Raw genomic sequence first — 57361 nt, 5'->3', positions numbered from 1 at the left:
CGAATGTTAGCGTTTTCGGCTGCTTGTTCAGCTCAGCAATGAAATTCTTATAGGTCGCGTGGGCCAGCTTTTCCTTGTCACCCATCTTGGGGCGCAGGAACGGTACCAGCCAGGATTTTGGCGGCGTCAGATAACGGTTCAGGTCGATCTCGAGAATCGTGTGAACGCCGGGGGCGTGGCGCACAGCCTCTTCAACCTTCTGGGCCACGTCCGTCTTGGGGAAGGATTTCAGAGTGACCACGACCTTCGCCTTGGTCTCACGCAGGATCGCTGCAATCTGTTCGGGTTCGAGCAACGGGTTTATCGGATTCACAATCCCCGCCACCGCTCCGCCCATCATCGTGACCAAGGTCTCGTTACAGTTGGGGAGCACATAGGCCACCACATCCTTTTCGCTGATCCCAAGCGAGCGGAACAGATTCGCCGCCTGATTGACTTTGCCTAGCAGTTCCGACCATGTCAGCGTCTCTGCCTTGTCGGTCGGGCCGGATAGCAACTGAAAGCTGATCGCCTTGTGGTTCGGGAACCTGCCCGCCGTCCGCGACAAAAGCTGGTGGAAGGTCACGGGCAAATCCCGGTCCTCCCATGGCATTTCCTGCTCCATACGCGCCTTGTCTTCGATTCCCACAAAGGCCATGTGGCTCCTCCCCTGATCTCTCTCCCGTGTCACGCGCGGGTTTTCGTTGCCTCCAAGATGGAAGTAAAACTCAACTCGCGCAAGCAAGGGCTTAGCGATCAGCTGTGAGAAAATGTAGAATGACGCAACGGCGATTCCGGATGTGCCGGTGCGTCACTTTATTCTGCGGCCACCCCGTCGGTGAACTGCAGGCGTGCCAATCGGGCATACAAACCGTCCTGCGACACCAGATCGTCATGCGTTCCCTGCGCCACAATGCGCCCGGCCTCAAGCACGATAATACGGTCCGCCTTCTTCACGGTCGCCAGACGGTGCGCCACGATCAGCGTGGTACGCCCGGCCCGCATATTATCGACAGCCCCCTGCACCGCGCGCTCGCTTTCTGCGTCGAGTGCCGAGGTGGCCTCATCCAGCAGCAGGACCGGCGCATCGCGCAGAATGGCGCGGGCGATGGCGATGCGCTGTTTCTGCCCACCCGATAGCATCACGCCGCGTTCACCCACAAAGCTGTCGTAGCCCTCAGGTAGCGCCGAGATGAATTCATGCGCGGCAGCGGCGCGCGCCGCTGCCTCAACCTCGGCATCCGAAGCATCCAGGCGGCCAAAACGAATGTTTTCACGCGCCGATGCGGCGAATATAACCGGATCCTGTGGAACCAACGCGATATGCTGGCGAAAGCCATTGCGGTCTAGTTCGCGCAGATCGAACCCGTCAAGGCTTACCCGTCCGGAATCCGGATCATAGAACCGCTGGATCATCTGGATCACGGTTGTCTTGCCTGCTCCGGAGGGTCCGACGAAGGCAACGGTTTCACCGGGGTCGATTTGCAGTGAAAACTGATCTAGCGCTACCACGTCTGGGCGTGCGGGATAGTGGAAAGTCACGTCGTCAAAGCGAATCTCGCCCCGCACCGGAGCTGGCGGCGTCTTGGCTTGCGCAGGGTCGTTAACCGTATCCTCTGCGTTTAGAAGTTCGACCAGCCGCTCAGTTGCGCCGGCTGCGCGCTGCAGTTCGCTCCAGATTTCCGAAAGGGCGGCGACCGAGCCTGCCATGATGATCGAGTAGATCACGAATTGGATTAGAACACCTTCGGTCATCGCTCCGATGCGCACGTCATTCGCCCCCATCCACAGCACGCCGACGATACCCGAAAACACCAGGAAAATTACGATCACAGTAAGGATCGCACGGGTCTGGATACGACGCAGAGAAACTTCGTACGAAGTTTCTGTCATTTCGCCAAATTGCGCACGGCTGGCTTGTTCATGGGTGAAGGCCTGTACAGTTTGCACCGCCCCAAGTGCCTCACCTGCATTGCCCGAAGACGCCGCGATCCAGTCCTGATTTTCCCGGCTGATGGTCCGCAATCTGCGGCCCAGAACCAGTATAGGCACGATCACCGCGGGGATTAGCAGCAAGACCATGGCTGTCAATTTGGCCGATGTCAGCAACATCAAAATAAGCCCGCCAACAAACATCAGCATGTTGCGCAACGCGATCGATACCGATGACCCCAGAACCGATTGGATCAGCGTCGTATCAGTCGTGATCCGGCTGAGCACCTCTCCAGTCATGATCCGTTCATAGAACTCGGGGCTCATACCAATCACTCGATCGAAGACAGCCTTCCGGATGTCAGCGACAACACGCTCGCCCAGCCGCGTCACCAACGCATAGCGAATACCCGTCCCAACCGCGAGAATGCCTGCAATACCAAGAGCCGCCAGAAAGTACCAATCCAGCAGCTCGCCATCTTCGATGCGAAAATTGTCAACGACTCGGCGTACTGCCAGCGGCAGCGTCAGCGTCATACTCGCCGTCAAAATCAACGCAAGTGTCGCGCCAATCATCAGTAATCGGTAAGGCTTCATGAAGGGCCACAACGATGCCAGAACACCTATTTTCCTGGATCCCGCGCGCTCTTCCTGAGTGCCCGGAGCCGGTTTGTTCGCTGGACTGGCGGAGCGTGAATTTGCCATGTCTGGCCCTTACGTAGTGGTCATTCGCCCCAAAACGGGCGTCAATCACTGCTTCTTGGCGGCAGCGACGGTTATGGTCAAGCTGAAGGCAGAGATTTGCAGCCCGATAAGGGCCATTTGACGCAACTGGCATGGGGAAAGAACTGGAGCGGGCGGCGTGAATCGAACCCGCGTCATTAGCTTGGAAGACAAACGCTTTAATTCAATTATTTTGTTTTTTATTAAATATTTAAGGAGAAATCTCTTCTGATTTTGTAGGTTATGTGTCGGAAGAGATTTCTTGGAGCGGGCGGCGGGAATCGAACCCGCGTCATTAGCTTGGAAGGCTAAGGTCTTACCACTACACAACGCCCGCTCAAGTACAGCACCTCCTATTTCATGTGAATATGGAGGTCAAGTGGAACCACCCGAGAGTAAGAAAACAATTCAACCTTCCGGTAGTTTCGTTTGCTATCAAAACGTCGATGATCCAATTCGACATTAGGAAAGAACGCATCTCTAGTCATGGCACAACCGGCCCAAACCGGTCACTCAACAGCCAACCGAAATTCTGCAGTGGCAGTCCACCATCCAGACATTCGCTGCACGCGCGCATTTCTTTAGCCGCAAAATGTCAGTCGCGCCGGGATGTTTGTTAACCTACTGATTTTTCCACCCTTCAATCAGCCCGACCGCTGCCTCTGCGTAGCTCTGCGGAAACTGATCCGAGGTTCGGGCTTTCATGATCGTATGAAGGCCCAGCAAAAGACCGATCAACACCCGTGCGGCCTCGTCCGGATCGAACTCGGAACGGATGGACCCGTCAGCCTGTACTCGGCTCAGTATCGCCGCAAACCGTCCTTCTAGCCCGGTCAGGTATCGCTCGATTCTCGCGTTGACCTCAGGATCAGAGCGGTTAAATGAACTGATCGAGTTGAAGGCAAGGCACCCAACATCCTCGATCTTTGGCATCCGCTCGGTTGACGCGATGCCCCGGAACCAACCGGCCAGATCATCCAGCGAATAGATGTCGGGGTCGGGAAAGTGCTGGGCCTCGGCATTGTCCAGATAAGTATCCAAAGTCTTTAGGAAAAACTTTTCTTTACCACCATAGGTGGTTTGCAGCGTGAACCGGGTCAACCCTATCTCATGCTCCAGTTCCCGCGTGCTGGCACCATGGTACCCCCGCCGCCAAAACAGGTCGAGCGCACCTGCTACAGCACTTTCGTGATCCGTCTTGCGTTTTCGCGCCACAGATTTCTCCTTGCATTTTCTATCCACGTGGATAGTAAACATTTCCTATCCACGTGGATAGCATTGTGGGCGCGCGGCTGCAAACGTCGCTTGGCCCAACTGAAACGGAGACCTGATAAGACCACCATAGACCCAACAATCGGGGTCACAAAGCCCATCACCCTGCGCGTGATTTTCATTCTGAACGCGTTGAAGATCCTGCTGGCCCTTGGCTTCTTCGCCGCGTTCAAGTTCTACGGGCTACAGGTCGGAGAGCTGGTCGGCCCGCAGGCCGCCAACCTGATGCTCTATACAATGCTTGGTTACATGGTGACTTTTGCCTGCATCGTTGCCTCCATACTCAAGTGCAGCATGATCGGTATCCGAAAGGCAATTGGCGTTGATTTATTGGTCTCGATCCCGGCCAAGGCGGTGATTGGATTTATCATCGCGACCATCAGCATGGGGCTGACCTTGACCGCATCTGTCCGCGCGTATTTTGCGTATCGCGGCTAAGATGAGCGCTCCGATGGTTCACGCGAACAAGATCGAGGGGCAATGTATCTGCGGCGCAGTGCGCTATCGGGTGCAGGACAACATGGCCGCCTTCAAACTCTGCTATTGCAGCTTTTGCCAAAAGGCCTCGGGATCGGCCCATGTCACAAACGCGTTCACCACGCCCGAGCAGATTGAATGGCTTGACGGCCAAGACAAGCTCGCCACATTCGACGTGCCCAATTCTCAGGTGCGCCGGGTGTTTTGCCGTGTCTGCGGGACGACCCTGCCTTTTTAAAACACAGAACGGGAAGTTTCTTGTCGTTCCTGTTGGCAGCCTGTCGCGCCCACCATCCATCCCCACCATCGCGATTGTAGGCTGGGCGTCCCGACCCGCGTGGTACGATGAGACGCTGGACTTGATTGAAGAAACGCGCAATGCAGAGAGGGCAGCGCAATGAATGCTGAACAGGTGATCTCACCCGACTTCCCATTTGACTCGAAATTTGTCGAAGTGAACGGGCAGCGTATCCACTGTGTCGACGAAGGCTCTGGCGCGCCGGTTCTGTTTCTGCACGGCAACCCGACCTCGTCCTATCTGTGGCGCAACATCATCCCCTATGCCGCTCGGCAGAACCGCGCTATCGCAATGGCTCTGATCGGTATGGGCAAGTCGGATAAGCCGGATATTCCCTACCGATTTGTCGACCACGTTCCGTACGTTGACGGATTCATCAAGGCGTTGAGACTGAAGGACGTGACGCTCGTCATTCATGATTGGGGCTCCGCATTGGGGTTCCACCATGCGCACCGGCATCAAGAGAACATACGCGGCATCGCCTTCATGGAAGGCGTCGTGCGTCCAATGACCTGGGTCGGATTTCCGCCAGATTTCCGCACCGGGTTTCGCATGATGCGGACGCCCGGTCTGGGGTGGATGATGATCTCGGGGCTGAATATGTTCGTCGAAAAAATTCTGCCAAGCGCCATCGTGCGTGATTTGGCCCCGAAAGAAATGTCGCGATATCGTGCGCCTTTTCCCACAGCACGAAGTCGCAAGCCAATTCGGGTGTGGCCTTGTGAAATACCGATCGACGACGCACCTTCGGACGTTCATGAGATCGTCAGCGCCTACAGCCATTGGTTGGGAGAAACGCAAACCCCGATGCTAATGTTCCATGCCACGCCCGGAGGCACCATCGGGCCTAAAGAGGTCGAATGGTGCCCTCAGACCATCCAGAATCTAGAAGTGGTGGATATCGGGATAGGTATTCATTTTCTGCAGGAGGATAACCCCCATCTGATCGGAGAAAAACTGGAGGAGTGGTTGGCACGACTGCCCGCATAAACCAGTGCTGCCACGTGTAGCGGTTGAGCCGTATACATAAATCAGATTTCCTGATTGTATGCTTTGACTATTATCCAGCGCGTTCAAAGGCCAAGCACCGGAGGGAAACACTGTTGAATCTGATGATCCCGATACCCTTGATACTGGCGGCTATACTGCCCGCCTTTCTGGACCGGTGCTCCGGGTCCGATACCAGCGTTGCTTTGGGTGTATTGGCGCGCGAACGGGTGGCGTTGACCGCGACGGCCAGCGAAATCGTGGTCGATTTACCGGTTGCAGAGGGAGCTGTGGTCAAGGCAGGCGACATGCTGGTTCAGCTTGACCCCACCCTGCAAAGCGCAAAGCTGGCACTGGCGCAGGCTGAGCTGGAAAAGGCGCAGGCCACGCTTCTGAAACTGCAGGTGGGGCCGCGTGAGGAGGAGATTGCGATAGCCGAAGCCAAAGTCGCAGGCGCTGTTGCACGTCTTGCCGACGCCGAGGCCATCTATGACCGAAATGCCAGACTGGTCGAGAACTCGGTCGTGACCGAGGCCCAGGTGGCAAATGATCTGGCCCTGCGCGATTCCGCGCGGGCTGAGCTGGCCAGCGCTCAGCAATCGCTGAAAGAGCTGCAGAACGGCACCAGACCCGAAGACCTGGCGGTTGCCGAAGCCAACGTAAGAGCCGCCGAAGCGTTGGTTTCCGCCGAGCAAACCGTACTGGACGACTTGACGGTTACTGCCACCCGAGACGGCGTGCTGGATTCCCTGCCATGGAATTTGGGTGAACGAGTAACATCCGGTAGCCCGGTGGCCGTGATGGTCACAGGTCGAATCCCCTATGCGCGCGTCTACGTTCCCGAGCCACATCGCGTCAATCTGAGACCCGGCGATACGCTGGAAGTGCGCGTTGACGGGCTGGCCGATCCGTTAGATGGCGTGATCCGGTGGATCAGCGACGACTCGTCCTTCACCCCCTATTACGGGCTGAACAAGGACGACCGAACCCGGCTTGTCTATTTGGCTGAGATTGACCTGCCCACCGCATCCCCGGACCTGCCCGCCGGAGTACCCGTGCAGGTCCCCATGCCATGAGTGATATCGTCGTCTCGACGCATGGTCTGACCCGCCGGTTCGGAGAAAACACCGCCGTTAACAATCTTGACCTAGAGATCAGAACGGGCCAGATTTACGGGTTTCTCGGCCCCAACGGCTGCGGCAAGACAACGACCATGCGCATGTTGACCGGCCTGCTGACCCCCAGCAGTGGAGCGATCTCGGTTTTGGGTCGATCGATGCCCGAAGCGGCTGAGCCGCTAAAGAACGAGATCGGGTATATGACTCAAATCTTCTCGTACTACCGCGACCTGACAGTGCTGGAAAACCTCCGGTTCGCGGCGGATATCTATGGCATTCCAGCGAAGTCGGCGGGAGGCCGGATCGACGAGCTGCTTCATACTTACGACCTGACGGCTAACGTGCATCAGCTCAGTGGCAGCATGAGCGGCGGACAACGACAAAAACTCGCCCTTGCGGCGACGGTCCTGCACCGGCCGAAACTGCTGTTTCTGGACGAACCGACCTCGGCTGTAGATCCCGAAACCCGTCGAACGTTTTGGGAGCAGCTGTTTGATCTCGTAGATCAGGGTGCAACAATGATCGTGTCGACCCATTTCATGGACGAGGCCGAGCGCTGTCACCGACTGGCAATCCTACAACACGGTGTCAAAAAGGCAGACGGGTCTCCGCGCCAGCTTATGGATGATCTGCAGGCTGATGTTGTCGAGGTTGAAGGACCGGACCTGCGCAAGGTCAAACACGCGTTGGATGGCCAGCCCAAGATCCTGTCGACTGCGCAAGTCGGGTCACGGCTGCGTGTGCTGGTGGACAAGTCCGAACCTCAGCCGGTGGACATGTTGCGCGGCCAACTTGCTGCGTTTCCCGACCTGTCCTTGACCCCGCAGCGACCAAATCTGGAAGACGTGTTCGTCAGCGCCACAAGGGGGCCAGAACAGTGATCTCGCCACGCCGCATCGCTGCTGTGCTGAAGAAAGAACTGCTGCAACTGCGACGAGACCGGATGACGTTCGCCATGGTCATCATGATCCCGCTGATCCAACTGCTGCTGTTTGGCTATGCGATCAACACCAACCTTCGGCACGTGCCCGTGGCGCTGGTGGATGAATCCAGAACCGAGCTGTCGCGTACGCTGGCACAGATCGTTCAAGCCACACAGGTTGTTACCATCACCGAAGAGCTGACCACTCCACAGGAGGCCGAGCGCGCGATCACCGAATCCCGCGTGCGGGCCGCGCTGATCATCCCCCCGGACGTGAGCCAGCGGCTTGCCCGCAGTCCGTCCGTCGGGCTGGGTCTACCCAACGCCACAGACCAGACCAGCAGTCGGCCCGTTGCCCATTGGATTGTAGATGGCTCGGACACGATGGTTGCCAGCGCGATCAAGTCCCTTCGAACAATGCCCCTGACAGAACTTCTGAAGCAGCCACCAAACCGGCAAGTGCCCACTTTCGAGGTAACGCTATACTTCAATCCCGAACAGCGGTCTGCGGTCAATATCGTGCCGGGTCTTGTCGGTGTGATCCTAACCATGACGATGATCCTGTTCACCTCAGCCGCCATCGTCCGCGAACGCGAGCGGGGCAATATGGAGATGCTGATCAACACCCCGATCAAATCGGTCGAACTGATGATCGGCAAGATCATCCCCTACATCTTTCTGGGCCTGATACAGGTCGGAATCATCCTGGGCCTCGGGCACATCCTGTTCGATGTCCCGATAAACGGCGGATTGGGCACTTTGCTTGTAGTGACCTTGTTGTTCATCATCGCCAGCCTGTCGCTTGGGCTGGTGATTTCCACGCTTGCGCAGAACCAATTGCAGTCGATGCAGATGACCATATTTGTCCTGCTACCCTCAATCCTGATGTCCGGTTTCATGTTTCCCTTCGACGGCATGCCGCAACCTGTCCAGATGATTGCTCAGGTCCTGCCCGCAACCCATTTCATGGATATGATCCGCGGCGTGGTCCTGCGTGACGCGTCGCTTTACGAGTTGCGCTGGGGAATTCTCTGGATGATCGGATTTGCGGTGTTCGGATTGTTGGCGGCCACTCTAAGATTCAAGAAACGGTTGGGTTGAACCGGCCCAGAGCTGCCGTTCACCAGCCGGTGAAGATGCTGCGGTCGCAACCCACTTTGCGGTCATTCGCTGCAAGCGAATAATTATAATGCCAACGAATTCACACACCACGGACTTTGCGTGAATTCGCTGCGGTTGCTCGAATGGCGGCTGATGGCGGATCGCGACGGCGACCCTAGCAGGCCTGACGCAAGCGGACTTTCGCAGCGATAGTGGAGTGACTTGGTTCCGGCTTTCAAAGCGGACCTTCGACTGCGCATCATCTGTGGAAGCGCTTCTCGATCTCAACGATCCAGAGAGTGGCCCTATCGAAAGCCAAAGATTCGATCCAATGCGCCATGCCAGTGTTCAATGCCGATTCCCTTGATGGCATGTAGAAAAACTGTGCAGACATTCCGCGGCACTTAAAAATAAGATGATAAAATAGGCATGCTGGTGGCCTGTTGAAATACTTAGTGGCCTTTGAATTGCGATCGATGAAGCTTGGGCTCACTTAGGTGCCTATGAAACAACACCTCACTGTTGTTGTCGTTGAACGGAATCAAGAACGTGCGTTTGCAATCGTGGATGCCTTAAAGGAGTCTGGAGACGTAGACGTTTTTGTGATCGGCAATGTCTCCGGGCTGGCAAGAAAAATTGCAATGCATAGCCCAGACATCGTTCTAATCGACATAGACAATCCATCGCGGGATATGCTGGAGGAGTTGACAGTTGCGTCTGGTCCACTGGACCGACCAGTGGCCATGTTCGTCTCGGGCGCGGCGGGTGATTTGGCAAAAGCCGCCGTTGAGGCAGGAGTGTCGGCCTATGTGGTTGATGGTTTGCAAACCGAGCGCATCAAACCTGTGATCGATACCGCCATCGCCCGGTTTCAGGTGCTACGTCAGATGCGAACCGAACTGGCCGAAACCCGCCGTGCTCTGGAAGAGCGCAAGCTGATTGACCGCGCCAAGGGCCTGCTGATGAAGGCGAAAGGCATTCAAGAGGACGAGGCCTATGCCTTGCTGCGCAAAACTGCGATGAACCAGAACCTGCGCGTTGCAGACGTGGCCGAGGCCTTGGTGACAGCGTCGGGGTTGCTCTCATGAGGACGGTAACGCTGCCCGTCGCTTACATGCCTTTGGTGGACGCAGCCCCGCTGATTGTCGCGCGCGAGATGGGGTTTGACCATGCAGAAGGGATCTCTTTGGATCTGCGCCCTGCACCATCGTGGTCATCGTTGCGGGATATGCTGGCCTTCGGCCATGTCGACGCAGCACATCTGTTGTCTCCGGTGCCCGTGGCGATGGCTTTGGGTTTGGGCGGTATCGCAACACCGCTTTCCGCCGTGTCTGTCCTGTCCCTGAATGGTAATGTCATCGGTGTCGGCACCAAACTGGCCAAGCGACTGGCGGATATGGGGTATGAGTTCGATTTTTCAGACGCCCAAGCCGCCGGGGACACATTGGCGCAAGCCGCTGGTGATATTCTTGTCTTTGGCGTTCCATTTCCGTTTGCGATGCATGTTGAACTGCTGCGCTATTGGGTTGCCGGAACGGGTCTAGCTTCAAAAAAGGTCGAAATCCGCACCGTCCCGCCGCCACTGATAGCGCAAGCTCTCGCCAGCGGTGGGATTGACGCATTCTGCGTAGGTGAGCCGTGGGGATCCTTTTCGGTAGACGATAATGTTGGTGCCTTGCTGTTGCCCGGCCGAGCAATATGGACCTGCGCACCAGAAAAGGTACTGGCCGTCAGCAGGAGAAAAATCATGATCCAACTTGTGGACCGACACTGTGTGATAAACGGAAACCGCATCGCCCACGGCGTGCATGGTGAAGGCGAACCCGTGGTCCTCATCCACGGCACTCCGTCCTCGTCCTGGATCTGGCGCAACATCCTGCCTTCGCTGGTCGAGGCCGGATACAAGGTGCATGTATTCGACCTGCTCGGGTATGGTCTGTCGGAACGTCCACGCGACCCGAACATCGACACCTCGGTCACCGGGCAGGTTCCGATCCTTGAAGGGCTGCTCGACATCTGGGGGCTGGATAACCTGCATGTCATCGCCCATGACATCGGTGGTGGTGTCGCCCAGCGGTTCGGCATCCAATCCCCTGAGCGTGTCCGCACGCTGACCATGATCGACGTGGTGAGCTATGACAGCTGGCCCTCGAAGCGCACCCATGAACAGATGCAAGCGGGCCTTGAGAAGCTGATCAAGGCGCCGGATGCAGAACACCGTGAGCATTTTCCGGATCGGCTGTATTCGACAGTACAGAACAAGAAACGTCTCGCCGAAACCTCGATGGAAACCTACCTCGATTTCATCTGTGGTCCCGTAGGCCAGGGCAGTTTATTTCAGCATCAGGTTATGCACTACGACCCCAAGCACACCGATGAGGTCGCACCGCGCTACGCCGAGCTCGGTGAGCGTCCGGTCCAATTGATCTGGGGCGCCGATGACGCCTGGCAGGTGGTCGCGTGGGCCCACAAGCTGAACGACGCCATCCCCGGCTCGAAACTGCATGTGCTCGAGGACTGCGGCCACTTTTCGATGGAAGACCAGCCTGAGAAGATCTCGGCCCTGCTGGTCGATTTCCTCAAGCGCAACAGCTGATCAGACTGGGGCGGGTCGGCCGTATCTTGGCCCGCCTAAACGTCTTGCCAGGAAAAGGTCCAACAAAATGTTTTTTGCACCCCGTGACCCCGGCATCAAAGATATCCGCGTGCGCCAGAACCATTTGGGCTATGGAATGGGTCTGGGCGTCATGCTACTGGACGATGCCTATCCGGGATTTCCCGGTGACGTGTGTAACCCCAGCGCGTTTCCCTTTCCGATCCAGTATGACATCGCCACGGACGTCAGCAACAAGACCTTGGTTTGGGACCAGGACAAGACACCAGTTCGCGCGCCGATCATTGCATCCGCAAAGCGGTTGGAAAGATACGGATGCCGCGCCATTGCCGCGGAATGTGGGTACTTTGCCTATTTCCAGCAGGATGTTGCCACCGCCGTAAGCGTGCCGGTGTTCACGTCCAGCTTGCTACAGGTGCCATTTGCCCAGACCCTCATAGGCAGCACCAAGAAGCTGGCAATCCTGTCTGCTCAACGCCGCTTCCTGACAGATCGCCACCTCGAAGCCGTCGGTATTGATCCGAATTCCAACCTGATAATTGGGGGCGCCAGGACGAGCTGGGAGTGACCGAGTTCGACAAACTTTGGGATCCGGAAAAACGTCCAGACGCTCCTCTCGCAAACTTTGAGACCGCAGAACGTCAGATGGTCGAGGCAACCAAAGCACTCGTGGCAAGTTATCCGAACGTCGGCGCCATCGTCTATGAAAGCACAGGGATGCAACCGTTTTCTCGTGCAGCACAGCGCGAAGTGGGCCTGCCGATCTTCGATTGGGGGACCTTGCTGCATTATGCCTACTCGGCAGTTGCTGCCCGAGACTACTATGGGCATGTTTAATAGGGCTTGCCCGATTTCATGGCTGACCAATTCCATAGCGGACATTGGCCCCCGGCGCGGCGAACGACTAAAAACAGCCGATGAGCGAAAGGGCAGTGTCTGCTTTGGGCTGACTTCGATCCTATGCATTGATAATGCGGATGGCCGCAAAATCCGCACTGCGGTCATCACCGGACAGAGTCTTGAATGGCGCGCTACCGCAACCACCGTGTGGAACGTCACCGATATTTGACTTAATCGACGGCCAAAACCTCATTAAATTGGTCAAGCACGTCATTCATTTCTGACCTAAACGTCAAGCATTTGTGACCCAAAAAGAATTGCGGCCGTTTGACCAGATCAAGGAAAGGTTTTGTCTTTATGGACGGGTTATGAACAAAACCTCCCTTAGTGTTCTCAGCACCAAGGGCGGCTTGGCGTGACTATTGACAACAGTGTAAAACACCCAAGTTTGGCAGTTAGACAAATCTGTTCACATAATTCTCTAGTATTTCCTGGCGTCCAGATTGCGGCTCTGGGTTTATTCCGTCATTTAAAACACGAGCGGAAATTTCATCCAGGCTACTGCTTAACAGGGACTTCGCTTTGGGAGACTTCCAACCGGAATACCGTTGCGAAAGCGCGCTTTCCAAACCCCCATCCGCAATCATAGCAGCCGCTGCCTTCAAACCGCGTGCGCATATGTCCATTCCGCCGATATGAGCCGCCACCAGATCGACAGCGTCAATCGATTGCCGGCGAATTTTGGCGTCGAAATTTGTGCCGCCGGTGGTAAAACCACCAGCTTTAAGGATGTAATAGTAAGCCAGGGCAACTTCCGGTGTGTTGTTCGGGAACTGGTCTGTATCCCATCCGGATTGGTAGTCGTTGCGGTTCATATCAATCGAACCCAGCATCCCCTCAGCAGCCGCAACCGCAATTTCATGCTCAAAGCTATGCCCGGCAAGGATCGCGTGGCCCTGCTCGAGATTCAGCTTCACTTCATTCTCCAACCCGTACTTCCGAAGAAAACCGATGCAAGTAGCTGCGTCATAGTCGTATTGGTGCTTGGAAGGCTCCTGAGGTTTCGGCTCCACCAGAATGGTGCCTTTGAACCCGATCTTGTGTTTGTACTCTACGACCATGTTCAGAAAACGACCCATGTGGTCCAATTCAGTTCTCAGGTCCGTGTTCAGAAGGGTTTCGTAGCCCTCACGACCACCCCACAGAACATAGTTTTCACCGCCTAGTTTGTGAGTTGCATCCATGCAGGATTTCACTGTCGCTGCAGCGAACGCAAAAACGTCGGGATCAGGATTGGTACTGGCGCCAGACATCCAGCGACGATGACTGAACATATTGGCCGTACCCCAAAGCAGTTTGGTGCCAGAAACTTGCATCTTTTCACCGATATAATCAGTGATTTCTTCCAATGTGCGCAGGTTATCGGCAAAGTTTCCCTGTTCGGGCCGGATATCAGCGTCGTGCCAGCAAAAGAATGGCTGCCCCAAAAGCTCAAACAATTCGAATGCAATATCTGCCTTCTGGCGGGCCCGGCCCATATCGTCCTGAGGATACCATGGGCGTTCGAACGTAGGTCCACCAAAGGGGTCTCCGCCCTCCCACGCGAATGAATGCCACCAGGCCACAGCAAACCGCAGATGGTCCTCCATGCGCATTCCCATGACAATCTCGTCCGGATTATAATGGTGGAATGCCAGCGGGTTGTCGCTGTCCGCGCCTTCAAACCGGATCTTTTCGATCCCTTCAAAAAATCCACTTGGCATTTCTGCCCCCTACTGTGCTTTTTGTGCTGGCTGTTTGCCGAGAATGATCATCGACAAAAGATCGTCGTCAGTGACGTCTGCGATATCGACCGTCCCGACCAATTTCCCGTTCTTCATGACCGAGGCGCGGTCACACAACTCCATAACGGCATGCACATCGTGATCGATCAGAAATATCCCGATGCCTTGTGCCTTAAGTTGGTGAATCAGATCCGCCACCATCTGCGTTTCATGTGGCCCAAGTGCCGCTGTCGGCTCGTCCATGATCAGAATACGTGCGTTGAAGTAGACAGCCCGAGCGATCGCCACTGATTGCCTTTGCCCACCCGACAAGGCGGAGACCGGTTCATTGAACTTCTGAAAGTTCGGATTGAGCTGCGCCATTATCTTTCGGCATTCGGCCTCCATGGCTGCGTCGTTGACCAACCCGAATGGCGTCGTCATCTCGCGCCCCAGGAAAAGGTTCGAAGTCGCGTCCAAATTGTCGGCCAAGGCGAGCGTCTGATATATCGTTTCGATGTTATTCGCCCGGGCGTCACGGGGATTGCCAATCTCGACTGGCTTGCCATCAATCAGGATCTCACCGTGATCCATCTGATAGGCGCCGGACAGAACCTTGATCAGAGTGGACTTCCCGGCCCCGTTATGGCCGAGCAAACCAACGACTTCACCCGGATAGAGATCGACCGACACATGGTCGACGGCCTTGATCCCACCGAAAGAAATCGAAATGTCGCGCATCTCGACCAATGGCGGCGCGCCTGAACCGCGCCCAGTGCCGGAAAGTCTTTTCTGAGTATCCTGAGCTTGCATCACTTGGCCCCCAGTCGCTTGCGGTAAACGATGTCGATATAGACGGCCAACACGAGGACGCTGCCGACGACGATGTTCTGAAACGGGGCGTCCACGCCAACCATTGCCATGCCCGATTGCAGCGCCTGCATGATCAATGCGCCAAGGATCGCGCCGTATATGGTGCCGATGCCACCAGACAATGCGGTTCCTCCGATCACTGCAGCGGCGATGACGCGCAGCTCATCCAGTGTGCCAATGTCGTTTGAGTGATTTGCAAGGCGTGCCGAGGCGACCACAGCAGAAACGGCGCACAGGAAGCCCATAAGCGCAAAAATCTTCACGGTCAGCAGCCGTGTATTGACGCCAGAAAGCTCTGCCGCATCCGGGTTTCCGCCAGTGGCAAAGATGTACCGACCAAACTTGGTTTTCAGCGCCACAATTGTCAGCGTAACGGCCACGATGATTAGGATGAGTACAGAAATCGGTATGCCGTATCCGACGACCAGCCCCTCTGGCATTGTCTCTCCGCGCGCTTCGAACATGCGTTGCAGCCGGCGCGTCGGAATGGCGTAACTGTTTACGATGTAAACGTACCCAAGGATGGCAATTGCGATTATCCCGGCCAGAGTGGCCTCGGCCCAAACAGGTTTTACAGGGAAGCCATGTGCCGCTTTTGCGCGTCGGCCACTCCACAAAACCCAGATGGCAACCGCAGTAGCGAAAAGCCCAAACAGCCAGCTTGTCGTCGTTCCCAACGTACCGTTGGTCCCGCCAAACATCAGGAATGTACTATCCAGAGGACCAATCGTCTGGCCGCTGGTCAAATACCACGCCACGTTTCGCCAAACCAGAAATCCACCAAGCGTGACAATGAAGGCCGGTATCGTCAGGTAGCCAACCATCCAGCCATGAAACGCACCAATCAGCGTGCCTACAAATAGCCCAACGACAATTGTGATCGCCCAGGTTGCTGGGTTGTTCAAACCCATCCCAAGTACCTGCGGCAAAAGCTCGGTTTGCGTCATCGCCATCACGGCCGAAGTTGTTGCCAGCAGTGCACCAACCGACAGGTCGATGTGCCGCGTGACGATAATAAATACCATCCCGCATGCCATAATGGCGACCGAAACCGTCTGGATGGACAGGTTGAACAGGTTACGAGGCGTCAGGAAGCGCCCATCTGTGAAGATGTTGAACCCGATACACAGGATGACAAACGCGCCGATCATTCCCAAAAGTCGCATATCCAGTTCCAGTTGCTGGAATAGGCTGGGTTTCGCTTTTTCAGGTACCGGCTGAGACGAAGTTTCGGTCATTTCCGATCTTTCATATTCAGCATTTGCCCCAGGCCCGGACTAAAGGGCCCAGGGCTGAGTGGTTTAGTTACAAGGCGCAGGTCCGTTTTCAACGCCCTGGCACAGATCTTCCAATGGGATCCACCCAGCGTCCACGACAACGGACAGGTTGTCCTTGGTGATCGGAACGGGCGAGAGGAAGACCGAGTTCATCTCGGTGCCGCCAGGGGATGTCCAGCTAACTGCGCCTTCGACATCAGCAGGGCTTGTCCCACCGCTCAGCGCGACCGCGATTTCGCCAGCGGCCTTTCCAAGTTCGCGAGCATCCTTCCAAACCGAAACCGTCTGCGTTCCCAGTGCGACACGGTTCAATGCTGCGTGATCGCCGTCCTGACCGGAAACCGGAATGCCTTCCATGCCTTGTGCGGTCAGCGCGGCAACAACACCGCCTGCAGTACCGTCATTCGACGCAACGACTGCATCCACGTTGTTCTCGTTCGCGGTCAGGATTTGTTCCATGTTCCGCTGCGCGTTCGCGGGCAACCAACCATCCGTATAAGCCTCACCAACGATTACGATGTCACCGCTGTCGACGGCTGCGCCGATGATCTCTTGCTGACCACCCCGCAGGAAGTCCGCATTTGGATCCGTGGGAGAGCCTTTGATCATGACATAATTGCCCTTCGGCATGGCCTCAAATACAGCGCGGGCCTGCATTCTGCCGACTTCGACATTGTCGAAGGTCAGATAAAATGCTCGGTCGTCTTCGATCAGGCGGTCATAGGCAATCACAGGGATATCTTCGTCCGCCGCAGCTTGAACCGCTGGCCCGATAGCCTGCGCGTCCTGTGCCAGAATAATCAGCGCGTCCACGCCTTGGGCGATCAGGCTTTCAATGTCCGATAGCTGCTTTGCCGACGATGATTGGGCATCCGCCGAAATATACTCCGCACCCCCGGCTTCAAGCGCTGACTTGATGGCCGCCTCGTCCGTTTTCCAGCGCTCTTCCTGAAAGTTCGACCAGCTTACGCCAATCACTGGCTCTGCGAATGCGGTCGAAGCCAACAAAGTGGCCACGGCCGAAAAGCTGAGAATTCTCTTCATGATTTCCTCCCATTTGCCGAGCCATCGCATTTCGATTCGCGGCTCTCACAATTTTGAATACCATATTTATTTCAGCCGGTAAAATATTTACTCTACAAGAGGTAGTCAAATTCAAATAGATTGGACCAACAGCAAGATTCGCGAGGACAAAATGCTGAAAAGCAAAGCCTCTCCGGTTTCTTTGGAACAAAGAAATACGACCCGCTTACGGGTATTGGAGCACATCAGAGCCAAGGGGTCCGTCTCGCGGATCGATATTGCATCAGCCTTGCAAACCAGCCCTGCGACTGTCACCGCCGCCACGGCTGATCTCATCTCGGCCGGGCTGGTCAAAGAGACTGAAAGCCAAGCACAGTCAATGTCGGGGAAGAGAGGCAGACCCAGAGTATTGCTGCAATTGGACGGCCAGATGCACCTTGTGGCCGGCCTCAAAGTAGCTCGGCAAGTAATCTCAGTTATCTTGGTCGACTTTGAAGGTAACGAAGTCGCATCCCATAAATATGCTCTGGATCAAGCCAGAATGTCGCCGCAAAAATTTGTATCGGCGATCCGCGAAGCTCTTGAAGAAACCTGCAGTCAGATCGACCGTTCCGTCGCACATTTGGCAGGTGTTTCTATCGGGGTGGCTGGACTGGTCGATGCAAACAAGAATTTTGTCCACTGGTCTTCTTCGATTACCGAGAGAAATATTGACTTCAGCCACTTGCTTTCAGATAAACTGCCCTGCCCCGCATTCGTTGACAACGATGCCAATCTTGTCGCCAAGGCCGAACAGCTTTTTGGCTTGGGCAAGGGTTTAGAGAACTTCCTCGTCGTTACGATCGAACACGGTGTTGGCCTTGGCATCGTATTGGACGGCAAACTATACCGTGGAGAACGAGGCTGTGGCGCTGAGTTTGGGCACACCAAAGTTCAGCTTGACGGGGCCCTTTGCCAATGCGGTCAACGCGGTTGTCTTGAAGCCTATGTGGGTGACTATGCCCTGCTCCGTGAGATGACAGTCACCGGTCATACCAACGACATGGACTCCGTTTCCGAAATACATGACCGCGCCAACTCAGGCGACGACAGAGCTTCGTCGGTGCTTGCCCGCGCAGGTCAGATGTTTGGCCTCGGAATTTCCAACCTGATCAACTTGTTTGACCCAGAGTGCATTATCGTCTCGGGGGCACAAATGAGCTTTGAACATTTGTGTTCCAGCGAAGTTATGACCCGCATTCGGAACGGCGTTGTGAATGTCGATGCACCTTTGCCCCAGATCAAAGTTCATCACTGGGGCGACATGATGTGGGCCAAAGGGGCAGCAGCCTATGGAATTGAACAAGTCTCGATTCTAAAGGTCAAGGAGCTGACGTCGAATGCGCCATGAGTTTGCGATAATTGCGGCTTTGGCCACAGTTGCGAATGCGGGCGCTGATACTCCTGAATTTAAAAAGGTGGATGTGCCAAAACACGTCTATGATGGCGGGTGGGAGCATTTTGTCGGCGGTGGTGTGGCCGTTTTCGATTGCAATGGGGACTCTCTGCCAGAACTCTTTTTGGCTGGCGGTTCCAACCGGTCTCAACTGTTCATCAATACCTCGAAGCAACAGATATCATTTCAGGCAGAGACGCCTGAAGTTCTTTCTGTGACCGGTGTTACCGGCGCCTACCCTCTCGACGTTGATAGCGACGGCGTAATGGATCTGGCGATTTTGCGTGTTGGCCCAGACCTGCTTCTTCGGGGCCATCCCGACTGCCAATTCAGCCCTTTCACTGAACTCGGCTTTCAGTCCGAGGATCACTGGACCACAGGTTTCTCGGCAACATGGGAAAGCGGGCAAACTTTACCGACCTTGGCGTTTGGCACCTATGTTGATCGGTTTGATCCCGAAGGTCCTTTTGAATCCTGCGGACCAACCCTTCTGTACCGCCCAGAAGGCAACTTGTATCACGAGCCACTGCATCTTGAGCCCGGCTACTGCTCACTTTCTATTTTGTTTTCGGACTGGGCCCGAACTGGCCGCGCTGATCTTCGCGTCAGCAACGACCGTCACTACTATGTTCGCGGCGGTCACGAGCAGTTATGGGCAATGGAGCCTGAGCCTCGGCAATACTCGGAAGACGACGGCTGGCTTCCATTTTCGATCTGGGGAATGGGGATCGCCTCTCGCGACCTTACAGGAGACGGTTTTCCAGAGGTTTATCTGACCTCGATGGGTGACCAGAAACTCCAGATTTTTGACCCAGTGACAAACGGCCCGACCTGGCGCGATGCAACTTACGAAAAGGGTACGACCGCTCATAGACCGCATAACGGTGGAGACGGAAGGCCATCCACCGGGTGGCACGCACAGTTTGGCGACGTCAACAACGACGGCCGGGACGATATATTCGTGGCCAAGGGAAACGTAGAACAGATGCCCGATGCGGCTCTGAACGACCCCAATAACCTACTACTACAGAATCCCGACGGTCAGTTTATTGAAGCTGCAGCAGATGCCGGTGCTGCCTCGATGGCTAAGTCTCGTGGCGCGGCGCTTGCTGACCTGAACAACGATGGGAAGCTGGATCTGGTGGTCGTCAACCGAGGTTCTGAGCTCGAAGTCAGCCAGAACACTTCTCAGGGTGGCAACTGGCTATTGCTGGATGTCACTCAGGATCAAACCAATCACGCAGCAATTGGTGGATTTATTGAAGTCAAAACCTCGCTGGGTGTTCAGACCCGCGAGCTAACAATCGGCGGCGGTCACGCTGGTGGTATCGCTGGGTTTCAGCATTTTGGGCTTGGGAGTGAGGACCAGGTGCAGGTTCGTATGATTTGGCCGAATGGGTCGAAAGGCGAGTGGTTGGACTATCCGCCCAACCAAATCATACGTCTTCACCGCTGATTACTTTTCAACCGGTAACCCGCTTGGAACCTGGTCAGGCACACCTAGCCGCTCTGCCGGGTCTTCAAGGCTTGCCAGAAATCTGAGAAGAGCGTCGATTTCCTGATCCGTTAGGATAACACTCGATAAGCTGTTGCTTTGGGCAATCGCCTCCACGTGCTGATTGTCCGACATTGCCCTTTGATCTTTGGAGCCCTGGAAGTCCGGCAATGCGGCCAACTCGATCGAGTAGTTTTTTAACGACGAAACCGCGTCCAGATGATGCCGCACGATGTCCTCAAGTTCGGCAAAAGCTCCGTTATGTCCGTACGGAGCTGTCAATGTCACGTTGCGCAAAGATGGCGTGCGGAAAGCAAACGCGTCGTCGGGATCACCGGTCACGCGAAGACGCCCGTCGTCCCTGACATGGTTTTCAAATCGCGCCGCCTTTCCCGGGCCGATCTGCGGCATTGCAATCGAATGAAACTCGTGATCGGTCTGGAACCAGCCCGAGTGGCAATTGCTGCATCCGGCTTTTCCATAAAACAAGCCCATCCCAATCTCGGCTTCTTCTGAAAGCGCGGCCTCACCTCGCATTGCGCGATCAAACAGGCTGTCATCTGCACGCCACTCGAATGCGATAAAGTCCGCGATTACGTTGGCAATTGCCGTGAACGTAATTCCATTATCCGGCGCTAAGTCCTCAAACCTCTGCTCGTACTCTGGAATGGCTGCAACACGTTCTGCAATCAGATCCCACGCACCGCCTTTCTGTGTTAGAAATCCGAGACGAACCGCTTTGCTCACGTCATTCTCAGAATAGTGACCCGCCATTTCGTCTGGCGACAAAACCGGGAACATGGCCTGTGCGGCCAGCGCTGAATTGAAACCAGACCGCATATGAGTACCCAACGGGGTTCTGATACCATCAGGTTGCGTTGGGTCTGCCTCCAGTCGCCCATCATGGAAAAACGTCGTGAACTCAGTGGCTCCGAGGTTCCAAAGCCCTGGTGAGTTTCGAGGAATACGTTGTTCCGGGGTATTCCCTGGGTCCAATGTCCGCTCTGGACCCAACCCAATTCCCCCTTCCCCGATACCAAGGGAAACACCGTCGGACGTGCCAAGCCTGGGATGATGACAGGTTGCGCAGCTGATATTCTTGTTGCCAGACAAGATCGGGTCATAGAACAGCAAACGCCCCAGCTCAGCACTTGCAAAGCCGGGTTCGAGGAACTCCGGCAAAGGACCAAGCGATTGGGCACGCGCGCTACCCACAACAGAGATTACTAATCCGAAAGCCAAGAATAGCGAAACTGCTTTCATGTCATTCCTCAGAAACTTCTAGAATAAGTTCCTGCCGATACGGATTCTCCGGAGTATAGATGATCGAGGGAAACGACGAAATATTCGGTGCGTTGGGATAACCCGATGGCTCGATACACACACCACGCGACGCGCGACGCGGTTTTGTCAGCTCATAGCCAGAATAAACCTGTGCTCCGGGTTGGTCCGAGTAGACGGTCAACGCAAGGCCTGAGTGTGAAGTGAGTTCCACCACCGGAGATTTTGGGTCGCGATCATGATCAAAGCAAAAATAGTGATCGATCCCTTCGGAAGCACTTCCAATTGTTTTGGGCGTTGAAAAATCCAACAAGTTGTCATTGGCTGCAAGCACCCTGCCCGACGGGATACCCTGATCGTCGATTTCGAGATACCGATTTGAAGCGAGTTTCAGCTTATGCTCGTCTACAGTTTCTGCGGCACCCAAAGTGTAATAGTTATGTTGCGCAATGCTTATCGGCGTCGGCCGGTCAGGCTGTGCAGTTATTGAATAGACCAAGCGTGGACCCTTTAGGCAGATCCTGACCTCGAAGCTGATCTCCCCTGGAAAGCCGGCCTCCCCGTCGCGAGAAACATAGCTCAGAAAGACTTCATTCTGTGCAATCTGATTGAGGTCCCAAAACTGCTTAGACAGCCCATCGTCGCCGCCATGTAGGGTGTTTTTTCCCTCGTTAGCGTTCAGTTCAAAACTAGCGCCCTCCAAGTCAAACTTCGCGCCGCTGATCCGGTTGGCAACACGCCCTACAATTGCGCCCAGGTAACGCGTATCGGTGAGATACGCAGTTGGATCGTCAAACCCAAGGATGAGCGGCACGTCCTTGTACCACCAACCCCGCGTGATAGCTCCATAGTTCAGGACCGAAACACGCATATTCCCATCGGTAAGAATGGCAGTTTCGATCCCGGAGGCTTTACGCGTTTCTGGTTTCATCTCACTGCCAGCGGCGCAAGCGCTTTGTAGAATTGCCTATATCTCCGGTATTCGTTTTCGTAGGCGTCAATCAGATTCCTGCGTGGTTCGATGCGTTCCTGAATTTCCGGCGGCGTCATAACTCTGGTCGGTTCTGCGTTGGTCGCAGCACAAATTGCGAGGCGTGCGGCGCCCATTGCGGCGCCGAATTCGCTGCCTTTTGGCAAATCCAGTGGAACTTGCAAAACAGTAGCCAAGGTTTCCAGCCAGAACCGAGAACGCGCGCCTCCCCCAACTGCCATAAGACTGTCAGGCTGGGTTCCGGTGCTCTTCAATGCCTCCAGACAATCTCTCATTCCAAAAGAAACACCCTCCATCACAGACTGGGTCAACTCAGCGGGCTCCGACGAGATGTCCACGCCCAAAAGCGCGCCTCGAATATGGCTATTGTTATGCGGCGTCCGTTCTCCTGACAGATATGGCAGGAAGGTGATCGCTGCAGGTCCATTCAGTTTTTCAGGCATAGCTGAAGCGAGACTCTCCACGGGTTCGCCAAGATTGCGAGCAAGCCAGTTCATGCTGTTCGTTGCTGACAGCATGACACCCATTTGTATCCACCGATCAGGAACCGCATGACAAAAACAGTGCACGGCTGTTTCCGGATCAGGAGCATAGGCTTCCCGCGCAACAAGCAACACGCCGGACGTTCCGAGTGAGACAAAACCGGTGCCGTCGTTGATGCTCCCGATCCCGCAGGCAGCGGCAGCATTGTCGCCAGCACCTCCAGCCACGACAACCGGATTCGAAAGCCCCCACTCCTGCCTCAAACGGACCTTCAATTCTCCACCCCGATCACTGCCCTCAACCAAGCTCGGCATCTGCTCGGCGCGCATGTGACCTATGGCTAGTGCCTTTTTTGACCACCGCCGAGTGTCAACGTCCAGCCAGGATGTTCCTGCGCTGTCAGACATGTCTGAGACATATTCGCCAGTAAGCCAAAACCGCAAATAATCTTTAGGCAGCAATACTTTGCCCACCTTCGAAAACACATCCGGCTCATTCGCACGCAACCATTCGAGTTTCGGCGCCGTAAACCCCGGGAATACGATGTTTCCCGAAATTGCGCGCATCTCTGGTGTTTGATCTAGTGTCCGCGCTTCGTCGGCTGACCGAGTATCATTCCAAAGAATACAGGGCCTCAATATTTCGCCATCAGGATCCAGTAGTGTAGCGCCGTGCATGTGTCCGCTTAGGCCAATACCTCGCAATTTTGAGAACGCTTGCCGGTTGCCGACGCGAAGCTTCCCAACAACCTCTTCGCAAGCGTTGGTCCAATCCAAAGGATTCTGCTCAGACCAGCCAGGCTTGGGTGTCGAAGTGGAAATGCTGACTTCGGCATCACCGACAACGTGTCCTGTGTCATCTACCAGAATCCCGCGGAGACCTGACGTTCCCAAATCCAAGCCCAGATACATTGAGCACCACCTGCCTAAATATTTTAATGGCTAAAATTTATTGAAACAGGGATCTTGTCAAGGCTCCGTAATAGGAGTGCCCTCCAATCGTATCTGGATCAGAAAACACGAACGCGACGTCCTTCGATACCCTGGACAGCCAAAAGAAAGACTGAGCAAGAGTTGGGTAAAATCGTCTGACCGAACATGGCGCAAGCCTGTTAGAAAAGCCATTTTGGCAAGAGGCAAGGTCTAAGCGAGTATTTCCCCAGTTTGACCGACAGCTAGCGTTCCACCATTAACCACTTCGACGTAGACGCCCATATCCATATGGCCCATCAATTGCCGAATAAGGTACGGTATTTTCAAGTCACGCTCGGCCGTTTTCGGGTTCACTTCAGTTGCTGCACACCTTTTTGTACGTGAGAGTATCTTCAACTCGACATCGCCAAATCTTAAAACTGATCCAACTGCATCCAGCTCAGCAAACGAAGGTAATCCGTCTATCTCAATATTCGCTCGGAAGCGCGCCGGGTGGATTTCTGCGTTCAGTTGTTCGCCCAACTTTTTCACAGAGGGCAGATTCAAAACGGATATCGCGTTCATCATTTGCGATGACACGACAGATACATCTGTAAACCTATGAGGAGCAGAGGAGACAAACTTTGGCGGCTCTGGATCTTTTAAATCGATCTCTGAAGAAAGGAACTCTGCTGCCTTCTCCCGATCTTCAGACTCTCGCATATCAAAGCGTCGTATCTTTCCGTTCGCATTGATCTCAAGTGCCTGGGACTCAATTTCAAAATCGGTCTGAATGCCTGCCAGTGCAGCCTCGTTCAACAAAACGACAAAACGATCTTTCGGCAGTGGCGTTGGGTTCTGCATGTCGAAACCGGAGTTGTAGCGAGCAAATCCGAACAGACGATCGCCCGGAATGCCATCTCCTGCTCGCAGCGTCACAGTGCGCATAGGCTCGGAACTCAAGCCTTTTATAGGGTAGCGGTTCAATCGGACGATGGAGAGATTGCTCATACGTCTACACCTGACCAAAAAGAGTTATGCACGGTCCCGAATTGTCCGCGCTGTTTGACGCTATCTCGAATTCTCAAAGGTATCGACCAAATAATATTTGAGCGCTTCAGAAGCGGGTTAGCTGAGCCTGTTGGCTGCATAACGGCTGCGCCCATTTAAGTCGATATGACCATTCGATACCTCGCCACCGAAAGTACATTCGCCTCAAAGCCAATGAGTAATTTCTATATGAATCAATAACTAAGAGAAAAAATGGCTATCTCTTCCGATTTTTTTGAGGTACGAACCTCAAAAATATCTGGACTTGAGGTGCGTACCTCAAATAGCCTTGGATGTATGCCGCGATTCGCACATCCTCGATTGACGGCGCAAAAAGGGAGGAATGGATGACTTACACAAAACTGGCCTCGACCAGCGCAATAGTCCTTGCCGCTACTACTCTTTCTACCAAGGCAAATGCTGAAGATCTGACGCTCTGTTGGGCTGCATGGGACCCGGCCAACGCGCTTGTTGAGCTATCAAAAGAATTTGAAGCAGAATCCGGCCACACCATGAACTTCGAATTTGTTCCTTGGCCAAATTTTGCGGACCGGATGCTGAACGAGCTGAATTCTGGGGGTAAGCTCTGCGACCTACTGATCGGTGACAGCCAATGGATTGGCGGTGGCGCTGAGAATGGTCATTATGTCCAGCTGAACGAGTTCTTTGATGCTGAAGGCATCAGCATGGACGATTTCGCACCGGCCACTGTTTACGCTTACTCGACCTGGCCTAAGGGCACACCAAATTACTACGCGCTGCCTGCGATGGGCGATGCAAACGGCTGGTTCTATCGCAAGGACTGGTTCGAAAACGCCGAAATCCAAGCCGCATACAAAGAAGCAACTGGTCAGGACCTTCGTGAACCTCAGTCTCAGAAAGAATTGCTGCAGATTGCGCAGTTCTTCCAAGGTCGTGAAATCGACGGCAAGACAGTCTATGGCGCCGCAATTTTTACCGAGCGCGGCTCAGAAGGGATCACCATGGGTGTGACCGGAGCGCTGTATCCTTGGGGCTTCAAATACGAAAACACCCCGGGCTCATATGACATGGAAGGCGCGGTAAACTCTCCCGAAGCGGTTGAGGCACTGGAATTCTACAAGGAGTTCTACAAAACGGCGACACCTCCGGGATATACCAACTCTTACATGGGTGAGAGCTTGGACGCCTTTAAGTCCGGTCAGGTCGCCATGGCTATGAACTGGTTTGCGTTCTTCCCAGGTCTTTATGCCGACCCCAATACTGGCGGTGACAAGATCGACTTCTTCGTGAACCCACCACAAAATCAGGCAGGTTCGACACTGGGCGGACAAGGTATTTCTGTCGTCAGCTACTCTGACAAACAGGACGCTGCACTTGATTACATTAAGTGGTTTGCACAGCCGGAAGTTCAGGCCAAATGGTGGGAGCTCGGCGGCTACTCGGCGCATAACTCCGTGCTGGAAGATCCTGGTTTCGTAGACAGCCAACCATTTGCCGGCGACTTCCTGGAAGCAATGGGCGGTGTACAGGATTTCTGGCAAGAGCCTGCCTATGCGGAACTGCTGCTGGCAATGCAGAAACGCATCCACGACTACGTGGTTGCCGACCAAGGTACAGCTCAAGAAGCGCTTGATCTTTTAATCGAAGATTGGACGGAAGTCTTCGAAGACGAAGGCAAGCTGTAGTCCGGACGCAGACAGGAGCGGGTGCAAACCCGCTCCACCTTCACCCGTGAGTCCTAAACCAACAAGAACTGGCAAAGAGATGTCTGACAGGACAATAGATCGCGTTGCACAGGCAACGCCCGAGCGAGTTGCGCGAAAAATCCGAGGATTATCTGACCGCGCGATCGCCTGGATATTCATCTCCCCAACGATCTTTCTTTTGCTGGCGATCAACATCTTTCCTTTGATCTGGACCATCCAATTGAGCTTTACCAACTACAAGGCCAACCGGATCGGGCGTGAAGTCAAAGATGTCGGCCTCAGGAATTACGAGCGTATCCTGACGGACTCGGACACCTGGCTAAATATGCAGGCGACGGCGCATTTCCTGTTCTGGACGATCTTTTTCCAGGTCCTGATCGGGTTTACTCTGGCGTGGTTGATCAACAAGAAATTCAAGGGCAACGATCTTTGGACCACGATTATCGTGCTGCCAATGATGCTGTCCCCGGCGGTGGTCGGGAACTTTTGGAAGTTCCTGTATCAACCTCAAATCGGACTGTTTAACTACATCGTGTCCTGGTTTACCGGCAAGGACCCGTCGAGCTTTGAAATGCTGGGATCCGTGACGTTGGCTCCGTGGGCGATCGTGATTGTCGACACCTGGATGTGGACCCCCTTCGTGATGCTGATCTGTCTGGCCGGTCTGCGCAGCATTCCCGATTACATCTACGAGGCGGCTGAAATCGACAGGGCCAGCAAGCTGCGACAGTTCTTTACGATTACCATCCCGATGGTGCTACCATTCCTGATGCTTGCCGTGCTGTTTCGCGGCATAGAGAACTTCAAGATGTTCGACCTGGTTGTTCAGCTAACCGGCGGAGGCCCCGGTTCTGTAACGGAACTCACTTCGATCAACCTGAAACGCGAAGCCTTTGAGAAATGGCGTACGGGCTATGCGTCAGCCTATGCGATCATCCTTTTCGTCACCGTGTTCGGCCTCGCGTCGATCTACGTCAAAGCCCTGAACAAGGTGAAACAGAGATGAGCAGTTTTTCCGTCACCGAACCTTCGAACCGGTCCAAGTGGATCGCAGGCTTCCTGGTTATTACTTACGCGCTGATCACGATGATCCCGCTGGTTTGGATTTTGCTAACTGGCTTCAAGTCTCCAGCCGATGCGATCAGCTACCCGCCGAAGGTTGTCTTTGACCCAACGCTTGAAGGCTACGTCAATCTCTTCACCACACGCACGCGGCAGACGCAGGAATTTCTGGAAGCCAACCCGCCACAGAACTGGGCCGATGAGATCGTGCGCCAATACGACATGGTGATTGTCGGACCATCCAAATTCGGTGAGCGCTTTATGAATTCGGTTATTATCGGGTTCGGCTCGACGTTCTTGAGTATCTTCCTTGGCACGCTGGCCGCCTATGCCTTCAGCAGGTTTAAAGTACCGCTTAAGGACGACCTACTATTTTTCATCCTCAGTACAAGGATGATGCCCCCGGTCGCCGTCGCCATCCCAATATTCCTGATGTTCAGAAACCTTGGTCTCAGCGACACGCATTTGGGAATGATCCTGCTGTATACGGGTGTGAATATTTCCTTGGCGGTTTGGTTGCTGAAGGGTTTCATCGACGAAATCCCAAGAGAGTACGAAGAGGCCGCCCTCATAGATGGCTACACGAGATTTCAGGCCTTCTACAAAGTGGTGCTGCCGCAAGCCGCAACCGGCATAGCCTCAACAGCTATCTTTTGCCTGATCTTCGCCTGGAATGAGTACGCGTTTGCCGTGCTGCTGACATCCGCGAATGCGCAGACTGCGCCACCGTTCATCCCGACCATTATTGGTATTGGCGGCCTGGACTGGCCTGCTGTGGCGGCAGGTGCCACGATCTTCCTGATCCCCGTCATGATTTTCACCATCCTGATGCGCAAACATTTGCTGCGTGGGATCACATTCGGAGCCGTGCGCAAATGAGCGATTTTCTAACCGGATTGATGCGGCTCCGCCGCGGCCCGTGGGAGATGGTCGCAACCATCCTTATCGCACTGGGAGTCTTCATGCTGATGCAGCCCTTTGTCCTTTGGGCCTTCACCTATTCCTTCATCGTCACGCTGATCGGAACCGTCATGTTCATCATCGTCAGCCATTTCCCGGAGTAGAAATGGCCCAGATCGTAGTCAAAAACGTAAGAAAGATGTTCGGCGATTTCACGGCTGTCCGCGAAAGCTCGTTCACGATTGAGGACGGTGAGTTTTTCATGCTGCTCGGGCCATCCGGCTGCGGAAAGACGACGACGCTGCGGATGATAGCAGGATTGGAACTTCCAACATCGGGTGAAATCTATCTGGACGGTGAAGAGATCAGCCAGCGGCCACCGTCGGAGCGGGACATTGCCTTCGTGTTCCAGATGTTCGCACTGTATCCCCACATGAACGTGCGCAAGAACATCAGCTACCCGCTAATATCGCAAGGTATGCCGCGCCCCGCAGTAAAGGCCAAGGTCGAGGAAGTCGCGGGAATTCTGGGGATCAACGACATCCTCGATAGCCCGGTAGGTGGACTGTCAGGCGGCGACAGGCAGCGCGTGGCGCTGGGTCGCGCGATTGTTCGGGAGCCCAAGGCGTTCATGATGGACGAACCCCTTGGTGCCTTGGATGCTGAGTTTCGGGAACACATGGCCGAAGAACTGCGCGCACTTCATGATCGCATGGGCGCGACCACTGTTTACGTCACACATGATCAGCTGGAAGCCATGCAAATGGGCGACAAGATCGTTGTGATGAATAATGCTGTGATCGAGCAATTTGGCACACCTCAGGAAATCTACGACAAACCGGCTACGATGTTTGTGGCGGATTTTATCGGGTCTCCTTCGATGAACTTCCTGCCGTTTCAGGGAAAGGTCGAACCCGGCTCGGAAACGGTCCGACTGAACGGCCATGACGAAGCCGTACCGAGATTGATGGAAGGGGCGGAAGGTGACTTGGTTTTTGGCGTTCGCCCCGAGCATGTTTTTCTTTCGGGTGGGAGCGAATACCGGGCCAAGGTCTTGGCCGCAGAATACTTGGGAACCACCCAGATCGTAACATTGCAAAGTCCGAACGGAGAACTGAAAGCTCGCATTGATGCACGCGAGGTCGTCAGTCCCGGTGAGACAGTGGGATTGGAGTTCCGCTCCCCCGCAGTAACTTTGTTTGAAAAATCTACCGGGCGCGCGTTGAGGTCCGCTCTGAACGACGAGGTACTGAGCAATGGCTGAAGTCGTTTTGGAGAATATCTCGAAGTCATTTGGCAACGTCAAAGCGGTGGACGGTATTTCGATGACGATCCCCAACGGTGCATTTGTGGTGTTGTTGGGCCCGACTGGCGCGGGAAAAACAACGACGCTGAGATTGATATCCGGACTCGAGAAACTGGATTCAGGAACTGTGCACATTGCCGGGCGTGACGTTGGAATAGACACTCCCGCTCAGCGCGATATAGCGATGGTCTTCCAGCAGTACTCGCTGTACCCGCATATGACAGTGCGGGAAAACCTGTCCTTCCCTCTACGGTCGCCGATCCTGAAGACCCCAGAGGACGAGATCACCAGGAAGGTTAATGAGGTCTCGGAGATTCTTCAGATCCCGCACAAACTGGATAACAAAGCCACTGAACTGTCTGGCGGTGAAATGCAGCGCGTTTCAATTGGACGAGCGCTGGTGCGTGATCCCCAAATCTTCCTGATGGATGAACCGCTCAGTTCTTTGGACGCCAAGCTTCGGGCGGATTTGCGGGTCGAGTTGAAAAGGATTCAGGCCGATCTGGGGTCAACCTTGCTCTACGTGACCCATGATCAGGTCGAAGCCATGACAATGGCGACGCATATCGGCGTTTTGGAGAACGGCCGGTTGGTTCAGTACGGAACACCTCGGGACATTTATGAAAACCCGGGCAGTGTTTACGTAGCCAGCCGATTGGGTCTGCCGCGGATAAATATCCTGCCGTCCGGGTTGTTCGAAGGCGATCACAAAGGCCCGCAGATTGGCCTACGCCCGGAAAACATCATTGAAGGCGAAGGCAGTGAAGCGCGTGTCATGCGTGCTGAGCATCTGGGGGATCAAACGCGGTTGCACCTGGACTTAAACGGTCACCCGGTTGTGACCTTGATTGATGTCCATCAGGATTATCCATCTGGAAAAGTTATAAAAATCCGCCCCCACAACCCTTTGTATTTTGACGCGTCCGGCGCGCGAGTGAATTAAGGAGCAAAAGCATGGCCCAGTTCCTCAACACAAAAGAAACTCTGGTGACAGAGGCGATAGACGGCCTTCTGGCCTCCTCCGGAGGGCAACTTACCCGGCTGGACGGATACCCACACATCAAGGTGATTTTCAGGTCGGATTGGGACAAGTCGAAGGTCGCCTTGGTGTCCGGAGGAGGATCTGGCCACGAACCCGCCCATGCAGGTTTTGTTGGCCCCGGTATGTTGACAGCAGCGGTGTGCGGCGAAGTGTTTGCTTCCCCGTCGGTAGAGGCGGTACTGGCGGGCATTCTTGCGGTTACGGGTGAGGCTGGGTGCTTGCTTATCGTGAAGAATTACACCGGTGATCGGTTGAACTTTGGACTGGCAGCTGAACGCGCCCGTGCATTGGGCCGCAAGGTAGAGATGGTTGTTGTTGATGATGACATCGCCCTGCCCGACCTTCCGCAACCACGTGGCGTGGCAGGTACGTTGTTCGTGCACAAAATCGCCGGAGCGCTCGCTGAAAGCGGTGCTGACCTAGACACCGTTACCAAAGCAGCAACAAGCACTATAGCAAAGGTTGTCAGCATCGGTATGAGCCTGGACACCTGTACCGTTCCGGGATCTCCAAAGGAAGACCGGATCGCACCCGGCAAAGCGGAGCTCGGCTTAGGCATCCACGGCGAGCCCGGTGTACAGCAAGTCGAGTTCTCAAATGCTGTATCAGCCATGTCCACAGTGGTGGAAAAGCTGAAGCAAAGGGTGGGCTCTGGGGATTGTGTGGCGTTGGTCAACAACCTAGGTTCTACAACTCCGCTAGAAATGGCTGTCCTCACGCACGCCTTGTCCGAGACTGGCATTGCCCACCATATCATCGGCCCAGCTCCAATGATGACATCGCTGGATATGCACGGGTTTTCTGTTTCTATTCTGCCTGTAGATCAGGACGATTTAGCGGCACTTGAAGCTCCTGTTGATCTGGCGGCTTGGCCCGGTGTCAATTCCATCGACCCGATAAAAGTAGCGCCTTTGCCTGATGGCCTGACCCCTATCGATCCAATTCCTTCGAACAATCCCGCCACAAGGGAGACGATCACCCGATTGTCTGAACTGCTCATCAACGCCGAGAAGAACCTGAACGAGCTGGACGCGAAATCCGGAGATGGCGATACAGGAAGCACGTTGGCGACGGCCGCTAGAGCGTTGCAAGGTAGCCTTGACCGAATGCCGCTCGCTGACCTGACACAACTGTTTCCGGCGTTGGGCAATGAGTTAAGCCAGACAATGGGTGGTTCTTCCGGCGTGATACTCGCAATTTTTTTCAATGCGGCTGGAGATGCCTCTGCGAGCGGGGCTTCGGTACCGAAGTCTCTGGTCGAAGGTCTGAATCGCGTCAGCCAGGTTGGGGGTGCCAAGGTAGGTGACAGGACAATGATTGACGCCCTGGCACCGGCACTTGCCGCACTGCCATCTGGTCTGGCGCATGCGGCCGAGGCTGCCCGCGAAGGCGCGAACAACACCGCGAATATTCGACGTGCGAAGGCAGGCCGCGCTGCCTATGTTCCCGAAGAAAATCTAGTTGGACATAACGATCCCGGCGCTGAGGCTGTTGCTTTGTTGTTTGAGGGCTTAGCGCGGGAGATTGAGGGTTGAAAAACACGTGGAAGACCAAAAACAAAAATTAGAATTGGTGAAAAAGCCAACCGTCAATGACATCGCGCGCGTAGCGGGCGTCAGCCTGGCGACTGTTGACCGGGTCTTGAACAGGCGCCCCGGCGTACGGGCCGTAACCGTACAGAAAGTACAAAAGGCGATTGATGAGCTGGGGTATGTGCGCGACACGGCCGCAGCAAACCTTGCACGAAACCGTGTCTACAATTTCCTCTTTATTCTGCCGGAAACGGACAACGAGTTTGTGGATGCAATCAGCAGTCAGATCGCAGAACAATCCCGCGACCAATTTATCGAGCGGACCCGCGTTGCGATAAAGAAAGTTGCTCCGTTTGAACCGCAGGATATCGTTAACATTCTGGATGCTGTCGACAGTTTGGAGGTTGACGGAGTCGCCGTTTTCGGACCCGAAACACCTTCTGTCCGCGACGCCGTAAAAAGGCTCAGAGACAAAGGCGTTCCGGTGGTTGCGTTGGTGTCTGACTTGCCGAGTTCTGAGCGAGACCACTTTGTAGGAATTGATAACGTTTCGGCAGGGCGAACCGCCGCTCAGCTGATGGGACGATTTGTGCATCGCGACGGCAAGGTCTTGGTACTTACAGGATCCCGTTTGGCACGTGACCACCTAGAGCGTCGTCAAGGCTTTGATCTAGTAGTGGCTGAAGAATTTCCGCACCTCGAAGTCGTAGCGTCTGTCGAGGGCCGGGATGACCCGGATCTGATTTACAAGATGATGCCCGAGATCTTTGAAACCTACCCGGATCTGGTTGGAATTTATTCCTCCGCAGCAGGCAATGCAGGACTGATTCAATTTCTTTCCGAGAACAAGCTCAGCAAAGATCTGGTGATCATAGCTCATGAGCTTACTCCGCTTAGTCGAGAGGCGCTTACGCTGGGTACATTTGACGCTCTTATCTCGCAAGACACCGGGCATATTGTTCGTTCAGCCGTCCGTCTGCTGCGTGCAACTTCAGACAAAGTGCCATTCAACAAAGCCCAGGAACGTATCCGTATCGATATCTATCTGAAGGAAAATTTACCGCCATAGAGGCTTAGGATTTGGGGAGGAAATTTTATGAAGACAATTAAAGGTCCAGCTTTGTTTCTTGCGCAATTCGCAGGGGACGAAGCGCCGTTCAATTCGTGGGACGCGATCACCAAATGGGCGGCTGACTGTGGATACAACGGCGTTCAGGTTCCCAGTTGGGATGGCCGGTTGTTCGACCTGGAACAAGCCGCGTCCAGCGCCAGTTATTGCGATGACTTCAAAGGCAAAGCCAAGGATAATGGCGTCGAAGTCACTGAACTTTCAACCCACCTTCAGGGCCAGCTTGTGGCCGTTCATCCGGCCTATGACAGCGCGTTTGATGGTTTTGCAGCCGAAAGCGTCAGAGGAAACCCGAAAGCCCGGCAAGAATGGGCGGTAGACCAAGTCAAAAAAGCACTATCTGCTTCGAAAAATTTGGGTATTTCAGCGCATGCGACATTCTCAGGCGCATTGGCATGGCCCTATGTCTATCCTTGGCCGCAGCGCCCTGCTGGCTTGATCGAATCAGCATTTGAGGAGCTTGCTCGTCGTTGGGTGCCAATACTGGATCACGCCGAAGAATGCGGCGTTGACGTCTGTTACGAAATTCACCCAGGTGAGGACCTCCACGACGGCGTGACGTACGAGATGTTTCTCGAACGGACAGGCAATCACCCACGCGCTTGCATGTTGTACGACCCGTCGCACTACGTGCTGCAATGCCTCGACTATCTGGACAATATCGACATCTACAAAGATCGGATCCGGATGTTTCATGTCAAAGATGCCGAGTTTAACCCGACCGGCCGACAGGGTGTTTATTCCGGGTATCAAGGCTGGGTCGATCGTGCCGGGCGCTTCCGGTCGCTTGGCGATGGCCAGGTGGATTTCGGGGCGGTCTTTTCAAAAATGGCGGCGAATAACTTTGATGGCTGGGCAGTTGTCGAATGGGAATGCTGCCTCAAACACCCCGAGGATGGAGCGCGTGAAGGCGCGCAGTTCGTGTCCGATCACATCATCCGTGTGACCGAGAAAGCCTTTGATGATTTCGCTGATGGTGGCGCAGACGAAGCAGCCAATCGTAAAATGCTGGGGATTGAGTGATGGTCACAGGACGCAGTGAAGAAGCCTCGGGCCGCATTCGGCTTGGCATGGTTGGCGGCGGAAACGACGCATTCATAGGCGGCGTTCACCGCATAGCCGCGCGACTGGACGACAAATTCGAGTTGGTTGCCGGTGCTTTGTCTTCGACGCCAGAGAAATCTCTAGAAAGTGGTCATGCATTAGGGCTCGAACGGGTCTATGAAGACTTCAAACAAATGGCGATCAGGGAAGCCCGGCTGAAATCTGGGATCGAAGCGGTCTCAATTGTCACGCCAAATCACGTTCACTATGCAGCCGCACGTGAGTTCCTGAAACGCGGTATTCATGTAATTTGTGACAAACCACTCACCTCGACTCTTGCCGATGCCAAAAAACTGGTCAAAGCAGCAGAAAGCGCGAATGCCCTATTCATTTTGACCCACAATTACACGGGCTATCCGATGGTTCGGCAGGCGCGTGAATTGGTTTCTAACGGCGATATTGGAAAGATACGCGTGGTTCAGGTTGAATACCCGCAGGACTGGCTGACCGAGCAACAGGATTTCAAACAGGCAGAATGGCGAACCGATCCTGAGCGTTCTGGCGCAGGCGGATCAACCGGTGACATCGGCACCCACGCGTACAACATCGCGTGCTTTGTAACTGGGTTGAAGGCAGAAAGCCTAGCGGCGGATTTGCAGGCCTTTGTGCCGGGTCGCAAAGTCGATGACAACGCGCATGTCTTGCTTCGCTTCGAAGGCGGAGCGCGGGGTATGCTGTGGTCTTCTCAGGTGGCTCCTGGTAATGAAAACGCACTTCGTTTGCGAGTCTATGGCGAAAAAGGTGGGCTGGAGTGGTCTCAGGAAGATCCTAACTATCTGTGGTTTACGCCCTACAACGAACCCAAGCGTCTAGTCACCCGAAATGGAGCTGGGGCCGGTGATCCTGCCAATAGGTTGAGCAGAGTTCCTCCGGGCCATCCCGAGGGGTATCTGGAAGGGTTCGCGAATATCTATGGGGAGGCTGCGGAGGCGATCCAAGCTTTCCGAAACGGGACTTCACCTGACGCTTCGGTTGTTTATCCAACGGTTCGCGACGGCCTCAATGGCGTTAAGTTTGTAGCCGCATGCGTGCAAAGCTCTTCAAAAAATGCGGCTTGGGTCAAGTTGGAGTAAAGTCTGGTTGTGCGGATAGAGTGGACATCTTGAAAAACGCTGTGAGTATCTGCCAAGAACTGAAGCTCGCACAAACTATAGATGAACACTCCGGTACAACAAGCTGCGAGCATCGCTGAACGGATGTTATGTGAACCACCTTAACGCTGTACCATCACTCGCCGAGGTCCTCGTCATTCGCATCCCCAGCTTCATGAATCTCTTGCTTTTTCATATGCCAAATGAATGCAATGTGATTTATGACGCGATCGATCTCATCTGCCTCGCCTGTAGTATGAGCGGCTGCAATCAGTTTGAACTGCGTTTTTAAGTCTTTAGCGAGGTCCGCGTCACTGGTGCCCAGGTTGTCCCTAGCCCCCACCATCGCGACAAACTCCGCAAAATCTTCTCCCCACATCTCATTGGGATAGGCCCTCGTATCAAACTCGGGATCGTTCTCGCCCACGCCTCAGCCCCGTTACGCTCGCTATAACGTTTCAAACAAGTCACTTGAGAGGTACTTCGACTTTTTTGTTGCCGAAACCGGTTTCGGAACGAACAAATAGTAGGATGACAACGAATCCCAATCTGCAAAACCGCCAATCTCAGTCTAGGAGCGCCTCACCGCCACGGCGGGTGAAACTCGACGAATTGGCGGATCATCTCGGGCTTTCAAAGAGCACGGTATCGCGCGCATTGAACGGGTATTCAGACATCTCGGAAGTCACGCGAAAGAGAGTTGAGGTCACGGCAAGGAAGATGGGCTATCGCCCGCTCAGTCACGCGCAGGCTATTCGAACAGGAAAAGTTCGCGCTATTGCGATGGTCATCAACAGCGAAGAACCGGACCAGCACAACCCGTTTCTTCAGGATTTTCTGGCAGGCGCTTGCGAAGCAGCCAGTGCGTCGGACTGGACAATGACAATTTCCACGGCAAAGTCCGGGAAAGATATGCTCAATGTGTTGGAACGTCTTGTCGAAGAACGCAAGGCAGATGGTTTCATTTTGCCCCGGACCGAAGTGGACGACGCGCGGGTAAAGTACCTTGCAGAATTGCAGGTCCCATTTATCCTATACGGGCGGACGGAATACGGCCAATCGGATCCAATGGATGATATGTCTTGGTTTGACATATCGGGTGAAGCAGCAATCAGAAATGCGGTCGTTCGATTGGTCAACTTTGGCCATAGCCGTATCGGTTATGTCGGCAGTGATCCGAAGTTCAACTACAGTCATTTGCGCCGCGACGGGTATCTTGAAGGCCTGAAAGTTGCCGGCTTGCGGGATGATCCAGAATTGATCCGGGAAGGTGCACGGACACGCGAAGAAGGGGCTACCGAAGCGCGGTCGCTGTTGAAATTGGACCACCCACCAACCGCAATGGTGTTTGCGACCGACTTGGCTGCTTTAGGGTGTTATCCAGTTTGCGCTGAACTTGGCCTTGAGATCGGAAAAGACGTTTCAATCCTTGGATATGACGGCATTCCCGAATGCCAATACGTCAATCCGGGGCTGACAACATTCAGCGTGGATTCGAGACGCGCAGGAGAGCGACTGGCCACACTACTGATCCGCCAGACCCGAGGCGAAGAACCCGCAACCCTGCGCGAACTCAGCGATGCCGTGCTTATCGCACGCGAATCCGACGGGCCACCCCGGCTGACACCCGAGGCACTGGCGCGAAAAATCAACCTAATCCAACGATCATAACCGGGGAGGAAACCGACTATGAAACTCACACCTAAAGCATCTCGGCTGTTGCTGGGCACATCGCTGGCGCTGGTGCTGGCTGCCGTTTCTGCGCAGGCAGACACAATCCGCTTCTGGACCACCGAGGAACAGCCCGAACGTCTGGCAAAACAACAAGAGATGGCCGATCAGTTCAAAGCCGAAACCGGTACCACGGTTGAGGTGATCCCGGTTACAGAAACCGATCTGGGCACCCGTGCCACCGCTGCTTTTGCTGCTGGTGACCTGCCGGACGTGGTTTACCACCCGCTGCAATACGCCCTGCCTTGGGCCGAAGCCGGAATTCTGGACACCGAAGCAGCGTCTGAGGTGATCGAAGAACTGGGTGCCGATACGTTTGCGCCGGGCGCGCTGGGAATGGCGGCGTTCAACGGTGAAACGGCCTCTGTTCCGGTCGACGGCTGGACCCAAATGGTAGTCTATCGCAAAGACTTGTTCGACGAAGCCGGTCTGGAAGCGCCCGACAGCTTTGCCGATATTCAGGCCGCGCTGGAAGCGTTGCACAACCCGCCAGAAATGTATGGCTTTGTCTCGGCCACCAAGGTTGATGAGAACTTCATGAGCCAGGTGCTCGAGCATGTTTTCCTGGCCAACGGCGTGTCGCCAGTAGGCCCCGATGGGTTCCAGCCGTTGGACGAAGCCAAAACCACCGAGGTTTTGGATTTCTACAAAGCGATCTCCAAGGCATCTCCTCCGGGTGAGCTGTTCTGGAAGCAATCGCGCGAGCTGTATTTTGACGGGAAGGCCGCGATGATCATCTGGTCGCCCTTCATTCTAGATGAACTGGCCGGTCTGCGGGATAGTGCTCCGCCGACCATCAATGACGACCCAACCTCGCGCGATCTGGCCAGCAAAACCGGCATCGTAACCAAACTGTCCGGCCCGTCGAACCCCGATGGCGCAGCATGGGGTGACGTCCGTTACTTTGGCATCACCAACGACGCGGACACCGATGCGGCGATGGAATTCGTGAAATTCGCGATGGATGACGGCTATACCCAGACGCTGGCGATCGCGCCCGAGGGTAAGTTCCCGGTGCGCCGCGGCAATGCGGACAACCCGAATGCATTCTCTGAGGCTTGGGCCGAACTGCCCGTTGGCGTCGACCGCAAGGCACCGCTGGGTGAGCTATACGAACAGTCGATGATCGACGAGATCGTCGGCGGTTTGGATGTGGCGCAGCGCTGGGGCGTGGCCGAGGGTCAGCTGGCACTGGCATCGAAGATAATCAACAGCCAGGCGATCAACCGCGTCGTCCGTCAGTATATCGACGATGAGATTGACGCCGCAGCAGCCGTTACGGCGATGAACGAAGAACTCGCCAAGGTCGAGTAACGCTACCACTCAATGGCATCTGCAGCGGCGTTCGCGCCGCTGCACCCAACCCTCTGAGGTCTCTCATGTCTTCGGCCACCCCACCGAACGGTACCGGAGCTCTTGCCAAGCGCGAAGCGCGTCTTGCCTGGGCATTGCTGGCTCCGACCGTGATAAGCGTGTCTCTTGTTGTGATCCTGCCGCTGCTGGCGATCATCTGGATCAGCTTCAAGCCCTTTACCTTGTCCGACCTGCGCCCACCGGCGCCGGTTGTCCGAGAAAGCCTGCGTGGATCGGGCGATGATCTGCGGATCGAATATCGCCTGCGTAATTCCAGTCAGGAGATTGCCATCGGCGGCGTCACTCTAAGCGATGTGCTGCCTAAGGGTATGACACCCACAGGTGAGATCGCAGCGCCATGTGTGCTGGAAGGACAAGACCTGTTCTGCGATTTTGGTATCTTGGATGGCGGCCAACGCGAGAGAATTCGTATTCCGGTCACCGTAGATGGAGACCCTGACGCATTCGAAGAGTTGGTCGAAGGGTCAGAACCCGGCGTCACAGGCAGCGGTCCCAATGTGCTGACCAATTTCGAGTTCAACCTGGAAAACTACGCCCGCGTCTTCGATGGGTCAGAGTTCTGGGGCGTGCTTTGGGTGACGCTGTTCTACACCGTCTTCGGAACCATCGGCGCATTGGTCATGGGATTGTTCGCCGCGCTGCTGCTTAACAAAAGTTTCCGCGGTCAAGGGTTCATACGCGGGCTCTATCTGTTCCCATATGTCGCTCCGGTGATTGCTGTAGCGTTCACCTGGGTTACTCTATTTGACCCATTCTCTGGCTCAGCCAATGCACTGCTGGTTCAAATGGGCCTGAGCAGCGAACCAATCAACTTCTTCGGCGAACGACCACTGGCGCTGATCATGGTGACGGTGTTCGAGATTTGGCGCTATTTCCCGCTATCCTTCCTGTTCATTCTGGCGCGAATGCAGTCCATAGACTCTAGCATGTATGAGGCTGCGGATATGGACGGCGCCTCTCCGTTCCAGAAGTTCTGGCTGCTGAGCATCCCGCAACTGCTGGGTATCCTGTCGGTGCTGTTCCTGCTTCGCTTTATCTGGACGTTCAACAAGTTCGACGACATCTTCCTGCTGACCGGCGGCAATGCGGGCACCCGCACGCTGACCGTAAATGTCTATGAGCAGGCCTTTGCAATCTCGAACATCGGCGCAGGCGCGGCCGTCGCCGTGGTGATCCTGATGTGCCTGATCGCGTTTAGCTTCGTCTTCTTCCGCTTCATCAGCCGAGAGGAGGGTCTGTGATGCGCAAAGGATATATAACCGGCCCTGTTCTGGGCGCGCTATGGATGGTGGTGATCGCCACCACCGCTGCCATCACCATGTCGTTCTCAACCGGCGATGCATTCCGACCTCAGGTTTTACTGTGCCTGATCTGGGGCACGCTGGCTGGCCTTGTCTATGTCCGTTTTCCACAACAGCGCGCGCACGCGCGTCTGGGTATTTCGGCACTGTTGGGCCTGTCTTGCCTCACCGGATTTGGCCCGGTACTGATCGGCTCTGGCACATCGTTGCAGGCGGTTCTGATCACGGTGATCGGCATTGCCGTTGTGATGCACCTGTCGATGGCGGCGATCCTGAAGGAAACACCGTTCGGTGAGCTCACCCGCCATGAATACGAGGATGCGGTGATCCGGTTCTGCACCGGTTTTGGTTATATCTTTTTCACCGCCATCGTGATCATTCCGTTCTATGTGATGGTGATGACCAGCCTGAAATCCCAGCAGGCGCTGTTGCAGAACCCGCTGGATTTCTCGGTGGACCTGAGCCAGGGCGCCGCCCTGTTCCGCAGCTATACCGAGCTGTTCCGCGACTTCAATTTCGGCAGCTATCTGTGGACGTCCTTCTATGTCTCGGTACTGACGGTGTTCATAACGCTGCTGTTCAGCGTACCCGGAGCCTATGCCGTGGCGCGGTTCCGGTTTCAGGGACAAAAGGCCTTTTCACGCTCGATTCTGCTGATCTACATGGTGCCGATGATCGTTCTGGCGCTGCCGATCTATATTGCGTTCTCGCTTACCGGCCTGCGCAACTCGATCCTCGGCATCGTGATGATCTACCCGGTGACGACAATTCCAGTCGCGTTGTATATGCTGCAGGGCTATTTTCGCGGATTGCCGACCGAGGTGGAAGAGGCCGGGCTGATGGACGGCCTGTCCCGTCTGGCAGTAATCTGGAAGATTACCTTGCCGCTGAGCCTGCCAGCGCTGGCCTCAGTCTCGCTCTATGTCTTCATGATCGCATGGAACGAGTTCCTTCTGGCCTTCATGCTGCTGGACGACCCGTCGAAATTTACCCTGACCCGAGGAGTCACGATGCTGAACTCCTCAGAAATTCCCCGTCAGCACCTGATGGCCGGTGCGGTGATCGCCACCGTGCCGATCATGGCGCTGTTCCTAGGGCTTGAACGTTTTATGACCAAAGGCCTCACAGCGGGGTCTGTCAAAGGATGACCGAGATGAATCAACACACAAACCCCGACCGCGAGGCACGCAATATCCTGATTGCCAATGATCGCGGTGGCTACACGATCCCAACCGAAGGGCTGTACCCATACCAATGGAACTGGGACAGCGCGATTACTGCGCTTGGATTTGCCCAGTTCGACCTCGACCGCGCCTGGATCGAGATCGAGACACTGTTTACCGGGCAATGGGATAATGGCATGGTGCCGCACATCCTTTTCCACCAGCAGGATGAAGGGTATTTCCCCGGCCCGGATGTTTGGGGCTGCAATGGTCCGATCCCCTCATCGGGTATTATCCAACCCCCCATCGCGGCCACGATGACCCGCAAAATCTGGGAACAGGACACCGCGTTCGGAGGCGCGCGGATGAAGGCGCTGTTCCCAAAGCTGCTGGCTTGGCACCGCTGGATCATGAAATGGCGTTTGGATGAATTCGGGGCTGTTTGTACAACCCACCCTTGGGAAGCGGGTCGTGATAACGCGCCAGACTGGGACAATTCAATGGCGCGCATGGATGCGTCGGATGTGGGAGAGTACAAACGCCGCGACACCAGCCATGTTAACAGCGAGGATCGCCCGACAAAGTTCGACTATGACCGTTACATCAGGCTGGTACAGATCGGTCGAAAAGCAGGCTGGGATCAGCAGGAGCTGCTGTCGTTGAACCCGTTCCGTATCGCCGATCCGACGATGACCTTTACTACACTGCGGGCAGCGCGGGACTTGCTGGTGATCAGTGAACAGCTTGGTCTGGCAGCTGAAGGCTTAAGCACAGACATTGAAAAACTGGAAGCCGGCGCTCGCTCGCTTTGGAACGAAGAGCTGGGCAGCTTTGATGCGCGCGACACACATACCGGCGAGATGTCAGGCAGCGTATCGAACGCGTCCTACCTGTGCTGGTATGCGGGTGTTGAGTCGGCCAAGATGCTGGAACGGTTGAAAACCACACTAGAAACCGTGCCCTATCCGGTTCCGAGTTATGACCCGGAAATGCCGAAATTCGACGCGCGCCGTTACTGGCGCGGGCCTACCTGGGCTTTCATGAACATGATGATCGGGTTCGGGCTACAGGATCTGGGTCATTCCGAGCACGCGGATCAGTTGCGCAAAAAAACCGGCGATCTGATCTCGGGCTTTGGTTTTGCAGAATACTTCGATCCAATAACCGGGAGCCCGGCTGGTGGTAAGGCTTTCTCTTGGACAGCAGCGGTTTGGCTTCACTGGGCAGGGAGGGCCTGATGGGTAGCATCGAACTTAAATCAGTCGAAAAATGGTTCGGCTCGGCCCAGGTCATCAAGGGCGTGGACCTCAAGATCGAAGAGGGCGAGTTCATCGTTTTCGTTGGCCCATCGGGCTGCGGAAAGTCCACTCTGTTGCGCATGATCGGCGGGCTCGAGGATATCTCGCGCGGGTCGTTGTTGATCAATGACAGTGATGTCACCGATCACCCGCCTTCAAAACGCGGCCTGACAATGGTGTTCCAATCCTATGCGCTTTATCCGCATCTGACAGTCGCCGAGAACATGGGGTTCTCTTTAAAGGTGGCCGGTGTTCCCAAGGCGGAGATCGCCGAACAGGTTAATCGCGCTGCAGAGGTTCTCAAGCTGGGACCGTTCATGGAACGCAGACCAAAAGACCTTTCTGGTGGTCAGCGGCAACGGGTTGCTATCGGCCGATCCATCGTCCGCGACCCCACCGCGTTCCTGTTTGACGAGCCACTTTCCAACCTCGACGCCGCCCTGCGGGTCGAGATGAGGTATGAGATCGCCAAGCTGCACCAAAGCCTCAAGCGCACGATGATCTACGTGACGCATGATCAGGTCGAAGCGATGACATTGGCCGACCGCATCGTGGTTTTGGAGTACGGCAAGATCGCTCAGGTCGGTACGCCGCGCGAGCTGTATGAACGCCCTGCGAACCTGTTCGTGGCCCAGTTCATCGGCAGCCCAAAGATGAATATCCTGCCCTGCGCGACCGAGGGCGACAGTTTCCATCTTGAGCACGGCCGCAGTGGCCCGTTTTCATGGTCCGCAGCGGCCACCAAGCTTGGCATCCGCCCCGAACACATTCGGGTAGGCGCTGCAGGCGATGGTCAGACTGACGGTGTCATCGAGGTGATCGAGTATCTGGGTGCAGACACATTCCTGATTGTGGATTGTGGAAGCGAGGACAAGGTCACAGTCCGTCTGAACGGCGATACGGCCCTGACACCGGGCACCCACATTGGTCTGCACTTCCCCACGGACAATCTGCATTTTTTTGATGAAAACGGGCAGGCTTTGGGGCTTGGATAGATGAACCCATCGGTATCCGTTGCAAACCTTGACCATTGACACTCAAGAACACAGTGAGTGTAAAGCTAAAGAACTGAAGCCGAAGCAAACCCTATCAATGTGGGCCACTACTTTGTGCCCCTTGGGTTGCACGGGGTGGATGCCGTGACCTTGGCGACAACAGGTGCCGTGGCGGACGGTACAGCCGTCTACACCGCCGTGCATGAAGGCGTTGCCTACTACTTTGCCTCGAAAGAAAGTAAAGCGAAGTTCGAAGCAAACTCCGAAGCGTATCTTCCGCAATATGGCGGCTTCTATGCCTTCGCGATCGCGCTTGGCAAGAAATTCGATGGAGATCCGAAACATGCGGACATCATTGACGGGCCGCTTTTTCTATTTGTGAACGCGGAAATCTTCGAGGCGCATAAGAAAGATAAAGGTAACATTCTCGCCAAGGCTTTGGAAACGTGGCCTTCAATCCAAAATACAGCCGTCGAAGAACTCTAAGCGACGAAGTGGGTGACCTCTGCGCTCTCAATGCCGGTCCCCCGTTCAGCTCAGTGATTAATGTTGGGATTAGCTCTCAGCCGCATGACCGCCAGATCAATAAACGTCCGTATCTTGGCGTTCGCCTGACGTCCCTCCAGGTGGATGATACTCACCGGCAAGGCTTCCTCTTCATAACTGCGCAACACGCGGACCAGCGTTTCATCTCGGAACTCTTCCCCAACCTGATAGGACATCAGGCGCGTGATCCCAAACCCCTGCTTGGCTGCAGCGATCGCCGCATCATTCTGGTTGCATTGCAAGCGCGGAGATACTTTCACCGTCAGTTTTTTGTTGGACGAGCTGAACCGCCATGACGTGGAAGATTCGACCGTGGAGGCAAGTACAACTTCGTGATCAGCCAGATCCTCAGGGGTTTCAGGGATACCGTGTTTGGCAAAGTAGTCGGGTGAACCACAGACAACCCGCTGGATACTGCCGACTTGAGTTGCGAACAGGCTTGAATCCTTCAGGTGCCCTATCCTGACCGCTACGTCTAATCCCTCATCGAGAATGTTGCCGATGCGGTCATAAAAGATCGCTCTCACTTCAACTGCCGGGTTGTGTTGAAGATATTCAGTTATGATGGGTGTGACGTGTTTTTGCCCAAACAAGACAGGAGCAGTAATCGAAAGGACACCTTTCGGCTCGGCATAACTCCCGGATGCGGCGGCTTCAGCTTGTTCAATATCGTCCAGTATTCTTTTGGCGTCCTCGTAAAAGCGCGCTCCGGAATCGGTGAGCCGAACGTGCCTGGTTGTACGATTGAACAGACGCACACGCAGATCATGTTCCAGCTGTGCAATCGAACGGGTGACGGCAGGCGGTGAGAGATCAAGTTTACGGCTCGCAGCAACGAAGCTCTGAGACTCGGCCGCTTCTACAAACACGCGCATGGCTTCGAGTTTATCCAATTCATCTCTTCCCGGGTTGTCGATCTGTATTATTACAAATAGCGAAATAGATTATTGATAAAATGCCCTATTATATCAGCATCGTCCAACAGTATGTTCAGCTTTTGAAAAGGACGGAAGTTCGTATCTCAACGAATTAGGAACATACCATGTCTCGTATCCCGAGCCCCGCATCCATCGACGCCGCACCGGTAGCGTCAAAAGGATCCCTCGAAGCCGTCAACAACCTGTTGGGGTCGGTTCCCAACATGTTTCGACTGATCAGCAACAGCCCGCAAACACTGGAAGGATACCTGGGCCTGAACGGTGCGCTCAGCGGTGGATCTGTGGATGCGCCGACCCGTGAGAGGATCGCACTGGCAGTCGCAGAAGTGAATGGTTGCGGCTACTGCCTAGCTGCTCACAACTACCTCGGCACAAATCTCGCCAGCCTGAGTGCCGACGAAATCCAAACCAATCGCCGCGGTTCATCGAGCGATACCAAAGCCGCTGCTGCGGTCGGATTTGCAGCAAAGGTCACCAAAAATTGCGGCCAAGTGTCTGAGGCCGACGTCCAAGCTGTTCGCGACGCAGGATACTCAGATGCGGAGGTTGTTGAAATTGTGGGCTACGTCGCGCTGAACACCCTGACGAACTACATGAATGAAGTTCTGGGCACGGCAATCGACTTTCCAATCGTCGAAGCTCTGTAGTCCACCTCTCTTTTGAAAGTGGCGGCGGACCCCGCCGCCCTCAATCTTTTGCAACAGGATTTCCCCGATGTCGCGACCACCGCTGCCACCATTCACAAAAGAAACCGCCATCGCAAAGGTGAGACTGGCTGAAAATGGGTGGTACTCTCGCGATGCCGCCAAGGTTGCTCTTGCATATTCAGAGGACACCAAATGGCGCAACCGTGGGCATTTCGTCACGAACCGACAGGAAGCTGAAGAATTCCTTACCGGCAAGTGGATCAAGGAAAATGAATACCGTCTGATCAAAGAACTTTGGGCATTTGCCGGCAATCGCATCGCGGTTCGATATGCCTATGAATGGCGGGATGACAGCGGCAATTGGTTCCGCTCCTACGGCAATGAAAACTGTGAGTTTGGAGAGGACGGTTTGATGATCAATCGCTTCGCCAGCATCAACGACCTGTCGATCGAAGAAGAAGAGCGCTTGTTTCGCTGGCCGCTCGGCCGACGCCCGGATGACCATCCAGGCTTAAGTGATCTTGGGCTGTAATGACGGAGATGATGAGCTTGACCTATTCAAGTGATATTGCCTTCACGGATAACGTAAAGGCTATTCAGGCCCGGAAGGGGTCACGGGACATGTACGCCCGGATGGAAGAAACCGGCAGTTGGGATACCGAGTTCACGCCCGATATCGTTGCCTACATCGCTGCTCAGCGGAGTTTTTTTCTGGCCACCGCGAACAGAGAAGGCCAACCTTACATCCAGCACAGGGGTGGGCCACCGGGTTTCCTGAAAGTTCTGGATAAGAAGACCCTGGCCTTTGCTGACTACAAGGGCAACAGACAGTTCATCAGTCAGGGTAACCTGATCGAGAATACCAAGGCGTTCATCTTCCTCATCGATTACGCCAACAAGACCCGCGTAAAAATTTGGGGCGCCGCTGAGATCATTGAAGACGATCCAGAGCTGTTGGATCGACTTATGCCGGATCGCAGCGAGTATCGCGCACTACCCGAGCAGGTTATCAAGTTCACCCTGGAGGCCTTTGACCGCAATTGCCCGCAGCATATTCCACAACGGTTTGATGCAGAAGACGTGGCGCGCGCTCTGCAGGAAAGGGATTCCCGGATAGAGGAATTGGAGGAACAAGTACGACGGCTGGAAACGCGAACTTGATACGGAATACGCGATCCAGAAAGGGTTTTGAAAGTGACTGGCTTATGGATTGTAGATGTTGAAGCAAGCGGTTTGAGCCCGAACAGCTATCCCATTGAGGTTGGTTTCTTTGATGGCCGCGCCGAATATCAAGCACTCGTTTCCCCCGACGGAACTTGGCACCATTGGAGCCAAAAATCAGAGGCGATGCATGGTATCTCGCGAGAAACCCTCATCGAACATGGCAAAGAAGCCAAGATCATCGCGAAGGAACTTAACACGCTCTTGGGCAACAATGTTGTCTACACTGACCATGACGATTGGGATGGGTTTTGGCTGAACCGATTGTTTGAGGCAGCAAGCCAGGAACCGAGTTTCACGATTGCCGATTTGTACGGGCTTTTGAGAGATAACACGGCGAAAACCTATGCCGACAAGTTAAATCAGCTACGCGAAAAAAGCACCTACCGGGCACACCGCGCCTTAGATGACGCGAAACTGATACACGCTGCGGCGACACATACCTTGGCCTACTCATGACCGGGAGAAACCTGACGACAGCAAACCCAAAATGGTGGTGACTATGGCTGATCCAATCGTTGTAACAGGAGCAGGGCTAGTGACACCCTTGCCTTGCGCAGCTTCGATCCAGCTTCAGGGGAATGGGCGATCTGGTGGCTCGACGGTAGATCGCCCCACAGGCTTGATACACCGGTAAAGGGTGCATTCACAGGAGATATCGGTGAATTTCACGCGCATGACGTGTTGAATGGGCAGCCCCTCATCGTCAGGTTTCTTTGGAAAAAAGGGGCGGTTCCGCGATGGGAACAAGCTTTCTCGACTGACGAGGGAGCCACTTGGGAAACCAACTGGACGATGGACTTCACACCGATTGCCTGACGAAAGACCGAGTTCTGTGGGATAACGGACTTTGGAACCGAGCGCAGCATCGGTCAATCTGGGCTCTCTATTGCCGCGGGAACAATTGCAGCATTGGCGATAATGGGTCTTGCCGAAGCTTTCGAGGACGGCCCGAACCGGACCCTCAGCCCGTTGACTCCATGCTGCGGCGTGGCCCGTCGAACCTGCCGTTCGCTGCGAGCGCAAAATCAAAGGCTGCCTGAACATACGACATGCGGACAAAACGGACCTATGCAGCGCGCGAGCCAATGTCCGCTTTCCTCGGGCTTCGATTGGAACCCAGAGCTAAAGTGACATGAGCCATTTCTTGAAAACTCTCAATGTGACTCGCTCCTGATCGCCCGAGCGGCAGACAAAGTAGAGCCCTCGCTCTAATGGAACACAGCTTGCATCTAGACGTATCAAGCGCCCAAGTTCCAGGTCATTTGCCGCCAATAAATGTCTTGCCAATGTAACACCTTGCCCGTCAATTGCCGCCTCCAGCAAAACAGCGCTGTCCACGTACTTGATACTCTGCGCGTTGATCCGATCAGCGCTCAAACCAACCTGCGCAGCCCAGTTTTCCCACCCGACATTGAACGCGTCCTGCAGGAGTGGGAGGGCAACCACATCTTCGGCACGCATCGGTAGCTGTATTTTCCCGACAAGGGAGGGCGCGGCCACGACAACCAATTCCTCGTGTCTGATCTGTTCATAAAACAGCCTATCCCAACCGGGTCTCCCGAAGCGCAGGGCGACATCGACCTCGGAGGTATCGAAATCGGCAAAGGCATCGTTTGTGTCTAGCAACAACGCGATACCAGGATGCTCTCGCTTAAACGAACTGAGCTGTGGCACAAGCCATTTTAGCGCTAACGAAGTGGAAAGAGACACTGTAATCGACTGTCGGTGACGCAATCGCTTCACCTCCGATACGCCAACTGCAGTGCCGAAAATGCCCCTCGTGTAGATTGATACAGGCGTTCACCGGCTTGCGTCAGTTCAACGCCATTGGGGCGGCGATGAAAGAGCGTCACGCCAAGATGCTGTTCCAGCAACTTAATCTGCCTACTGATCGCGCCGTGTGTAACGTTCAGAGCATCCGCTGCCTTAGATAAGCTGGAGTGGGTTGCGGTTTCATCAAAGGCCTGAAGTGCACGAAGGTGTCTAAGGTTTTCCGGCATGTGAGAAAACCTAACAGCAATATTCTGAAAACTCGATAGGTTCGCCGAGTTCTAAGGAGGTACACTGACTTCAACGCAATAATTCTCACATATGATGCGCCTAAAGAAAGGGGATACGATGCCCGAAGTCAAAGTCGCGCTGATGACAGGTACCGGACAAGGCATTGGCCGAGGCTGCGCCATTGAAATGGCTAAGGCTGGCTACAAGGTTTCGCTGATGTCGCCGTCCAATCGCTCGGTTGAGCTGGCGGAGGAGCTTGGGGGCATTGGCCGTCGTGGCTCTGTCTTAGATGTCGATGATTTGCAAGCGATGATCGACGACACCATGAGCAGGTATGGTAGAATTGATGCCATCGTCAGCAACATGGGTCACGGTGGCGCGGTGCCAGAGTCCATCAAAACTGTAGGTTTCGATCCGGACTTTGACGGGCCGCTTTTGGAGCTCAGCGATGAGTTGTGGCACGAAAGTCTGGACATGTACGTCCTGAACGTCGTCAAGATTGCCCGTATCGTTACGCCCATCCTGATTGAACAAGGCGGCGGCGCTTTCGTAAACATCTCGTCCATGAACACGGTTGAGCCTCGTGCACCGTATCCCATGAGCATGTTGCGCGGCGCGCTGCACAGTTTCTCAAAGCTGTATGGGGATCGTTATGCACGGCACAATATTCGCATGAACAACCTGCTCCCTGGGTTCTGCGAGAATGTGAAACTCTCCACACGGGCCCGCCAGGAGATCCCTGCTCAGCGACCGGCAACATTCGAAGAAATTGGGCAGGCTTGTGTGTTTCTCGCCAGCGAGGGTGCCCGGTACATAAATGGTCAGAGTATACTATCTGATGGCGGGATGAACCGCGCGGTCCGATAGCAAAGAGGCGGTGAAGTATGATTGTTAAAGCTCTCAAAGATATTCTTGATACAGATCGGGACGTTTCCGGTCCGGGTTGGAACAGCAGAAGGTTGCTGCTCGCCTCTGATGGAATGGGGTTTTCGCTGACAGATACGATAATTAAAGAAGGCACTGTGCTTGAGCTGGAATACACCCATCATCTAGAGGCGTGTTACTGTATCGAGGGCAAGGGGCAGATCCGAGCGTCTGAAAATGAAACCTGGCATTCCCTTGAGCCATTTACCCTCTACGCTTTGGATCAACACGACCGACATTTGGTGCGTGCGACAGAGGTTGATCTGCGACTGGTCTGCGTATTCAATCCGCCACTCAGCGGGCGCGAAGTACATCGCAAAGACGGAAGCTATGCTCCAAAAACATCCTGATGAACGTGGTGACGTACACAGGGAACCGGTCGTACACGCACCACGCAGCAACTGTCGAGAAGGGCTCTATGCCGCCATCGGAGCGACCGCGGCATCCTGCCGTTCGGGCCGTCTTGAACCGATGAGGAGCGGCCTATCAGTGACATTCGCCACCCGCCTAAATTTCTGGGCTCGCAGGCCGCTTTGCGGCCATTCGCCGCGATAGCAAAATCTTGAGGTCCGTGAATGGGAGAGGCACGGGACAAAGCTGCCGTATGCTTCGGGTGAAAGGAAGGGAACTTCATCGCCGAAGGCGTTCGAACTTTTTAGGGCGGCGGGAAAGTTATTTATCCGTCTCTAATTGCAGTGGCCGTCAGCGATATTCGCTCCAAGTTAGGAGAGCCTTACTCCACTACGTCAGAGCACGGTTCGCCTCTCCCGAGTTGTAATTTTTTTGGTAGTCTAAAACGAGCATCCAAACTAACCGAGCCAGCTAGGTAGAACGTTGCTGTCCCTCTTGTCCGCCTGATGGACAAAAGTATTTTGTGGCATGTTTATTACCATGAATTGGGGAAGCAATGTCTTCGGGAGAAGATTAGTATGATCACCGCGCTAAGCTACATCGGTATTCGTTCCAACAAGTCAGACGATTGGCGGCAGTTCGCTGGCAATATGCTGGGCATGCAGGTTTTGGATCACGGGGGTCGCAATACGGCGTTTCGGATGGATGATCAGCACCAGCGGTTGATCATATCAGACGAGCCCGGCGATACCCTAGCCTACATCGGATGGGAGGTTGGCGACAAGTCTGACCTGGAAAGGCTTGCCACTAAACTGGAGGCGGCGGGGCACAATGTGACCCCGGGGGATCGCGGACTGGCCGATCGCCGCTATGTGACTGAAATCATTACATGTGTCGATCCTGCCGGGAATCGGCTTGAGTTCGTCTGGAAGCCGGAGAAAACAACCGATCCCTTTATCCCAGGTCGACCCATCGAAGGATTCAAGACCGGCCCATATGGCATGGGGCACGCTGTTTTGCACGTGTCCAACGCCGAAGCGCTTGTACCTTTTTACCGCGACGTACTTGGCTTTCATTTAAGCGATTATGGGTTGCGGCCCATTCCTCTCTATTTTTTTCATGTCAACGGCCGGCATCATAGTTTTGCAATCGTCGGGTCGGGGCAGGCAGGGTTTCATCACTTCATGGTGGAATACGACAATCTAGACGACGTGGGTCAGGGGTATGATCTGGCACAGAATGGTCTTGCCGAAATCGCCTATACATTGGGGCGGCACACAAATGATTACATGACAAGCTTTTATGCCCATACGCCGTCGGGCTTTTTCGTGGAAAGCGGTTGGGGCGGGAGGATCATCGACCCATCCACCTGGGAGCCTTGCGAAACAAATGTCGGGCCCAGCTTTTGGGGCCACGAACGGCTGTACCTGAACGAACAGGAACGCGCCGCATTTCGGAATAAGCGACTGGCAACCGCAGCCGCGGGGCACCGGGCACCTAGCGTTTTGAATTGCCCGTGGCTCTACGGACAAGTCCCCGAGGTCTGAACGATGTATGACGTTGCGATTATCGGGTTCGGTCCTACCGGAGCGACACTTGCCAACCTCCTGACCAAAAGCGGTGTTTCGGTTGTGGTTCTGGACCGCGAGGCCCAGATGTACCATCTGCCCCGCGCCGTGCACTTCGATGACGAAGTGATGCGCGTTTTCCAGACCGTCGGGATAGCTGACGCGCTTTACAAGCTGGTGCACATCAACCCGGGCATGAAGTTCGTCGATGAAAACAATGAGTTGCTGCTGGACTGGCCAAGACCACAGAGCGTTACGAATCATGGGTGGCACGCAAGCTACAGGTTGCATCAGCCTGATCTCGAAACACTGTTGAGAGCCGAACTGGCGCGTTCCCCGACGGCCACCACGCTGGAACTTCACAACGTAATAAATCTTGAAGCAACAGGGAATGGCGTAGAGTTAACCGCACTGGATAAGACAAACGACTGCAAGTCCACATTTGAAGCTCGATACGTTGTTGGCTGCGACGGGGCCAATTCGTCCGTGCGTCGCTGGATCGGCGGCGAAATGGAAGATCTGGGGTTTGAAGAACGCTGGCTGGTTGTCGATTTGCGTCTCAAACATCCAATGCCAGAGCTTGGCGATCATTCCATTCAATTCTGCAACCCGGACCGACCGATGACTTATTGCCGGGCCCCCGGTATTCGCCGCCGCTGGGAAATCATGGTTTTGGACGGTGAAACCGACGCCGAAATAATGGAACATTCGCGTCTCTGGGATCTGCTATCGCGGTGGATTACGCCTGATGATGCCGAGATTGAGCGCAGTGCTGTCTATACGTTCCGTTCACAGGTCGCGAAAATCTGGCGAAAGGGACCGGTTCTGATTGCAGGAGATGCCGCCCACCTGACGCCACCCTTCATGGGCCAAGGAATGTGCACTGGCATTCGAGACGCCGCGAATTTGGCATGGAAGCTCGTCAAAGCACTCAACGGCGGCGATGAAGAGATACTCTTTGACAGCTATCAGGATGAACGACAGCCCCACGCACACAGCTATATTGAAACTGCGGTTCGTCTGGGCGGCCTGATCAACTCGCTTGATCGGGAAAGTGCCTTGCAACTTGCAGACGGTTCGCGTTCGGGTGCCATGCGATCCATTGCGCCCAAGCTTGGTCAGAGCGCACTGATGCAGGTGCAGACAAACAACCCTTATGTGGGGCGTCCCTTTCCCCAAGTGCATCTTGATACCGACGGACAGAGGCTGGACGATGCTGTTGGACACAAGCACCTTCTTGTCAGTCGCGCCTCATTACCGGAATGCAGCGGTGATGCTGTCGCACTGAATGCGCGTGATCATTCCCAGCTGGACGCCGTGCTTACAGATATTGGAACAAATGCCGTCTGGGTGCGACCCGACCGTTACGTCGCGGCTGTTGCGGAAACCCTTCTGGAACTTCCAGAACAAGCCCTGTCCCTTTTTAAGCCGAAAAAAAAGAAAGATAGATATGAAACTGGCATCACTTAAATCCGGTGGTCGTGATGGATCACTTGTCGTCGTGTCAAAAGACCTGACCAGAATGGCATCTGCGGCATCAGTTGCGCAAACGTTGCAGCAAGCGATCGAAACCTGGGAAAGTTCAGCCAGTGCGCTGAAAAAGATCTCGGACTTGGTCGAACAAAATGAGATCGAGACTATGGCCTATGACGTGGACCAATTGGCCAGTCCGTTGCCGAGATCGTATCAATGGGCCGACGGAAGTGCATATCTCAGCCATATGCGCCTTGTACGCAAAGCCCGCGGGGCTGCCATGCCCCCCGGAGCTGAGACGGATCCACTGATGTATCAGGGGGGCAGTGACTATTTTCTGGCACCGACCGATGACATTCCCTGCATTGACGTGGACTGGGGACTGGATTTTGAGGGCGAGATTGCCGTGGTTACCGATGACGTGCCTATCGGATGTTCTACCGAGGCGGCGGTTGGCCATATCAAACTGATCATGCTGTGCAATGATGTCTCGTTGCGCAATGTTATGAAACCGGAGCTGGTCAAGGGGTTTGGCTTTTACCAGTCGAAACCTGCAAGTGCGTTTTCGCCTGTTTGCGTAACTCCGGATGAACTGGGTGAATACTGGACCGGAGCAAAAGTTACTCTGCCGCTCGAAACCGTTTACAACGGCAGAACCTTTGGCAAGGTCCCGGCTGGCACTGACCTGAATTTTGATTTCGCCCAGTTGATTGCGCATGCCGCAAAGACCAGAGAATTGCGCGCAGGCACTATCATCGGATCGGGCACGGTGTCGAACACTGATCACGAACGTGTCGGGTCGTCATGTCTGGCCGAAAAGCGGATGATCGAAATCATTGCCGATGGCAGGGCGGAGACGCGTTTCATGGAGCCTGGAGATACCGTCAGATTCGAGATGCACGACCCCTCAGGGCAGTCAGTTTTTGGGGCTATTGACCAAAAGGTCGTCGCCGCCTGAGAATGTGCAATAGGACGGTCTGAAGGATGAGGATGGTGGCAGACAACCAACCCAACATTCGTGCCTTGCTACGCGGTCTGGACTTGTTGCGGTTCGTGAATAGTCAGGGTTCGGCAAAGCCTGCCGAAATCGCTACCGCGATTGGCGTGCCGAGACCAACTGTCTATCGGTTGCTCCACACTCTTGAGGAAGCAGGGTACATTCTGATGTCGGCGTCCGACACTCGGGTCAGAGTTTCGCCGCGCGCCTCCGGCTTGGGCGACAACTATGCTGCGCACTCGCACATTTGCCGTGTCGCGGCCCCAGGCATTGCGGAATTCACCGATGTGCATTCATGGCCGCTTGATCTTTCGGTTTATCGAGATCTGCACATGGTCATCGAAGAAACAACGCACTGGCGCAGCCCGTTCTCGATTGATCGGAACATGGCCGGACTGTCCCTGCCGATACTCAGGTCTTCGGCCGGGCGCGCCTTTTTGGCCTTTCTGGAAGACAAGGAAAGAAGCATCATTCTGGACCTGCTGCGCAACAATAACGACCCCGAGGACAAGCGGTTTTTGCTGGAAAGCTGGATCGCCTCGCGTCTGGTTCAATATCGCAAACAAGGATACGCTACGCGCAGTTCGCGCACTTTCCGACCCGACACATCCAGTTTGGCGGTTCCAATCATCTGTGAGGATCGCGTTCTGGGATGCCTGTCGATCATTTGGATCGCCAGTGCGTTTTCCATGACAGAAGCAATCAACCGTTATGCGGGCCCGATGAAGGAATTGGCCAATCAGATCGCGGCGCAAATGGTAAAAGGTGCACCTGTCCGCCAAGCGGACAAAAAGATCTAAAGCACAGTAAGCAATTCCTCGGAAGCGGTAGGTTTAGGAAAAACCGGGAGGAATCATGAAACATCTCATCAGATCTACGGTGCTGAGCTTTGGAATTTCGTTGACGGTCGGCGCAGCTTGGGCTGCGGATACTGTTCTTACAATCTCATCATGGGCGCCGCCAACGCATGGCATGAACGCCAAGCTCTGGCCTGAATTCACGAAAATGCTCGAAGAAGCCTCAGATGGTCGTGTGAGCGCAGAGGTGAAATACGGATTGGGGGCGCCGCCAGCTCAGTTCGACCTTATTCTCGACGGGGTGGCCGATGTCACGTGGATTTTTCACGGCTACAATCCCGGGCGCTTTGTGGCATCCAAAATGATCGAACTGCCTGGCTACGAAGGCAACGCCGAGGCCGCATCGGTGGCCTATTGGCGGGCATATGAAGAGTATCTTGCCACGGCAAACGAACATGACGGGGTAAAGGTCCTTGCCATGATGACTCACGGTCCCGGCATCCTGCATTCCGAAACCAAGGTGACATCGCTGGACGATATTTCTGGCATGAAGCTGCGACTTGGTGGCGGGGTTTCTGGGGACGTGGGCGCAGCGCTCGGTGCCACCGGAATCCGGGTACCAGCACCGAAAGTTTATGAAACATTGGCGTCCAAGGCGGCCGACGGTGTCATGATGCCCATGGAAGCCCGCGCAGGCTTCAAGCTGTTTGAAGTTGCCCCGCACAGTTATTCTGTACCCGGCGGTTTTTATCGCGGTTCGTTTGCAATCGTGATGAACCAGGACAAATACGACAGCTTGTCAGATGAAGATCGTGCTGCTTTGGATACAATTGCAGGCGAAGCGCTTTCTCAGGTGGCCGGGCGCATGTGGGACGAGATTGACCAGATCGGCATCGAAACCATTGACGGCAACGAGGGCAATTCCTGGACGGAAGCCAGCGAAGCTGACGTCGCAGCCTGGAACGAAATGACGGGTCCAATCATCGAAAGCGTTCTGGCCGAGGTGTCTGACAAGGGAATTGACGCGGCGACGGTGCAAGCCTTTATTGCCGAGCAGATGACAGGCAACTGAACCACAATAAGAAACTCTGCGGGCCCTGGCTTAGGGCCCGCAATTTTGCGAGGCAGGCATGGCTGACATTCAGAAACTGAAGCTGCACGATCCCTGGTACGTTGTTCTCAATCTGCCTACATGGATCGCAGCGGGCACCTTATTCGTGCTGATGTGCATGACATTTCTGGACGTGGTTTTTCGGAGCGCTTTCAACAATCCTATCGAAAGTGCGACCGAACTGACCCGGCTTTTTATGGCGGTCATCGTATTTTCTGCATTGCCTCTGGTGTCTTGGAAGGGTGAGAACATTGTTGTGGACCTGCTTGACCCTTTCTTCAGCGCACGAATGGCCCAGTTGCGCGATAGCCTGATCGATGCAATCTGCGGGATCGTTTTGATATGGCCGGCAATTCGGGTTTGGGAACTTGCGGAACGGTCGCGTCAGTATGGTGACGTTACAGAATACCTGAAGCTGCCACAATTTTATGTCGGGTGGTTTATCTCGATCTTTGTTGCGCTGACCGCAATTGCCTTTCTTGCGCGCAGTGTTGTGCGCCTGTTCCTTAAAACAGAGGTCTCCGAATGACTCTGTCGCTATTGGGGCTCGGAGCGGTCTTAGTTCTCGTTTTCTTACGCATGCCCATTGCCATAGCCATGGGGCTTGTTGGCTTCCTGGGTTTTGTGGAGTTACGCGGGTTTCGCGCTGCTATCTCGATGGTGGGCCGACTGGTAATTGACACGGCTCAGGATTACGGGTTGTCGGTGGTGCCTCTCTTTATCCTGATGGGTCTCTTCGTGAACAAGGGCGGCCTTTCCAAAGAGCTATATCGTGCGTCCTACGCATTTCTCGGCCATATGCGCGGTGGATTGGCTATGGCGACGATCGTGGCCTGCGCTGGCTTCTCGGCTATCTGCGGTTCTTCCCTCGCCACCGCGGCGACAATGTCGAAGGTTGCCATGCCCGAGATGCGAAAATACAGGTATTCAGACAGTTTGGCGAGAGCCTCAATCGCGGCGGGCGGCACCTTGGGCATCCTGATACCACCCTCGGTAATCCTGGTCATCTATGGCCTGCTGACGGAAACAAGCATCGGAAAGCTCTTTATCGCCGGTGTTGTTCCAGGGTTGCTAGGCGTTTTGCTTTATCTTGTGGCCGTCAGGTTCTCGGTGACCCGGGACCCTGACGCCGGACCAGCGGGCGAATGGGTTTCCTGGCGAGAGCGGCTTTTGTCGCTCAGGGATATCTGGGCAGTGCTGCTACTGTTCTTCCTTGTGATTGG

General features: G+C 54.8%; 58 protein-coding genes, 1 tRNA gene and 1 pseudogene (2 of these 60 cut by a window edge). 44 read left to right on the top strand and 16 right to left on the bottom strand.

The genetic code is table 11. The features are described from left to right. The 4 genes from ACR0KN_RS10330 to ACR0KN_RS10315 all read right to left on the bottom strand — a co-directional run. A protein-coding gene (locus ACR0KN_RS10330; protein ID WP_480653314.1) for an acyl-CoA synthetase crosses the window boundary here: on the bottom strand, window positions 1-637 show its 5' portion. It extends 1253 nt beyond the left edge of the window; 637 of the gene's 1890 nt are visible here — the first part of the coding sequence; it begins with the start codon at window positions 635-637; its stop codon lies beyond the left edge, outside the window. Window positions 638-795: 158 nt separating this feature from the next. Further along, window positions 796-2616, bottom strand: a complete 1821-nt coding sequence (locus tag ACR0KN_RS10325; protein ID WP_480653312.1) for an ABC transporter transmembrane domain-containing protein — start codon at window positions 2614-2616, stop codon at window positions 796-798. A 281-nt stretch (window positions 2617-2897) separates the two neighbouring features. Further along, window positions 2898-2971, bottom strand: a tRNA-Gly gene (locus tag ACR0KN_RS10320). A gap of 284 nt (window positions 2972-3255) precedes the next feature. Then, complete coding sequence (locus tag ACR0KN_RS10315) at window positions 3256-3849, bottom strand: TetR/AcrR family transcriptional regulator (protein ID WP_480653310.1); 594 nt, start codon at window positions 3847-3849, stop codon at window positions 3256-3258. A gap of 90 nt (window positions 3850-3939) precedes the next feature. On the opposite strand from ACR0KN_RS10315, the gene ACR0KN_RS10310 reads away from it, so the two are divergent. The 12 genes and pseudogenes from ACR0KN_RS10310 to ACR0KN_RS10255 all read left to right on the top strand — a co-directional run bounded on the left by ACR0KN_RS10310 (window position 3940) and on the right by ACR0KN_RS10255 (window position 12492). Next, a complete protein-coding gene (locus ACR0KN_RS10310) occupies window positions 3940-4344 on the top strand; it encodes a hypothetical protein (protein ID WP_480653308.1) in 405 nt (134 codons plus the stop codon). Window position 4345: 1 nt separating this feature from the next. Further along, the gene (locus ACR0KN_RS10305; RefSeq protein WP_480653306.1) at window positions 4346-4621 is read left to right on the top strand and encodes a GFA family protein; all 276 of its coding nucleotides are present in this window, start codon (window positions 4346-4348) and stop codon (window positions 4619-4621) included. 159 nt (window positions 4622-4780) lie between these two features. Continuing rightward, entirely contained in the window at window positions 4781-5671 is an 891-nt protein-coding gene (locus ACR0KN_RS10300) for a haloalkane dehalogenase (protein WP_480653304.1), read from the top strand. A gap of 122 nt (window positions 5672-5793) precedes the next feature. After that, window positions 5794-6744: an HlyD family secretion protein gene (locus ACR0KN_RS10295; RefSeq protein ID WP_480653302.1), complete on the top strand. Its 951-nt coding sequence runs from the start codon at window positions 5794-5796 to the stop codon at window positions 6742-6744. After that, the gene (locus tag ACR0KN_RS10290) at window positions 6741-7667 is read left to right on the top strand and encodes an ABC transporter ATP-binding protein (RefSeq protein ID WP_480653300.1); all 927 of its coding nucleotides are present in this window, start codon (window positions 6741-6743) and stop codon (window positions 7665-7667) included. The genes ACR0KN_RS10295 and ACR0KN_RS10290 overlap by 4 nt, the downstream gene beginning before the upstream one ends. Then, window positions 7664-8809: an ABC transporter permease gene (locus ACR0KN_RS10285; protein WP_480653298.1), complete on the top strand. Its 1146-nt coding sequence runs from the start codon at window positions 7664-7666 to the stop codon at window positions 8807-8809. The genes ACR0KN_RS10290 and ACR0KN_RS10285 overlap by 4 nt, the downstream gene beginning before the upstream one ends. A 503-nt stretch (window positions 8810-9312) precedes the next feature. Further along, window positions 9313-9897: an ANTAR domain-containing response regulator gene (locus ACR0KN_RS10280; protein ID WP_480653296.1), complete on the top strand. Its 585-nt coding sequence runs from the start codon at window positions 9313-9315 to the stop codon at window positions 9895-9897. Continuing rightward, window positions 9894-10541, top strand: a pseudogene (locus ACR0KN_RS10275) (ABC transporter substrate-binding protein); the annotation flags it as partial. The gene ACR0KN_RS10280 and the pseudogene ACR0KN_RS10275, both read left to right, overlap by 4 nt. Window positions 10542-10556: 15 nt before the next feature. Further along, a complete protein-coding gene (locus ACR0KN_RS10270) occupies window positions 10557-11405 on the top strand; it encodes an alpha/beta fold hydrolase (protein ID WP_480653519.1) in 849 nt (282 codons plus the stop codon). Between the two features lie 67 nt (window positions 11406-11472). Further along, window positions 11473-11991 carry an aspartate/glutamate racemase family protein gene (locus ACR0KN_RS10265; RefSeq protein ID WP_480653294.1) on the top strand — a complete coding sequence of 173 codons (519 nt, stop codon included), beginning with the start codon at window positions 11473-11475 and terminating at the stop codon, window positions 11989-11991. After that, on the top strand, window positions 11988-12260 hold the full coding sequence (locus ACR0KN_RS10260) for a hypothetical protein (protein WP_480653293.1): 273 nt from the start codon (window positions 11988-11990) through the stop codon (window positions 12258-12260). Before ACR0KN_RS10265 ends, ACR0KN_RS10260 begins: the two co-directional genes overlap by 4 nt. Then, window positions 12253-12492 (top strand): hypothetical protein, encoded by a 240-nt coding sequence (locus ACR0KN_RS10255; RefSeq protein WP_480653291.1) that lies wholly within the window; start codon window positions 12253-12255, stop codon window positions 12490-12492. The genes ACR0KN_RS10260 and ACR0KN_RS10255 overlap by 8 nt, the downstream gene beginning before the upstream one ends. Window positions 12493-12718: 226 nt before the next feature. Here the strand turns inward: ACR0KN_RS10255 and xylA are convergent, their stop codons facing one another. The 4 genes from xylA to xylF all read right to left on the bottom strand — a co-directional run bounded on the left by xylA (window position 12719) and on the right by xylF (window position 17220). Next, a complete protein-coding gene (gene xylA, locus ACR0KN_RS10250) occupies window positions 12719-14026 on the bottom strand; it encodes a xylose isomerase (protein ID WP_480653289.1) in 1308 nt (435 codons plus the stop codon). A 9-nt stretch (window positions 14027-14035) separates the two neighbouring features. Further along, a complete protein-coding gene (locus tag ACR0KN_RS10245; RefSeq protein ID WP_480653287.1) occupies window positions 14036-14839 on the bottom strand; it encodes an ATP-binding cassette domain-containing protein in 804 nt (267 codons plus the stop codon). After that, window positions 14839-16137, bottom strand: a complete 1299-nt coding sequence (locus ACR0KN_RS10240; RefSeq protein WP_480653285.1) for a sugar ABC transporter permease — start codon at window positions 16135-16137, stop codon at window positions 14839-14841. The genes ACR0KN_RS10245 and ACR0KN_RS10240 overlap by 1 nt, the downstream gene beginning before the upstream one ends. Before the next feature lie 63 nt (window positions 16138-16200). Further along, on the bottom strand, window positions 16201-17220 hold the full coding sequence (gene xylF, locus ACR0KN_RS10235) for a D-xylose ABC transporter substrate-binding protein (protein ID WP_480653283.1): 1020 nt from the start codon (window positions 17218-17220) through the stop codon (window positions 16201-16203). Between the two features lie 151 nt (window positions 17221-17371). On the opposite strand from xylF, the gene ACR0KN_RS10230 reads away from it, so the two are divergent. Further along, a complete protein-coding gene (locus tag ACR0KN_RS10230; RefSeq protein ID WP_480653281.1) occupies window positions 17372-18589 on the top strand; it encodes an ROK family protein in 1218 nt (405 codons plus the stop codon). Then, on the top strand, window positions 18579-20090 hold the full coding sequence (locus ACR0KN_RS10225; RefSeq protein WP_480653279.1) for a CRTAC1 family protein: 1512 nt from the start codon (window positions 18579-18581) through the stop codon (window positions 20088-20090). Before ACR0KN_RS10230 ends, ACR0KN_RS10225 begins: the two co-directional genes overlap by 11 nt. Here ACR0KN_RS10225 and ACR0KN_RS10220 read toward each other — a convergent pair whose 3' ends face one another. The 4 genes from ACR0KN_RS10220 to ACR0KN_RS10205 all read right to left on the bottom strand — a co-directional run bounded on the left by ACR0KN_RS10220 (window position 20091) and on the right by ACR0KN_RS10205 (window position 24806). Next, on the bottom strand, window positions 20091-21392 hold the full coding sequence (locus ACR0KN_RS10220) for a cytochrome-c peroxidase (RefSeq protein WP_480653277.1): 1302 nt from the start codon (window positions 21390-21392) through the stop codon (window positions 20091-20093). Between the two features lies 1 nt (window position 21393). After that, on the bottom strand, window positions 21394-22341 hold the full coding sequence (locus tag ACR0KN_RS10215) for an aldose epimerase family protein (protein WP_480653275.1): 948 nt from the start codon (window positions 22339-22341) through the stop codon (window positions 21394-21396). After that, window positions 22338-23795 carry a xylulokinase gene (gene xylB, locus ACR0KN_RS10210; RefSeq protein ID WP_480653273.1) on the bottom strand — a complete coding sequence of 486 codons (1458 nt, stop codon included), beginning with the start codon at window positions 23793-23795 and terminating at the stop codon, window positions 22338-22340. The genes ACR0KN_RS10215 and xylB overlap by 4 nt, the downstream gene beginning before the upstream one ends. Window positions 23796-24026: 231 nt before the next feature. Further along, on the bottom strand, window positions 24027-24806 hold the full coding sequence (locus ACR0KN_RS10205) for an MOSC domain-containing protein (RefSeq protein ID WP_480653271.1): 780 nt from the start codon (window positions 24804-24806) through the stop codon (window positions 24027-24029). 386 nt (window positions 24807-25192) lie between these two features. Between ACR0KN_RS10205 and ACR0KN_RS10200 the strand changes: the two genes are divergently transcribed. The 10 genes from ACR0KN_RS10200 (at window position 25193) to ACR0KN_RS10155 (ending at window position 35681) form a co-directional block, all read left to right on the top strand. Next, window positions 25193-26512: an ABC transporter substrate-binding protein gene (locus ACR0KN_RS10200; protein WP_480653269.1), complete on the top strand. Its 1320-nt coding sequence runs from the start codon at window positions 25193-25195 to the stop codon at window positions 26510-26512. A gap of 79 nt (window positions 26513-26591) precedes the next feature. Further along, window positions 26592-27539 (top strand): carbohydrate ABC transporter permease, encoded by a 948-nt coding sequence (locus ACR0KN_RS10195; RefSeq protein ID WP_010442362.1) that lies wholly within the window; start codon window positions 26592-26594, stop codon window positions 27537-27539. After that, window positions 27536-28474 carry a carbohydrate ABC transporter permease gene (locus ACR0KN_RS10190; protein WP_010442361.1) on the top strand — a complete coding sequence of 313 codons (939 nt, stop codon included), beginning with the start codon at window positions 27536-27538 and terminating at the stop codon, window positions 28472-28474. Before ACR0KN_RS10195 ends, ACR0KN_RS10190 begins: the two co-directional genes overlap by 4 nt. Further along, complete coding sequence (locus ACR0KN_RS10185; protein ID WP_010442360.1) at window positions 28471-28659, top strand: hypothetical protein; 189 nt, start codon at window positions 28471-28473, stop codon at window positions 28657-28659. Before ACR0KN_RS10190 ends, ACR0KN_RS10185 begins: the two co-directional genes overlap by 4 nt. Window positions 28660-28661: 2 nt before the next feature. After that, window positions 28662-29759, top strand: coding sequence for an ABC transporter ATP-binding protein (locus ACR0KN_RS10180; protein ID WP_480653266.1), 1098 nt, complete (start codon window positions 28662-28664; stop codon window positions 29757-29759). After that, window positions 29752-30744 carry an ABC transporter ATP-binding protein gene (locus ACR0KN_RS10175; protein ID WP_480653264.1) on the top strand — a complete coding sequence of 331 codons (993 nt, stop codon included), beginning with the start codon at window positions 29752-29754 and terminating at the stop codon, window positions 30742-30744. The genes ACR0KN_RS10180 and ACR0KN_RS10175 overlap by 8 nt, the downstream gene beginning before the upstream one ends. A gap of 11 nt (window positions 30745-30755) precedes the next feature. Continuing rightward, window positions 30756-32378, top strand: a complete 1623-nt coding sequence (locus tag ACR0KN_RS10170) for a dihydroxyacetone kinase subunit DhaK (RefSeq protein ID WP_480653262.1) — start codon at window positions 30756-30758, stop codon at window positions 32376-32378. Between the two features lie 37 nt (window positions 32379-32415). Continuing rightward, window positions 32416-33444, top strand: a complete 1029-nt coding sequence (locus ACR0KN_RS10165; RefSeq protein WP_480653260.1) for a LacI family DNA-binding transcriptional regulator — start codon at window positions 32416-32418, stop codon at window positions 33442-33444. A gap of 27 nt (window positions 33445-33471) precedes the next feature. Continuing rightward, window positions 33472-34527, top strand: coding sequence for a sugar phosphate isomerase/epimerase family protein (locus ACR0KN_RS10160; protein WP_480653258.1), 1056 nt, complete (start codon window positions 33472-33474; stop codon window positions 34525-34527). Then, window positions 34527-35681 carry a Gfo/Idh/MocA family protein gene (locus ACR0KN_RS10155; RefSeq protein WP_480653256.1) on the top strand — a complete coding sequence of 385 codons (1155 nt, stop codon included), beginning with the start codon at window positions 34527-34529 and terminating at the stop codon, window positions 35679-35681. The genes ACR0KN_RS10160 and ACR0KN_RS10155 overlap by 1 nt, the downstream gene beginning before the upstream one ends. Before the next feature lie 154 nt (window positions 35682-35835). On the opposite strand, the gene ACR0KN_RS10150 is transcribed toward ACR0KN_RS10155, so the two are convergent. Then, window positions 35836-36126, bottom strand: a complete 291-nt coding sequence (locus ACR0KN_RS10150; protein WP_480653254.1) for a hypothetical protein — start codon at window positions 36124-36126, stop codon at window positions 35836-35838. A gap of 104 nt (window positions 36127-36230) precedes the next feature. Between ACR0KN_RS10150 and ACR0KN_RS10145 the strand changes: the two genes are divergently transcribed. From ACR0KN_RS10145 to ACR0KN_RS10115, 7 genes are all read left to right on the top strand, one after another. Beyond that, on the top strand, window positions 36231-37370 hold the full coding sequence (locus tag ACR0KN_RS10145; RefSeq protein WP_480653252.1) for a LacI family DNA-binding transcriptional regulator: 1140 nt from the start codon (window positions 36231-36233) through the stop codon (window positions 37368-37370). An 18-nt stretch (window positions 37371-37388) separates the two neighbouring features. Next, window positions 37389-38744, top strand: coding sequence for an ABC transporter substrate-binding protein (locus ACR0KN_RS10140; protein WP_480653250.1), 1356 nt, complete (start codon window positions 37389-37391; stop codon window positions 38742-38744). Between the two features lie 65 nt (window positions 38745-38809). Continuing rightward, the gene (locus ACR0KN_RS10135; protein ID WP_480653248.1) at window positions 38810-40045 is read left to right on the top strand and encodes a carbohydrate ABC transporter permease; all 1236 of its coding nucleotides are present in this window, start codon (window positions 38810-38812) and stop codon (window positions 40043-40045) included. Beyond that, entirely contained in the window at window positions 40045-41253 is a 1209-nt protein-coding gene (locus tag ACR0KN_RS10130; protein WP_480653246.1) for a carbohydrate ABC transporter permease, read from the top strand. The genes ACR0KN_RS10135 and ACR0KN_RS10130 overlap by 1 nt, the downstream gene beginning before the upstream one ends. Before the next feature lie 5 nt (window positions 41254-41258). After that, window positions 41259-42506 carry an MGH1-like glycoside hydrolase domain-containing protein gene (locus ACR0KN_RS10125; protein WP_480653244.1) on the top strand — a complete coding sequence of 416 codons (1248 nt, stop codon included), beginning with the start codon at window positions 41259-41261 and terminating at the stop codon, window positions 42504-42506. Further along, window positions 42506-43561 carry an ABC transporter ATP-binding protein gene (locus ACR0KN_RS10120; protein WP_480653242.1) on the top strand — a complete coding sequence of 352 codons (1056 nt, stop codon included), beginning with the start codon at window positions 42506-42508 and terminating at the stop codon, window positions 43559-43561. Before ACR0KN_RS10125 ends, ACR0KN_RS10120 begins: the two co-directional genes overlap by 1 nt. 99 nt (window positions 43562-43660) lie before the next feature. Continuing rightward, a complete protein-coding gene (locus ACR0KN_RS10115; protein WP_480653240.1) occupies window positions 43661-44047 on the top strand; it encodes a YHS domain-containing (seleno)protein in 387 nt (128 codons plus the stop codon). A gap of 50 nt (window positions 44048-44097) precedes the next feature. Here ACR0KN_RS10115 and ACR0KN_RS10110 read toward each other — a convergent pair whose 3' ends face one another. Next, entirely contained in the window at window positions 44098-45000 is a 903-nt protein-coding gene (locus ACR0KN_RS10110) for a LysR family transcriptional regulator (RefSeq protein ID WP_480653238.1), read from the bottom strand. Window positions 45001-45149: 149 nt separating this feature from the next. Between ACR0KN_RS10110 and ACR0KN_RS10105 the strand changes: the two genes are divergently transcribed. The 4 genes from ACR0KN_RS10105 to ACR0KN_RS10090 all read left to right on the top strand — a co-directional run bounded on the left by ACR0KN_RS10105 (window position 45150) and on the right by ACR0KN_RS10090 (window position 47372). After that, window positions 45150-45692 carry a carboxymuconolactone decarboxylase family protein gene (locus ACR0KN_RS10105; RefSeq protein ID WP_480653236.1) on the top strand — a complete coding sequence of 181 codons (543 nt, stop codon included), beginning with the start codon at window positions 45150-45152 and terminating at the stop codon, window positions 45690-45692. Between the two features lie 67 nt (window positions 45693-45759). Beyond that, complete coding sequence (locus tag ACR0KN_RS10100) at window positions 45760-46224, top strand: nuclear transport factor 2 family protein (protein WP_480653234.1); 465 nt, start codon at window positions 45760-45762, stop codon at window positions 46222-46224. An 11-nt stretch (window positions 46225-46235) separates the two neighbouring features. After that, window positions 46236-46853: a pyridoxamine 5'-phosphate oxidase family protein gene (locus ACR0KN_RS10095; protein WP_480653232.1), complete on the top strand. Its 618-nt coding sequence runs from the start codon at window positions 46236-46238 to the stop codon at window positions 46851-46853. Between the two features lie 27 nt (window positions 46854-46880). Next, window positions 46881-47372 carry a 3'-5' exonuclease gene (locus ACR0KN_RS10090; protein WP_480653230.1) on the top strand — a complete coding sequence of 164 codons (492 nt, stop codon included), beginning with the start codon at window positions 46881-46883 and terminating at the stop codon, window positions 47370-47372. Between the two features lie 666 nt (window positions 47373-48038). On the opposite strand, the gene ACR0KN_RS10085 is transcribed toward ACR0KN_RS10090, so the two are convergent. Then, window positions 48039-48590, bottom strand: coding sequence for a LysR substrate-binding domain-containing protein (locus tag ACR0KN_RS10085; protein WP_480653228.1), 552 nt, complete (start codon window positions 48588-48590; stop codon window positions 48039-48041). A 65-nt stretch (window positions 48591-48655) separates the two neighbouring features. Beyond that, a complete protein-coding gene (locus ACR0KN_RS10080) occupies window positions 48656-48916 on the bottom strand; it encodes a LysR family transcriptional regulator (protein WP_480653226.1) in 261 nt (86 codons plus the stop codon). 118 nt (window positions 48917-49034) lie between these two features. Between ACR0KN_RS10080 and ACR0KN_RS10075 the strand changes: the two genes are divergently transcribed. The 9 genes from ACR0KN_RS10075 to ACR0KN_RS10035 form a co-directional block, all read left to right on the top strand. Next, entirely contained in the window at window positions 49035-49784 is a 750-nt protein-coding gene (locus ACR0KN_RS10075) for an SDR family oxidoreductase (protein WP_480653224.1), read from the top strand. A gap of 17 nt (window positions 49785-49801) precedes the next feature. Further along, window positions 49802-50191, top strand: a complete 390-nt coding sequence (locus tag ACR0KN_RS10070) for an ectoine synthase (protein WP_170472714.1) — start codon at window positions 49802-49804, stop codon at window positions 50189-50191. Between the two features lie 579 nt (window positions 50192-50770). After that, on the top strand, window positions 50771-51739 hold the full coding sequence (locus tag ACR0KN_RS10065) for a VOC family protein (RefSeq protein ID WP_480653222.1): 969 nt from the start codon (window positions 50771-50773) through the stop codon (window positions 51737-51739). A gap of 3 nt (window positions 51740-51742) precedes the next feature. Continuing rightward, the gene (gene mhpA / locus ACR0KN_RS10060) at window positions 51743-53230 is read left to right on the top strand and encodes a bifunctional 3-(3-hydroxy-phenyl)propionate/3-hydroxycinnamic acid hydroxylase MhpA (protein WP_480653220.1); all 1488 of its coding nucleotides are present in this window, start codon (window positions 51743-51745) and stop codon (window positions 53228-53230) included. Then, the gene (locus ACR0KN_RS10055) at window positions 53211-54191 is read left to right on the top strand and encodes a fumarylacetoacetate hydrolase family protein (protein WP_480653218.1); all 981 of its coding nucleotides are present in this window, start codon (window positions 53211-53213) and stop codon (window positions 54189-54191) included. Before mhpA ends, ACR0KN_RS10055 begins: the two co-directional genes overlap by 20 nt. Before the next feature lie 32 nt (window positions 54192-54223). Then, window positions 54224-55030: a DNA-binding transcriptional regulator gene (locus ACR0KN_RS10050; RefSeq protein ID WP_480653517.1), complete on the top strand. Its 807-nt coding sequence runs from the start codon at window positions 54224-54226 to the stop codon at window positions 55028-55030. A 55-nt stretch (window positions 55031-55085) separates the two neighbouring features. After that, a complete protein-coding gene (locus tag ACR0KN_RS10045) occupies window positions 55086-56099 on the top strand; it encodes a TRAP transporter substrate-binding protein (RefSeq protein WP_170542737.1) in 1014 nt (337 codons plus the stop codon). A 58-nt stretch (window positions 56100-56157) separates the two neighbouring features. Next, entirely contained in the window at window positions 56158-56667 is a 510-nt protein-coding gene (locus ACR0KN_RS10040; RefSeq protein ID WP_480653216.1) for a TRAP transporter small permease, read from the top strand. After that, window positions 56664-57361: the 5' portion of a TRAP transporter large permease gene (locus tag ACR0KN_RS10035; protein WP_480653214.1), read on the top strand. 616 nt of this gene lie beyond the right edge of the window; only the first 698 of its 1314 coding nucleotides appear in the window; the start codon lies at window positions 56664-56666; its stop codon lies beyond the right edge, outside the window. Before ACR0KN_RS10040 ends, ACR0KN_RS10035 begins: the two co-directional genes overlap by 4 nt.

Source organism: Ruegeria sp. AP7 (assembly GCF_056539905.1).
This window is presented reverse-complemented; position numbering and strand designations above follow the sequence as displayed.

Coding starts and splice junctions, on each gene's coding strand:
- ACR0KN_RS10135 (WP_480653248.1), top strand. CDS start 38,810: ATGTCTTCGGCCACCCCACCGAACGGTACCGGAGCTCTTGCCAAGCGC.
- ACR0KN_RS10070 (WP_170472714.1), top strand. CDS start 49,802: ATGATTGTTAAAGCTCTCAAAGATATTCTTGATACAGATCGGGACGTT.
- ACR0KN_RS10305 (WP_480653306.1), top strand. CDS start 4,346: ATGAGCGCTCCGATGGTTCACGCGAACAAGATCGAGGGGCAATGTATC.
- ACR0KN_RS10120 (WP_480653242.1), top strand. CDS start 42,506: ATGGGTAGCATCGAACTTAAATCAGTCGAAAAATGGTTCGGCTCGGCC.
- mhpA (WP_480653220.1), top strand. CDS start 51,743: ATGTATGACGTTGCGATTATCGGGTTCGGTCCTACCGGAGCGACACTT.
- ACR0KN_RS10205 (WP_480653271.1), bottom strand. CDS start 24,806: ATGAGCAATCTCTCCATCGTCCGATTGAACCGCTACCCTATAAAAGGC.
- ACR0KN_RS10175 (WP_480653264.1), top strand. CDS start 29,752: ATGGCTGAAGTCGTTTTGGAGAATATCTCGAAGTCATTTGGCAACGTC.
- ACR0KN_RS10125 (WP_480653244.1), top strand. CDS start 41,259: ATGAATCAACACACAAACCCCGACCGCGAGGCACGCAATATCCTGATT.
- ACR0KN_RS10100 (WP_480653234.1), top strand. CDS start 45,760: ATGTCGCGACCACCGCTGCCACCATTCACAAAAGAAACCGCCATCGCA.
- ACR0KN_RS10280 (WP_480653296.1), top strand. CDS start 9,313: ATGAAACAACACCTCACTGTTGTTGTCGTTGAACGGAATCAAGAACGT.
- ACR0KN_RS10290 (WP_480653300.1), top strand. CDS start 6,741: ATGAGTGATATCGTCGTCTCGACGCATGGTCTGACCCGCCGGTTCGGA.
- ACR0KN_RS10075 (WP_480653224.1), top strand. CDS start 49,035: ATGCCCGAAGTCAAAGTCGCGCTGATGACAGGTACCGGACAAGGCATT.
- ACR0KN_RS10065 (WP_480653222.1), top strand. CDS start 50,771: ATGATCACCGCGCTAAGCTACATCGGTATTCGTTCCAACAAGTCAGAC.
- ACR0KN_RS10265 (WP_480653294.1), top strand. CDS start 11,473: ATGTTTTTTGCACCCCGTGACCCCGGCATCAAAGATATCCGCGTGCGC.
- ACR0KN_RS10180 (WP_480653266.1), top strand. CDS start 28,662: ATGGCCCAGATCGTAGTCAAAAACGTAAGAAAGATGTTCGGCGATTTC.
- ACR0KN_RS10185 (WP_010442360.1), top strand. CDS start 28,471: ATGAGCGATTTTCTAACCGGATTGATGCGGCTCCGCCGCGGCCCGTGG.
- ACR0KN_RS10230 (WP_480653281.1), top strand. CDS start 17,372: ATGCTGAAAAGCAAAGCCTCTCCGGTTTCTTTGGAACAAAGAAATACG.
- ACR0KN_RS10050 (WP_480653517.1), top strand. CDS start 54,224: ATGGTGGCAGACAACCAACCCAACATTCGTGCCTTGCTACGCGGTCTG.
- ACR0KN_RS10295 (WP_480653302.1), top strand. CDS start 5,794: ATGATCCCGATACCCTTGATACTGGCGGCTATACTGCCCGCCTTTCTG.
- ACR0KN_RS10245 (WP_480653287.1), bottom strand. CDS start 14,839: ATGCAAGCTCAGGATACTCAGAAAAGACTTTCCGGCACTGGGCGCGGT.
- ACR0KN_RS10145 (WP_480653252.1), top strand. CDS start 36,231: ATGACAACGAATCCCAATCTGCAAAACCGCCAATCTCAGTCTAGGAGC.
- ACR0KN_RS10160 (WP_480653258.1), top strand. CDS start 33,472: ATGAAGACAATTAAAGGTCCAGCTTTGTTTCTTGCGCAATTCGCAGGG.
- ACR0KN_RS10095 (WP_480653232.1), top strand. CDS start 46,236: ATGAGCTTGACCTATTCAAGTGATATTGCCTTCACGGATAACGTAAAG.
- ACR0KN_RS10045 (WP_170542737.1), top strand. CDS start 55,086: ATGAAACATCTCATCAGATCTACGGTGCTGAGCTTTGGAATTTCGTTG.
- ACR0KN_RS10190 (WP_010442361.1), top strand. CDS start 27,536: ATGAGCAGTTTTTCCGTCACCGAACCTTCGAACCGGTCCAAGTGGATC.
- ACR0KN_RS10040 (WP_480653216.1), top strand. CDS start 56,158: ATGGCTGACATTCAGAAACTGAAGCTGCACGATCCCTGGTACGTTGTT.
- ACR0KN_RS10130 (WP_480653246.1), top strand. CDS start 40,045: ATGCGCAAAGGATATATAACCGGCCCTGTTCTGGGCGCGCTATGGATG.
- ACR0KN_RS10220 (WP_480653277.1), bottom strand. CDS start 21,392: ATGAAAGCAGTTTCGCTATTCTTGGCTTTCGGATTAGTAATCTCTGTT.
- ACR0KN_RS10105 (WP_480653236.1), top strand. CDS start 45,150: ATGTCTCGTATCCCGAGCCCCGCATCCATCGACGCCGCACCGGTAGCG.
- ACR0KN_RS10240 (WP_480653285.1), bottom strand. CDS start 16,137: ATGACCGAAACTTCGTCTCAGCCGGTACCTGAAAAAGCGAAACCCAGC.
- ACR0KN_RS10225 (WP_480653279.1), top strand. CDS start 18,579: ATGCGCCATGAGTTTGCGATAATTGCGGCTTTGGCCACAGTTGCGAAT.
- ACR0KN_RS10255 (WP_480653291.1), top strand. CDS start 12,253: ATGTTTAATAGGGCTTGCCCGATTTCATGGCTGACCAATTCCATAGCG.
- ACR0KN_RS10325 (WP_480653312.1), bottom strand. CDS start 2,616: ATGGCAAATTCACGCTCCGCCAGTCCAGCGAACAAACCGGCTCCGGGC.
- ACR0KN_RS10215 (WP_480653275.1), bottom strand. CDS start 22,341: ATGAAACCAGAAACGCGTAAAGCCTCCGGGATCGAAACTGCCATTCTT.
- ACR0KN_RS10080 (WP_480653226.1), bottom strand. CDS start 48,916: ATGCCGGAAAACCTTAGACACCTTCGTGCACTTCAGGCCTTTGATGAA.
- ACR0KN_RS10195 (WP_010442362.1), top strand. CDS start 26,592: ATGTCTGACAGGACAATAGATCGCGTTGCACAGGCAACGCCCGAGCGA.
- ACR0KN_RS10300 (WP_480653304.1), top strand. CDS start 4,781: ATGAATGCTGAACAGGTGATCTCACCCGACTTCCCATTTGACTCGAAA.
- ACR0KN_RS10140 (WP_480653250.1), top strand. CDS start 37,389: ATGAAACTCACACCTAAAGCATCTCGGCTGTTGCTGGGCACATCGCTG.
- ACR0KN_RS10170 (WP_480653262.1), top strand. CDS start 30,756: ATGGCCCAGTTCCTCAACACAAAAGAAACTCTGGTGACAGAGGCGATA.
- ACR0KN_RS10155 (WP_480653256.1), top strand. CDS start 34,527: ATGGTCACAGGACGCAGTGAAGAAGCCTCGGGCCGCATTCGGCTTGGC.
- ACR0KN_RS10270 (WP_480653519.1), top strand. CDS start 10,557: ATGATCCAACTTGTGGACCGACACTGTGTGATAAACGGAAACCGCATC.
- xylA (WP_480653289.1), bottom strand. CDS start 14,026: ATGCCAAGTGGATTTTTTGAAGGGATCGAAAAGATCCGGTTTGAAGGC.
- ACR0KN_RS10055 (WP_480653218.1), top strand. CDS start 53,211: ATGAAACTGGCATCACTTAAATCCGGTGGTCGTGATGGATCACTTGTC.
- xylF (WP_480653283.1), bottom strand. CDS start 17,220: ATGAAGAGAATTCTCAGCTTTTCGGCCGTGGCCACTTTGTTGGCTTCG.
- ACR0KN_RS10200 (WP_480653269.1), top strand. CDS start 25,193: ATGACTTACACAAAACTGGCCTCGACCAGCGCAATAGTCCTTGCCGCT.
- xylB (WP_480653273.1), bottom strand. CDS start 23,795: ATGTATCTGGGCTTGGATTTGGGAACGTCAGGTCTCCGCGGGATTCTG.